Source organism: Leifsonia sp. Root112D2 (genome assembly GCF_001424905.1).
GTDB lineage: Bacteria > Actinomycetota > Actinomycetes > Actinomycetales > Microbacteriaceae > Root112D2.
Window position 1 is genome coordinate 1817589 of sequence record NZ_LMCU01000001.1, and the last position, 55036, is coordinate 1872624.

General features: G+C 65.1%; 59 protein-coding genes and 2 tRNA genes (2 of these 61 only partly in view). 34 read left to right on the plus strand and 27 right to left on the minus strand.

The window, feature by feature from the left end:
- Window positions 1–995: the 5' portion of a DUF4032 domain-containing protein gene (locus tag ASC63_RS08405; RefSeq protein ID WP_055811876.1), read on the minus strand. 298 nt of this gene lie to the left of the window's left edge; only the first 995 of its 1293 coding nucleotides appear in the window; it begins with the start codon at window positions 993–995; its stop codon lies off the left edge, out of view.
- A gap of 96 nt (window positions 996–1091) precedes the next feature.
- Entirely contained in the window at window positions 1092–2189 is a 1098-nt protein-coding gene (locus ASC63_RS08410) for an ABC transporter ATP-binding protein (RefSeq protein WP_055811879.1), read from the minus strand.
- A gap of 272 nt (window positions 2190–2461) precedes the next feature.
- On the opposite strand from ASC63_RS08410, the gene ASC63_RS08415 reads away from it, so the two are divergent.
- Both ASC63_RS08415 and ASC63_RS08420 read left to right on the plus strand, forming a co-directional pair.
- A complete protein-coding gene (locus ASC63_RS08415) occupies window positions 2462–3385 on the plus strand; it encodes a DsbA family protein (RefSeq protein WP_055811882.1) in 924 nt (307 codons plus the stop codon).
- Window positions 3386–3447: 62 nt separating this feature from the next.
- A tRNA-Thr gene (locus ASC63_RS08420) sits at window positions 3448–3520 on the plus strand.
- 28 nt (window positions 3521–3548) lie between these two features.
- On the opposite strand, the gene ASC63_RS08425 is transcribed toward ASC63_RS08420, so the two are convergent.
- Window positions 3549–4094: a nitroreductase family protein gene (locus ASC63_RS08425; RefSeq protein WP_082487405.1), complete on the minus strand. Its 546-nt coding sequence runs from the start codon at window positions 4092–4094 to the stop codon at window positions 3549–3551.
- 5 nt (window positions 4095–4099) lie between these two features.
- Complete coding sequence (msrB, locus tag ASC63_RS08430; RefSeq protein ID WP_055811885.1) at window positions 4100–4501, minus strand: peptide-methionine (R)-S-oxide reductase MsrB; 402 nt, start codon at window positions 4499–4501, stop codon at window positions 4100–4102.
- A 215-nt stretch (window positions 4502–4716) separates the two neighbouring features.
- On the opposite strand from msrB, the gene ASC63_RS08435 reads away from it, so the two are divergent.
- The 3 genes from ASC63_RS08435 (at window position 4717) to groL (ending at window position 7435) form a co-directional block, all read left to right on the plus strand.
- Complete coding sequence (locus ASC63_RS08435; RefSeq protein WP_055811888.1) at window positions 4717–5010, plus strand: DUF3263 domain-containing protein; 294 nt, start codon at window positions 4717–4719, stop codon at window positions 5008–5010.
- Window positions 5011–5029: 19 nt separating this feature from the next.
- Window positions 5030–5599, plus strand: a complete 570-nt coding sequence (locus tag ASC63_RS08440; protein WP_055811891.1) for a LytR C-terminal domain-containing protein — start codon at window positions 5030–5032, stop codon at window positions 5597–5599.
- A gap of 216 nt (window positions 5600–5815) precedes the next feature.
- On the plus strand, window positions 5816–7435 hold the full coding sequence (gene groL, locus ASC63_RS08445) for a chaperonin GroEL (protein WP_055811894.1): 1620 nt from the start codon (window positions 5816–5818) through the stop codon (window positions 7433–7435).
- A gap of 83 nt (window positions 7436–7518) precedes the next feature.
- Here the strand turns inward: groL and ASC63_RS08450 are convergent, their stop codons facing one another.
- On the minus strand, window positions 7519–7809 hold the full coding sequence (locus ASC63_RS08450) for a WXG100 family type VII secretion target (RefSeq protein ID WP_055811897.1): 291 nt from the start codon (window positions 7807–7809) through the stop codon (window positions 7519–7521).
- A 295-nt stretch (window positions 7810–8104) separates the two neighbouring features.
- Here ASC63_RS08450 and ASC63_RS08455 point away from each other — a divergent pair, with 295 nt between their 5' ends.
- Window positions 8105–9346, plus strand: a complete 1242-nt coding sequence (locus ASC63_RS08455) for an acyl-CoA dehydrogenase family protein (RefSeq protein WP_055811902.1) — start codon at window positions 8105–8107, stop codon at window positions 9344–9346.
- 132 nt (window positions 9347–9478) lie between these two features.
- Here ASC63_RS08455 and ASC63_RS08460 read toward each other — a convergent pair whose 3' ends face one another.
- The 3 genes from ASC63_RS08460 to ASC63_RS08470 are packed head-to-tail and all read right to left on the minus strand — an operon-like array spanning window position 9479 to window position 12629.
- Window positions 9479–11194: a sensor histidine kinase gene (locus ASC63_RS08460; RefSeq protein WP_055811905.1), complete on the minus strand. Its 1716-nt coding sequence runs from the start codon at window positions 11192–11194 to the stop codon at window positions 9479–9481.
- Between the two features lie 31 nt (window positions 11195–11225).
- Window positions 11226–11918 carry a response regulator transcription factor gene (locus ASC63_RS08465; RefSeq protein ID WP_055811907.1) on the minus strand — a complete coding sequence of 231 codons (693 nt, stop codon included), beginning with the start codon at window positions 11916–11918 and terminating at the stop codon, window positions 11226–11228.
- 18 nt (window positions 11919–11936) lie between these two features.
- Window positions 11937–12629, minus strand: coding sequence for a helix-turn-helix transcriptional regulator (locus ASC63_RS08470; protein ID WP_055811909.1), 693 nt, complete (start codon window positions 12627–12629; stop codon window positions 11937–11939).
- An 87-nt stretch (window positions 12630–12716) separates the two neighbouring features.
- Between ASC63_RS08470 and folE the strand changes: the two genes are divergently transcribed.
- Genes folE through ASC63_RS08490 form a run of 4 tightly spaced genes read left to right on the plus strand, consistent with a single transcriptional unit; the run spans window position 12717 to window position 16363 of the window.
- Window positions 12717–13331: a GTP cyclohydrolase I FolE gene (folE, locus tag ASC63_RS08475; protein WP_082487407.1), complete on the plus strand. Its 615-nt coding sequence runs from the start codon at window positions 12717–12719 to the stop codon at window positions 13329–13331.
- Between the two features lie 35 nt (window positions 13332–13366).
- Window positions 13367–14590 (plus strand): NAD(P)/FAD-dependent oxidoreductase, encoded by a 1224-nt coding sequence (locus tag ASC63_RS08480; protein ID WP_055811913.1) that lies wholly within the window; start codon window positions 13367–13369, stop codon window positions 14588–14590.
- Between the two features lie 59 nt (window positions 14591–14649).
- Window positions 14650–15588 carry a dihydropteroate synthase gene (gene folP / locus ASC63_RS08485; RefSeq protein WP_055811916.1) on the plus strand — a complete coding sequence of 313 codons (939 nt, stop codon included), beginning with the start codon at window positions 14650–14652 and terminating at the stop codon, window positions 15586–15588.
- Window positions 15581–16363: a pyrimidine reductase family protein gene (locus ASC63_RS08490; protein WP_055811920.1), complete on the plus strand. Its 783-nt coding sequence runs from the start codon at window positions 15581–15583 to the stop codon at window positions 16361–16363. Before folP ends, ASC63_RS08490 begins: the two co-directional genes overlap by 8 nt.
- Before the next feature lie 8 nt (window positions 16364–16371).
- Here ASC63_RS08490 and ASC63_RS08495 read toward each other — a convergent pair whose 3' ends face one another.
- Genes ASC63_RS08495 through ASC63_RS08505 form a run of 3 tightly spaced genes read right to left on the minus strand, consistent with a single transcriptional unit; the run spans window position 16372 to window position 20229 of the window.
- Window positions 16372–18012 (minus strand): DNA repair helicase XPB, encoded by a 1641-nt coding sequence (locus tag ASC63_RS08495; RefSeq protein WP_055811922.1) that lies wholly within the window; start codon window positions 18010–18012, stop codon window positions 16372–16374.
- Window positions 18013–18030: 18 nt separating this feature from the next.
- Entirely contained in the window at window positions 18031–19926 is a 1896-nt protein-coding gene (locus ASC63_RS08500) for a helicase-associated domain-containing protein (protein WP_055811925.1), read from the minus strand.
- 33 nt (window positions 19927–19959) lie between these two features.
- Window positions 19960–20229, minus strand: a complete 270-nt coding sequence (locus ASC63_RS08505) for a hypothetical protein (protein WP_055811929.1) — start codon at window positions 20227–20229, stop codon at window positions 19960–19962.
- A 55-nt stretch (window positions 20230–20284) separates the two neighbouring features.
- Between ASC63_RS08505 and ASC63_RS08510 the strand changes: the two genes are divergently transcribed.
- Both ASC63_RS08510 and ASC63_RS08515 read left to right on the plus strand, forming a co-directional pair.
- Window positions 20285–20665, plus strand: a complete 381-nt coding sequence (locus ASC63_RS08510) for a cold-shock protein (RefSeq protein ID WP_055811931.1) — start codon at window positions 20285–20287, stop codon at window positions 20663–20665.
- Window positions 20658–21146: a DUF3027 domain-containing protein gene (locus tag ASC63_RS08515; RefSeq protein WP_055811934.1), complete on the plus strand. Its 489-nt coding sequence runs from the start codon at window positions 20658–20660 to the stop codon at window positions 21144–21146. The genes ASC63_RS08510 and ASC63_RS08515 overlap by 8 nt, the downstream gene beginning before the upstream one ends.
- A gap of 4 nt (window positions 21147–21150) precedes the next feature.
- Here the strand turns inward: ASC63_RS08515 and ASC63_RS08520 are convergent, their stop codons facing one another.
- Window positions 21151–21387 carry a DUF2530 domain-containing protein gene (locus tag ASC63_RS08520; RefSeq protein WP_055811937.1) on the minus strand — a complete coding sequence of 79 codons (237 nt, stop codon included), beginning with the start codon at window positions 21385–21387 and terminating at the stop codon, window positions 21151–21153.
- Between the two features lie 25 nt (window positions 21388–21412).
- A complete protein-coding gene (serC, locus tag ASC63_RS08525; RefSeq protein WP_055811940.1) occupies window positions 21413–22525 on the minus strand; it encodes a phosphoserine transaminase in 1113 nt (370 codons plus the stop codon).
- A 120-nt stretch (window positions 22526–22645) separates the two neighbouring features.
- Between serC and ASC63_RS08530 the strand changes: the two genes are divergently transcribed.
- The 4 genes from ASC63_RS08530 to ASC63_RS08545 all read left to right on the plus strand — a co-directional run bounded on the left by ASC63_RS08530 (window position 22646) and on the right by ASC63_RS08545 (window position 25641).
- On the plus strand, window positions 22646–23338 hold the full coding sequence (locus tag ASC63_RS08530) for a metal-dependent transcriptional regulator (protein ID WP_055811943.1): 693 nt from the start codon (window positions 22646–22648) through the stop codon (window positions 23336–23338).
- A 208-nt stretch (window positions 23339–23546) separates the two neighbouring features.
- Window positions 23547–24443, plus strand: coding sequence for a C40 family peptidase (locus ASC63_RS08535; protein WP_157487639.1), 897 nt, complete (start codon window positions 23547–23549; stop codon window positions 24441–24443).
- Between the two features lie 377 nt (window positions 24444–24820).
- Entirely contained in the window at window positions 24821–25318 is a 498-nt protein-coding gene (locus tag ASC63_RS08540) for an HNH endonuclease (protein ID WP_055811949.1), read from the plus strand.
- Between the two features lie 251 nt (window positions 25319–25569).
- Window positions 25570–25641, plus strand: a tRNA-Arg gene (locus ASC63_RS08545).
- A gap of 53 nt (window positions 25642–25694) precedes the next feature.
- Here the strand turns inward: ASC63_RS08545 and ASC63_RS16095 are convergent.
- Both ASC63_RS16095 and ASC63_RS08560 read right to left on the minus strand, forming a co-directional pair.
- The gene (locus ASC63_RS16095) at window positions 25695–26309 is read right to left on the minus strand and encodes an integrase core domain-containing protein (RefSeq protein ID WP_082487747.1); all 615 of its coding nucleotides are present in this window, start codon (window positions 26307–26309) and stop codon (window positions 25695–25697) included.
- Window positions 26310–26344: 35 nt separating this feature from the next.
- A protein-coding gene (locus tag ASC63_RS08560) for an IS3 family transposase (protein WP_157487640.1) occupies window positions 26345–27582 on the minus strand; the annotation gives its coding sequence in 2 pieces (ribosomal slippage) (window positions 26345–27297 and window positions 27297–27582; 1239 coding nt in all).
- Between the two features lie 1138 nt (window positions 27583–28720).
- On the opposite strand from ASC63_RS08560, the gene ASC63_RS08570 reads away from it, so the two are divergent.
- The 3 genes from ASC63_RS08570 (at window position 28721) to ASC63_RS08580 (ending at window position 30888) form a co-directional block, all read left to right on the plus strand.
- Complete coding sequence (locus ASC63_RS08570; RefSeq protein WP_055811963.1) at window positions 28721–29551, plus strand: hypothetical protein; 831 nt, start codon at window positions 28721–28723, stop codon at window positions 29549–29551.
- Between the two features lie 66 nt (window positions 29552–29617).
- Entirely contained in the window at window positions 29618–30160 is a 543-nt protein-coding gene (locus ASC63_RS08575) for a Pycsar system effector family protein (RefSeq protein ID WP_055811966.1), read from the plus strand.
- Between the two features lie 2 nt (window positions 30161–30162).
- On the plus strand, window positions 30163–30888 hold the full coding sequence (locus ASC63_RS08580) for an adenylate/guanylate cyclase domain-containing protein (protein ID WP_055815197.1): 726 nt from the start codon (window positions 30163–30165) through the stop codon (window positions 30886–30888).
- Window positions 30889–30898: 10 nt separating this feature from the next.
- On the opposite strand, the gene ASC63_RS08585 is transcribed toward ASC63_RS08580, so the two are convergent.
- Entirely contained in the window at window positions 30899–31585 is a 687-nt protein-coding gene (locus ASC63_RS08585) for a hypothetical protein (protein ID WP_157487641.1), read from the minus strand.
- A 289-nt stretch (window positions 31586–31874) separates the two neighbouring features.
- On the opposite strand from ASC63_RS08585, the gene ASC63_RS08590 reads away from it, so the two are divergent.
- A complete protein-coding gene (locus tag ASC63_RS08590) occupies window positions 31875–32792 on the plus strand; it encodes a hypothetical protein (protein WP_055811972.1) in 918 nt (305 codons plus the stop codon).
- Window positions 32793–32956: 164 nt separating this feature from the next.
- Here the strand turns inward: ASC63_RS08590 and ASC63_RS08595 are convergent, their stop codons facing one another.
- From ASC63_RS08595 to ASC63_RS08615, 5 genes are read right to left on the minus strand one after another with little or no spacing between them, the layout of a single operon-like run.
- Window positions 32957–33499, minus strand: coding sequence for a DapH/DapD/GlmU-related protein (locus ASC63_RS08595; protein WP_055811974.1), 543 nt, complete (start codon window positions 33497–33499; stop codon window positions 32957–32959).
- Between the two features lie 40 nt (window positions 33500–33539).
- On the minus strand, window positions 33540–34193 hold the full coding sequence (locus ASC63_RS08600; protein ID WP_200936821.1) for a GNAT family N-acetyltransferase: 654 nt from the start codon (window positions 34191–34193) through the stop codon (window positions 33540–33542).
- Window positions 34194–34247: 54 nt separating this feature from the next.
- The gene (locus ASC63_RS08605) at window positions 34248–34994 is read right to left on the minus strand and encodes a hypothetical protein (protein WP_055811977.1); all 747 of its coding nucleotides are present in this window, start codon (window positions 34992–34994) and stop codon (window positions 34248–34250) included.
- Between the two features lie 20 nt (window positions 34995–35014).
- Window positions 35015–35449 carry a DUF6114 domain-containing protein gene (locus tag ASC63_RS08610; protein ID WP_235492021.1) on the minus strand — a complete coding sequence of 145 codons (435 nt, stop codon included), beginning with the start codon at window positions 35447–35449 and terminating at the stop codon, window positions 35015–35017.
- Window positions 35449–36045, minus strand: a complete 597-nt coding sequence (locus tag ASC63_RS08615; protein ID WP_055811980.1) for a DUF6230 family protein — start codon at window positions 36043–36045, stop codon at window positions 35449–35451. Before ASC63_RS08615 ends, ASC63_RS08610 begins: the two co-directional genes overlap by 1 nt.
- A 171-nt stretch (window positions 36046–36216) precedes the next feature.
- Here ASC63_RS08615 and ASC63_RS08620 point away from each other — a divergent pair, with 171 nt between their 5' ends.
- The gene (locus tag ASC63_RS08620) at window positions 36217–36813 is read left to right on the plus strand and encodes a TetR/AcrR family transcriptional regulator (protein WP_055811983.1); all 597 of its coding nucleotides are present in this window, start codon (window positions 36217–36219) and stop codon (window positions 36811–36813) included.
- 57 nt (window positions 36814–36870) lie between these two features.
- Here the strand turns inward: ASC63_RS08620 and ASC63_RS08625 are convergent, their stop codons facing one another.
- Complete coding sequence (locus tag ASC63_RS08625; protein ID WP_082487409.1) at window positions 36871–37578, minus strand: SOS response-associated peptidase; 708 nt, start codon at window positions 37576–37578, stop codon at window positions 36871–36873.
- A gap of 87 nt (window positions 37579–37665) precedes the next feature.
- Here ASC63_RS08625 and ASC63_RS08630 point away from each other — a divergent pair, with 87 nt between their 5' ends.
- From ASC63_RS08630 to ASC63_RS08640, 3 genes are read left to right on the plus strand one after another with little or no spacing between them, the layout of a single operon-like run.
- The gene (locus ASC63_RS08630) at window positions 37666–38388 is read left to right on the plus strand and encodes a trimeric intracellular cation channel family protein (protein WP_082487411.1); all 723 of its coding nucleotides are present in this window, start codon (window positions 37666–37668) and stop codon (window positions 38386–38388) included.
- Window positions 38369–39643 carry an amidohydrolase gene (locus tag ASC63_RS08635; RefSeq protein WP_235492022.1) on the plus strand — a complete coding sequence of 425 codons (1275 nt, stop codon included), beginning with the start codon at window positions 38369–38371 and terminating at the stop codon, window positions 39641–39643. Before ASC63_RS08630 ends, ASC63_RS08635 begins: the two co-directional genes overlap by 20 nt.
- Before the next feature lie 11 nt (window positions 39644–39654).
- On the plus strand, window positions 39655–40035 hold the full coding sequence (locus tag ASC63_RS08640) for a TraR/DksA family transcriptional regulator (RefSeq protein WP_055811987.1): 381 nt from the start codon (window positions 39655–39657) through the stop codon (window positions 40033–40035).
- Window positions 40036–40037: 2 nt separating this feature from the next.
- Here ASC63_RS08640 and ASC63_RS08645 read toward each other — a convergent pair whose 3' ends face one another.
- Window positions 40038–40433, minus strand: coding sequence for a YchJ family protein (locus ASC63_RS08645; protein ID WP_055811989.1), 396 nt, complete (start codon window positions 40431–40433; stop codon window positions 40038–40040).
- 122 nt (window positions 40434–40555) lie between these two features.
- Between ASC63_RS08645 and ASC63_RS08650 the strand changes: the two genes are divergently transcribed.
- Window positions 40556–42643 carry a RecQ family ATP-dependent DNA helicase gene (locus ASC63_RS08650; RefSeq protein WP_055811991.1) on the plus strand — a complete coding sequence of 696 codons (2088 nt, stop codon included), beginning with the start codon at window positions 40556–40558 and terminating at the stop codon, window positions 42641–42643.
- 10 nt (window positions 42644–42653) lie between these two features.
- On the opposite strand, the gene ASC63_RS08655 is transcribed toward ASC63_RS08650, so the two are convergent.
- Window positions 42654–43211 (minus strand): DUF488 domain-containing protein, encoded by a 558-nt coding sequence (locus ASC63_RS08655; RefSeq protein ID WP_055811992.1) that lies wholly within the window; start codon window positions 43209–43211, stop codon window positions 42654–42656.
- 115 nt (window positions 43212–43326) lie between these two features.
- Here ASC63_RS08655 and ASC63_RS08660 point away from each other — a divergent pair, with 115 nt between their 5' ends.
- Together ASC63_RS08660 and ASC63_RS08665 are read left to right on the plus strand one after the other, a co-directional pair.
- Entirely contained in the window at window positions 43327–44799 is a 1473-nt protein-coding gene (locus ASC63_RS08660) for a phytoene desaturase family protein (RefSeq protein ID WP_055811995.1), read from the plus strand.
- Window positions 44800–44804: 5 nt separating this feature from the next.
- Window positions 44805–45299: a hypothetical protein gene (locus ASC63_RS08665; RefSeq protein ID WP_055811998.1), complete on the plus strand. Its 495-nt coding sequence runs from the start codon at window positions 44805–44807 to the stop codon at window positions 45297–45299.
- An 8-nt stretch (window positions 45300–45307) separates the two neighbouring features.
- On the opposite strand, the gene ASC63_RS08670 is transcribed toward ASC63_RS08665, so the two are convergent.
- Entirely contained in the window at window positions 45308–46504 is a 1197-nt protein-coding gene (locus tag ASC63_RS08670) for an NAD(P)/FAD-dependent oxidoreductase (RefSeq protein ID WP_082487415.1), read from the minus strand.
- Window positions 46505–46513: 9 nt separating this feature from the next.
- The gene (locus ASC63_RS08675; RefSeq protein ID WP_055812004.1) at window positions 46514–47314 is read right to left on the minus strand and encodes an SDR family NAD(P)-dependent oxidoreductase; all 801 of its coding nucleotides are present in this window, start codon (window positions 47312–47314) and stop codon (window positions 46514–46516) included.
- A 194-nt stretch (window positions 47315–47508) separates the two neighbouring features.
- Between ASC63_RS08675 and ASC63_RS08680 the strand changes: the two genes are divergently transcribed.
- The 6 genes from ASC63_RS08680 to ASC63_RS08705 all read left to right on the plus strand — a co-directional run bounded on the left by ASC63_RS08680 (window position 47509) and on the right by ASC63_RS08705 (window position 53540).
- Window positions 47509–47775: a DUF7218 family protein gene (locus tag ASC63_RS08680; RefSeq protein ID WP_055815202.1), complete on the plus strand. Its 267-nt coding sequence runs from the start codon at window positions 47509–47511 to the stop codon at window positions 47773–47775.
- A 71-nt stretch (window positions 47776–47846) separates the two neighbouring features.
- Entirely contained in the window at window positions 47847–48314 is a 468-nt protein-coding gene (locus ASC63_RS08685) for a hypothetical protein (protein WP_235492024.1), read from the plus strand.
- Entirely contained in the window at window positions 48311–48946 is a 636-nt protein-coding gene (locus ASC63_RS08690) for a gluconate 2-dehydrogenase subunit 3 family protein (RefSeq protein ID WP_055812010.1), read from the plus strand. Before ASC63_RS08685 ends, ASC63_RS08690 begins: the two co-directional genes overlap by 4 nt.
- Window positions 48943–50580: a GMC family oxidoreductase gene (locus tag ASC63_RS08695; RefSeq protein ID WP_055812017.1), complete on the plus strand. Its 1638-nt coding sequence runs from the start codon at window positions 48943–48945 to the stop codon at window positions 50578–50580. Before ASC63_RS08690 ends, ASC63_RS08695 begins: the two co-directional genes overlap by 4 nt.
- Window positions 50581–50584: 4 nt before the next feature.
- Window positions 50585–52420, plus strand: coding sequence for a thiamine pyrophosphate-requiring protein (locus ASC63_RS08700; RefSeq protein ID WP_055812019.1), 1836 nt, complete (start codon window positions 50585–50587; stop codon window positions 52418–52420).
- A gap of 1 nt (window position 52421) precedes the next feature.
- Window positions 52422–53540, plus strand: a complete 1119-nt coding sequence (locus ASC63_RS08705; RefSeq protein WP_055812022.1) for an enolase C-terminal domain-like protein — start codon at window positions 52422–52424, stop codon at window positions 53538–53540.
- 8 nt (window positions 53541–53548) lie between these two features.
- On the opposite strand, the gene ASC63_RS08710 is transcribed toward ASC63_RS08705, so the two are convergent.
- The gene (locus ASC63_RS08710; RefSeq protein WP_082487417.1) at window positions 53549–54124 is read right to left on the minus strand and encodes a TetR/AcrR family transcriptional regulator; all 576 of its coding nucleotides are present in this window, start codon (window positions 54122–54124) and stop codon (window positions 53549–53551) included.
- Between the two features lie 239 nt (window positions 54125–54363).
- Between ASC63_RS08710 and ASC63_RS08715 the strand changes: the two genes are divergently transcribed.
- Window positions 54364–55036: the 5' portion of a sigma-70 family RNA polymerase sigma factor gene (locus tag ASC63_RS08715; RefSeq protein WP_082487419.1), read on the plus strand. 338 nt of this gene lie beyond the right edge of the window; only the first 673 of its 1011 coding nucleotides appear in the window; the start codon lies at window positions 54364–54366; the stop codon falls past the right edge of the window.

Below are 55036 nucleotides of genomic sequence, written 5' to 3' on the forward strand. Positions count from 1 at the left end.
GCCGCTGCCTCCTCGTCGAGACCGACCTTGCCCAGGGTTGCCGTGTACGCATCCAGGTCGTTGAGCAGCCGGCGGGCCTGATTCTCCTGCACATCGAGTCCGGTCAGGCGCAGCAGGCGCCGCTGGTGGTGCCCCGCGTCGACGACCTTCGGCTGGATGCGCACGGTCGTGCTGGTGTCATCCGTCTTGATCGCGAGTTCCTCGATGTCAAAACCGAGATCGTTCAGCCGATTGACGCGTTCGGCGATGCGCCAGCGTTCTGAGGTGGAGAACGACTCGCTGCCGGTGAGTTCCTTCCACAGCGAGCGATATGCCGCAACGATGCCGTCGGAGAGCTTCAGCGGGTCGAGTTCTTCGTCGACGCGCCCGCCCGCTTCGAGGTCCATGAGCTCGCCGGCGATGTTCACGCGCGCGATCTCGAGGTCGTTCTCACGCTGCCCGTTGGAGAGGCCACCGTCATAGATCTGCCCGGTCTCGGCATCCACCAGATAGGCGGCGAATGAGCCGGCGTCACGCCGGAACAGCGTATTGGAGAGCGAGACGTCGCCCCAGAAGAAGCCCGCGATATGCAGCCGCACGAGCAGCACGGCCAGCGCATCGACAAGCCGGGTGGCGGTATCCGGTCGCAGGGTCTGCGAGAACAGCGCACGGTACGGCAGCGAGAATTTGAGGTGGCGGGTGACCAGCACCGACTTCAGTTCGTGACCGTCGTCATCCGTGCGGTTGGTGATCACGGCGACGGGATCGACGCAGGGAATGTCGGTTCGCTGCAGCGTGCGCAGCATGTCGTATTCGCGTTTGGCCATCTCGCTCGTGGTCTCCTTGATGGCTATGACGTAGCCGGAGAGGTTGGCGAAGCGCACCAGGTGACGTGAGATGCCCTTGGGCAGCAGGGCGATGTGATCTTTGGGCCACTCGTCGAGAGGCACATTCCACGGAAGGTCGAGCAGTGCCGGGTCGACGGTGGCCGACGTGATGTTCAGTGAGCCGCTCATGATCCTTCTCGTGTCACAGTTCGTCTCGTGCCGTTAAACGGTTGTGCCGGTCGGATCGCGCACGAGGCGCGACCCGACCGGCAGAACCAACGAGCTTTAGTCGACGACTGCGCCACCGAGGCGCAGGCCGGTCTCGGCGTCGAAGGTGTGCAGGTGGCCGCCCTTGGGCGCGATGTAGACCGTCTCACCCGCGTTGGGGTGCGAGCGGCCATCGACGCGAGCAACGATGTCGGTGCGCTTGCCCTCGACCTCGCTGTGGCCGTAGAGGTAGCCGTCGGCGCCGAGTTCCTCGACGAGGTCAACCGTGACCTTCAGGCCAGCGCCCTCGGCGCTGGTCACAACGACGTCTTCGGGGCGGATGCCGATGGTCACCTGGCTGCCGGTGGCACCGGCGAGCGTCTCGCGCTCCACCGGAACGACGGCGGTGCCGAACTTGATGCCGCCATCGGTGATGTCTGCACCGAACAGGTTCATGGCCGGGCTGCCGATGAATCCGGCAACGAAAACGTTCTGCGGCTGTGCGTACAGGTCGCGGGGGGTGCCGACCTGCTGCAGAACGCCGTCCTTGAGCACGGCGATGCGGTCACCCATGGTGAGCGCCTCGGTCTGGTCGTGCGTGACGTAGACCGTGGTGACGCCGAGGCGGCGCGTGAGCGACGCGATCTGGGTGCGGGTCTGCACGCGCAGCTTGGCGTCGAGGTTCGACAGCGGCTCGTCCATGAGGAACACCTGGGGGCTGCGCACGATGGCACGGCCCATGGCGACGCGCTGACGCTGGCCACCGGAGAGCGCCTTCGGCTTGCGGCCGAGGTAGTCCTCAAGGTCGAGCAGCTTGGCTGCCTCGAGAACGCGGGCGGCGCGCTCTTCCTTGTGAACGCCGGCAATCTTGAGCGCAAAGCCCATGTTCTCGGCGACCGTCATGTGCGGGTAGAGAGCGTAGTTCTGGAAGACCATGGCGATGTCGCGGTCTTTCGGCGGAACATCCGTCACGTTGCGCTCACCGATGAAGATGTTGCCGTCGTTGACCTCTTCGAGGCCCGCGAGCATGCGCAGCGACGTGGACTTTCCGCAACCGGAGGGGCCAACGAGAACAAGGAACTCGCCGTCAGCGACCTGGAGGTCGAGACCATCAACGGCGGGGCGGGTGGAACCCGGGTAGAGGCGGGTTGCCTTGTCAAAAGTGACAGATGCCATGACTGTATTACTCCTTCACCGGCAGGTACGTGCCGGACGATCCGTAGTGAATGGATGATGAACGCCACCGGGGTAATCGGCGATGATCTCGAACCATAGTATGCCATTTCCGTGCGGGCCTTGTCGCCGCCGCCGACGGGGGGACGCGATGGGCACCCTGCGGACATCCAGCGTGCGTTTGGTCATTTCCCAGACAGGCGATTTACTATCTTGAGTGCGTTTGCCTGCGGTGCAGCTCTCGCATTCACTTTTCCACGTGCAAATGAGGATCCATGACGAACGGCGTATCAAGCGGCGGTCGGGGCAACCCGAGTCAACGCCGCGAGGACGCTCGAATCAAGGCCCGCCAGCTGCGTGAATCACAGAAGAAGCGCGATCGACGCAACCGGCTGATGCTGCAGGGTGGCATCGGCGTCGCCGTTGTCGTTGCCCTCGCAATCGTGGCGGTCATCATTGTCAGCTCGATTCGGCCGCCCGTGTCGGGGCCGCTGAACATGGCCAGCGACGGCATTGTGATCGGTGAGGGGCTGAAGGTCGTTCCCACGGGTTCGCTGCCGCCGGATGCCGCGCCCGTCGCGTCGACGCCCGATCCGAGCGGGAATGTGGTCGCCATCCGCATCTACGCCGACTACCTCTGCCCGACATGCAGCCAGTTCATGAAGACGAACGGTAAGCAGATCGAGGCAATGGCGAGTTCGGGCGCCGTGACCGTGGAGTTTCACCCTGTCGCGCTGCTCACCAGCCACTCCTCGGGAACGAAGTATTCGCTGCGGGCGGCTAACGCGGCCGGCTGCGTCGCCAACGCGTCGCCCAACCACTTCTACGCGTTCAACTCGTTGCTGTTCAAGCACCAGCCCGGCGAGAGCAGCCCAGGGCTGAGCGATGCGCAGCTGAAGAAGTACGTGGCTTCGGCCAATGCGAACTCTCGCGGCACGATCGACACGTGCATCGACAAGGGCACTTTTGAACCGTGGGTGCAGGCCGCCACCGATCGCGCAGTCGCCGGTCCGATCCCGGGCACCGATCTCAAGCCGTCGAAGCTGAACAGCAGCATGCTCGTGCTCGTCGACGGCAAGCAGTACTCCGGCTCGATCACCGACGCAGACGAGTTCAAGGCATTCGTGCTGCAGGCATCCGCCGAGTCGTACCAAAGCTCGACGGCCACGCCGACTCCGACGTCGACACCCGCCGGTTAGCGTCAGATGCGCCCGTGCGCACGTCGGGGCGAAAGATTTGCATAGGATGGGTTGTTCCCTCTGCCGACCTGGCGCAATTGGTAGCGCACCGCTCTTGTAAAGCGAAGGTTACGGGTTCGAGTCCCGTGGTCGGCTCCGCAATGTCCTCGCTGTGTGCGGGCGCCTAGAGCGTCGAGATGTACTGCTCCGCATCGACCGGTCGCTTCGGGCCGGAATCGTCGCGCTCGGGGGTGCCGACATAGAGCCAGCCCAGCAGTTCTTCGTTCGGTGCCAGGGCGTGCATCCGCCGTACGGCGTCGCTGCGGGTGTGCGGGCCGGTGCGCCAAATGACGCCCCACCCGGCCTCGTCGAGCAGCAGGCTCAGAGTGTGTGCGACGCCGGCCGCGGCCGCATCCTGCTCCCAGTCGGCAACCTTGGCGCTCTCCCGCCGCACCGTCACGAGCGCTATCAAGAGCGGCGCCCGAAGCGGCTTGGCCGCGAGCTTCGCCGCATCCTTGTCATCGAGCTGGGCTGATGCGGCGAGCGCCTCGCCGAGCCGGTTGCGCGCGTCGCCGCGCAACTCGATCAGGCGCCACGGACGCAGCGAACTGTGGTCGGCGCTGCGGGAGGCGGCCGCCACCAGTGGAAGCAATTGTTCGCGCGAGGGCGCGGGCTCGCCGACACGCGAGCGTGAGCGTCGGGCGAGCGCCGCTTCGAGGGCGGTGCCCACGTCGGCTATTCCGCGGCCTTGAAGCCGAGCGAGAGCGAGTTCATGCAATAACGGTCGCCGGTGGGCGTACCGAAGCCGTCGTCGAAGACGTGGCCGAGGTGTGAGCCGCAGTTGGCGCAGCGCACCTCAGTGCGCACCATGCCCAGGCTGCGGTCCTCGACCAGCGTGACCGCGTCGGGTCGTACGGATTCGTAAAAGCTGGGCCATCCGCATCCGGAATCGAACTTCGTGCCGCTCTGGAACAGGTCGGCGTTACAGGCGCCGCAGGTGTAGAGGCCTGCGCGGCTCTCGTCGAGCAGTTCTCCTGTCCAGGGGCGCTCCGTGGAGGCTTCACGCAGCACCGCGAATTGCTCGGGGGTCAATACCTCGCGCCATTCTTCGTCGCTCTTGGTTGCGCGCTCGTTCATGCGAGACCCTTTCGATGGAAGCCGAATGCCGGTTGAAACCCCGTCACTACAGACTAAACGTCAGACGCGTGTCGGGCATTCCTCATGACGTTGCGCGACGGCACGCTCCTGGAGTTCGGACGGTCGGCGACGTGCCCGCCCGCCTCGGCTCGTACACAGCATCACGCAAATATGATGTGCGAAGAGCATGAGACGTACGGTGACGGGAGGAAGGCATGCATAACGCTCCGGATGCCGACGCCTCGGCACCGCAGGAAGGCGGCCTCTGCGAGCGCGACGTCGCCATTCTCGCCTTCGAGCGCCAGTGGTGGCGCCATGCTGGGGCAAAGGAGCAGGCAATTCGCGAAGATTTCGGTCTCTCCGCCGCCCGCTACTATCAATTGCTGGGCGCGTTGATCGATTCCCCCGCCGCCCTCGTGCACGACCCGATGTTGGTCAAACGACTGCAGCGGATGCGTGATGCGCGCCTTGCCGCGCGCACCGCGCGATCCCTCACGCCGACGGACTAAGGATTCCTACACCACCGCTATGGCTGAAAAATATCCCGAGGACCAGTTCGACTCGGCCCCTGAGAACCTGCTGCGCGTGGGAGCGCACCGCGCGCCTCGTCGCAGGGGACGCGGCTGGATCGGCTTCGGCTGGGCCGTGCTGGCGACGGCCATCCTGGTTGCCGCGGGCGTGTTCGGACTCAATGCCATCAATGGCGATATTCACGTGCCCGGCGGATTCTTCGGTTCAGCAGCGAGCGGAACGCCCACGGCATCGTCGACGCCAACTCCGACCATCACGCCGATCGTCAACGGCAAACTGAACGTGACGGTGCTGAACGGCACATCGGTGGAGGGGCTGGCCACGAAGGTCGGCGACACTCTCGTGGCCGCGGGTTGGAAAGTGGATTCGCGCACAAACGCGAGCCAGTCAGACATCAAGCAGACGACCGTCTACTACTCGGATACCGCCAATGAGGCCGCCGCACTCGGCATGGTGAAATCGCTGAGCGGCGCGAAGGCAACGGCGGTGCTCACCCAGTCGTTCGTCGACACCGGCGCCGATCTGACCGTGGTCGTCGGCTCCGACTATGCCAGCAGCGCCCCGTAGCGCAGGCCGATAAGCGCGGCGGATTCGCCACGATCGGCGCATGCCGCCGACCCGGGTGACGATGCTCATTTCGTTCGTGAGGGGGCATCCGGAAGTCGCGGTGGCGCTCACTTGCACTCTCCTGTGCAGAGTGCCAGAATCGTCTTAGCACTCGGTTGATCCGAGTGCTAACAATCCGAATCTTTCGCAGACGTCCGGGAGGGACGAGAAACAACCATGGCAAAGATCATTGCTTTCGATGAAGAGGCCCGACGCGGCCTCGAGCGTGGCCTGAACATTCTGGCCGACACGGTCAAGGTGACGCTCGGCCCGCGCGGTCGCAACGTCGTTCTTGAGAAGAAGTGGGGCGCCCCCACCATTACGAACGACGGTGTCTCCATCGCCAAGGAGATCGAGCTTGACGACCCGTACGAGAAGATCGGTGCGGAGCTCGTCAAGGAGGTCGCCAAGAAGACGGACGACGTCGCCGGCGACGGCACCACGACGGCCACCGTTCTGGCTCAGGCGCTCGTGCGCGAAGGCCTGCGCAACGTCGCGGCCGGCGCAGACCCGATCAGCCTGAAGCGTGGCATCGAGAAGGCCACCGCTGCGGTCATCGCCGAGCTCATCGCCAACGCCAAAGAGGTTGAGACCAAGGAAGAGATCGCGGCCACGGCCTCTATCTCTGCCGGTGACGCCGAGATCGGCGCGATCATCGCCGAGGCCATCGACAAGGTCGGCAAGGAAGGCGTCGTCACCGTCGAGGAGTCGAACACCTTCGGCACCGAGCTGGAGCTCACCGAGGGCATGCGCTTCGACAAGGGTTTCCTGTCGCAGTACTTCGTGACGGACCCCGATCGCCAGGAGGCGGTCTTCGAAGACCCGTACGTGCTCATCGCGAACCAGAAGATCTCGAACATCAAGGACCTTCTGCCGATCGTCGACAAGGTGATCCAGAGCGGCAAGCAGTTGCTGATCATCGCCGAGGATGTCGACGGCGAGGCGCTGGCCACGCTGGTCGTCAACAAGATCCGCGGCATCTTCAAGTCGGTCGCCGTCAAGGCCCCCGGCTTCGGCGACCGCCGCAAGGCGCAGCTGCAGGACATCGCCATCCTCACCGGTGGCCAGGTCATCAGTGAAGAGGTCGGTCTCAAGCTCGAGAACGTGACCCTCGACCTGCTGGGTTCGGCTCGCAAGGTCGTCATCACCAAGGACGAGACCACCATCGTCGAGGGTGCCGGAGACGCCGAGCAGATCGCGGGCCGCGTTGCCCAGATCCGCGGCGAGATCGAGAACACCGACAGCGACTACGACCGTGAGAAGCTGCAGGAGCGTCTGGCGAAGCTCGCCGGCGGTGTTGCGGTCATCAAGGCCGGTGCCGCCACCGAGGTGGAGCTCAAGGAGCGCAAGCACCGCATCGAAGACGCCGTTCGCAACGCGAAGGCCGCCGTCGAAGAGGGCATCGTCGCCGGTGGTGGCGTCGCTCTCATCCAGGCCGGCAAGACCGCGTTCGAGAAGCTCGAGCTCGTCGGTGACGAGGCGACCGGTGCGAACATCGTCAAGGTCGCCATCGACGCTCCGCTCAAGCAGATCGCGCTGAACGCCGGTCTCGAGCCGGGTGTTGTCGCTGACAAGGTGCGCAACCTCGCGGTCGGCCACGGCCTCAACGCCGCGACCGGTGAGTACGTCGACATGCTGGCCGCGGGAATCAACGACCCGGTGAAGGTGACTCGCTCTGCCCTGCAGAACGCGGCATCCATCGCCGGTCTGTTCCTCACGACCGAAGCCGTCGTCGCGGACAAGCCGGAGAAGAACCCGGCTCCGGCCGGCGACCCGACCGGTGGCATGGACTTCTAAGTCCTCCCAGCAAGACAACGCAATGGGCGTCTCCTTTTCGGAGGCGCCCATTGCTGTTCGTATCCTGCGCTTCACCGTCGTGGTCAGTGGGCGAAGAGCCGCGTGTTGGCGGCCTCGATCTCGGCGTATTGCTGGGCGGCCTGGGTGAGCGCGTGGTTGATGGCCGCGAGGCTCTCCTCCACGCGCTGCTGGGTGCCGCGCCAATCGGCGATGACGCCCTGGAACGCGCTGGCGGCCTGGCCGCTCCACGAACTCTGCAGGTTCGTGAGCTGGCCGTGCAGCCCGCTCACCTCTGCCTGAATGCGTTCCATGGATGCGCGCACAGCGCCTGTCGCGCCGAGTACCGCCTCGCTGTCTACGTGAAAACTGGTCATTGCTTTCTCCTTGCCGCTGGGATCGTTCGGGTACTGCCGAGGCTAGGTCGCGCACCCCCGTGGGTGAGGGACAGCCGGCCATTCGGTGGAGTTTGGGCGCCGAACGCGGCCTGTGCAGGAACACTGACGGCTCGAGCGAACGATCGGCTCCACATTGCGAAATGTTGCCGCGAGTGACGCGCTGTTTCGCCCCATGAACGCCCGTATCGTCGGTGCTCGCATGAGCGCAGCATGTGGCTTACCGTCGCCATCATGCGGCACGGCAGTGGGCCGCCGACACGACGAGGAGCAACACATGAGCATCACCGTTCACGAAGCGATCAGCGCTTCGCCCTGGATCGCACGGCAGGCTCCGGCATCCGCCGCGCAATGGATCGAGCGGGCGGAGGAGGTCGCCGCGATTCTTGCCACGGACGCGGTCGAGCGCGACCGCGCGCAGGTCGTTCCTCATGCCGAGGTTCAGCTGTTGAAGGATTCCGGACTCGTCACCCTGCTGGGTCCCGCGAAATTCGGTGGGGGCGCACAGAGCTGGGAGACCGCGTACCGGGTGATCAGGGAGGTCGCATCCGGTGATGGCTCGATCGGTCAGCTGCTGGGCTACCACTATCTCTGGGCCTGGGCGGTGCGCCTCGTTGGCACCGAAGAACAGATCGCTGCCGTCGAGGAGTTGTACACGACGAACCGGTTCTTCTTCGGCGGCGCCGTGAACCCGCGCGACAACGATCTCACCGTCGTCGACGAGGGCGAGACGATTCTCTTCAACGGGCGAAAGACGTTCTCCACCGGATCGAAGATCTCCGATCTCACCGTGCTCGAGGGGTTGCTGGAGGGGACCGACACTCACGTGTTCGCGATCGTCCCCACCACGCAAGATGGCATCCGCTTTCACGATGACTGGGACAACCTCGGCCAGCGCCTGACCGAGTCAGGCGGTGTGACGATCACGGATGTGCGCGTCGACTGGGCGGGCGCGGCCGGCTTCGTGAACAAGAAGTTCACCCCACTCACCTATGGCACGCTGAATCTGCCCACGATTCAGCTCGTTTTCGCGAACTTCTATCTGGGGATCGCCCAGGGCGGCCTCAAGACCGCGACTGCGTACACCCGTGCGAAGACTCGTGCCTGGCCATATGGCGGTGACAATAAGGCGACAGCCGGAGAAGAGTGGTACATCCTCGACGGCTACGGGCGTTTGCAATCCGCGCTCTGGGCGGCCGAAGAACTCGCGAACTCGGCTGGTGCGGAGATATCAGCTCTCCTGCATGCGCCGCGAGAGCAACTCACGGCTGAGCAGCGTGGACATGCTGCGGTGCGTATCGCGGCGGTCAAGCAGCTTGCCACCGACATCAGTCTCGAGGTCGGCACCCGCATCTTCGAATTGACGGGCGCGAGGGCGACCGCGGCATCCGTTGGTCTTGACCTCTACTGGCGCAATGCGCGCACCCACTCCCTGCACGATCCGGTCTCGTATAAGCGACGCGAGGTCGGCGCATACACACTGCTGGGCGAGATCCCGGAGCCCAGCTGGTACACCTGAAGCGGCTGGGCCGCGCTGCCGGCTCGCAGCTCACCCCGCTTTCGCGGCGCACCCACGCCGTGGACGGGGTGCGCCGCGAAACCCGCGTGATCTGGGGGGATGAGGCGGGGGAACGTGGCAATGAGGCGCGGCTCAGACGGAGGGGGCGCCCTGCGGCTGAAGGGGTTGCGGCGCGCTGGGGGAGTCGGCCAGCGGCAGGCACACGCGGAACGTTGCGCCGCCGCCCTCGGTCTCCAACGCCTCGACCGTGCCGTTGTGCGCGGCGATGATCGAGGAGACGATGGCCAGGCCCAGGCCGCTGCCGCCTGTCTCGCGGGTGCGCGACGTGTCGGCTCGCCAGAAGCGCTGGAAGATCTTCTCGCGAATCTGCGGGGGGATGCCGTCGCCGTGGTCGACGATCTCCAGCTCGGCGCGCTCGGTCTGGTGGTTCACCTGCACGCGAATCTCGATGGGGCTGTCGTTGTCGGTGAACCGCATCGCGTTGCCCATGAGATTGGTGACGACCTGGCGAATCTTGTTCTCTTCGGCCAGCACTATCGCCGGGTCGGCGGGCGGAGCCGGGGGGAGAACGGGAACGGGCAGGCGCTGTATCTCACCGGTGTCGCCCCGTCGTGGGCGGCGGCTGCGCAGGCGGGCAAGCGTGGCGCCGGCGAACGAGATGGGCCCCGTCGCCGTGCTGCTCACGGGAACGGGCCTGGTCGGCGGATGCGTCGTGGGGGTCTCCATTGCCGGCTCGACCGGCGGCTGCGCCCTGATCGGTTCGGGGGTGACGACCGTGACGACGCGTCCGGGGGAGGAAGCCATGGCATCCATGGCGGCGTCGCGTGCGATAGGCACCAGGTCGACGCGGATCGGCTCAAGCGGCTTGGTCTCGTCGAGGCGCGCGAGCTCGAGCAGGTCTTCGACGAGCACGCCCATGCGGATGGCCTCGCGCTCGATGCGGTCCATGGCCTGGGTGACCTCGTCGGAGGTCTGCAGTGCACCCATGCGATAGAGCTCGGCGTAGCCGCGCAGTGAGACCAGCGGGGTGCGCAATTCGTGGCTGGCGTCGCCGACGAAGCGGCGCATCTGATCGATGGTCTTCGCGCGGTCGCTGAAGGCGCGATCGATGCGATTGAGCATGGTGTTCAGGGAGCGGTTGAGCCGCCCGACCTCGGTATTGGGTGTTGCGCCGCCAAGACGCTGGCTGAAGTCGCCGTCGGCAATGGCTGCAGCCGTGCGCTCCACCTCCAGCAGCGGACTGAATGTGGTGGTGACGAGCATGCGGGTCAGGCCTGCACCGATCACCACCACGAGAATGCCGAAGCCGAGGAAGATGGCCAGGTAGCTCGACATGATCGTGTCGATCTGGCGAGATGTCGTGGCCACGATGGCGATGCCGAGCGCGCCCGCGGGCGAGGCGAGATTGACCTGCGTGGCCACCGCCCGATACTGCGTGTGCTTGTCGCCGCTGGCCAGGTTCATGCCGTGGCCGACAAGCTTGCGCCCCTCGGCGAGGTCGAGACGCGCCGGAACCTTGGGCCGCACGCCGACGGACTCGTTTTTCCAGTTGTAGTCGATGAGTTCGCCGTCGGCGTCGTAGAGCGCGACGAAGTACGCCGAGGTGCTGCCGTCGCTGGCGACCTTCTGGCTGCTGCTCGAACTCGAGGCGAGGTAGGAATTGAGGTTGTTCGGCTGCGAGACGGCCAACAGCTGGGCGTCGAGCTGGTCGAAGAGCACAGGCTTGAGCATGGCCATCGTGCCGATACCAGAGACAAGCAGGCCGAGCGTGAGCATCAGCACGGTGACCCCGGTGATCTTGGTACGCAGGGAGACCGCGTTCCACTTTTCTACCAGTGTCGCGTGCATGTGACCGCCAGTTTAGAACGCGAAACTGGGCTTACGCCTTGGCCGCCTTGAGCATGTATCCGAATCCGCGCTTGGTCTGGATGAGCGGCTCGCTGGAGTGCGCATCCACCTTGCGCCGCAGGTAGGAGATGTACGACTCGACGATGCCCGCATCGCCGTTGAAGTCGTATTCCCAGACGTGGTCGAGAATCTGCGCCTTGCTCAGCACCCGGTTGGGATTGAGCATGAGATAGCGCAGCAGCTTGAACTCGGTGGGGCTCAGCTCGATGGCGGTGTCGCCGACGAAGACCTCGTGCGTGTCCTGGTCCATGGTGAGCTCGCCGGTGCGGATGACCGCGTCTTCGTCCGCCTGCATGGTGCGGCGCAGAATCGCCTTGATGCGGGCGACGATCTCGTCGAGGCTGAAGGGCTTGGTGACGTAATCGTCGCCGCCGACGGTGAGACCGGTGATCTTGTCTTCGGTGTCGTCCTTGGCCGTCAAAAACAGGATCGGCGCCGTGTAGCCGGCGCTGCGCAGGCGCTTGGTGACGCCGAATCCGTTCATGTCGGGAAGCATCACATCGAGAATGATGAGGTCGGGCTCCTCTTCGAGGACCGCGGAGATTGTCTGCGCACCGTTGCCCACCGCGCGCACGGCGAAGCCGGCAAAGCGAAGGCTGGTGGTGAGCAGGTCACGGATGTTGGGCTCGTCGTCGACGATCAGAATGCGGGGTCCGGATGTCATGGCACCAGTATCTGCGCGTTAGCTGAGTCTTCGCTGAGCGCCATCGGTGTGCTGTGGAACGGCGCGCACGCAGCAGCGGCCGGCATCCGGATCCTGCACGATCGTGTGGCATTGGTCTCCCGCGCCCTCGGCGACGCCTCGCACCAGCTCGAGGTTGAGATCGCAGACGATCTGGGTGTGCCGACGCGCGAGTTGGTGGAAGGGACAATTGCCGAGCACGATGTCGCCGCCCGGCTCGGTACGCGGCTCGAAACCATTGCTTTCGAGCGCGTCTTCGAAGGATGCTGCGCTCACGCCCGCCGCGCGGCCCGCCTCGCCGGCGACCCGTCGCACGGCAAGGCGCACCGGCTCGCCGGTTTCGTCGGCTTGCTCGATGGCGCTCGCCAAAACATCTCCGGCGAGTTCATAGTGGCGCTCGGGGAGTGTGACCGCGATTTCGGAGGGCGCACGCCGGTAGAGCTTGGCGGGCCGGCCCGAGCCGGGCCCGGTCTTGCCGCCGAGGCGGCGGAATTCCACCTCGAGCAGCCCCTCCTGCGCGAGACGGTCGAGATGGAACGCGGCGGTACTGCGGTTGAGGGCCAGGGAGTCTGCCGCCTCATCGCGGCCGACCGGGGCATCGCGCCCGGAGACGAACTCATAGAGCGCGCGCCGCACGGGATCTCCCAGTGCCGCGACGGCGGCGAGGCTGGCTGTGCGTGACGACTGCTCCATGGCATCCACTGTACTCTAAAAACAAGATTAGTTGACAGAAGAAATTTTACGCCCTACCGTCGAACTATCGCGTGAGAAAGGATCACCATGACCACCATTGCCGAGGCCCCGGAGGCGACTGCGCTGCATGCCGTGCCCGACACGAGCGCGGTTGACCGGCCGCGTGCGGTCAGGGCGGTTGCGGAACTGCTGCAGGCGTTCGGTCGTGATGTCAGCAGCCCGCACCTCAGCGCGACTCCGCGTCGCGTCGTCGATGCGTTCGAGGAACTCCTCACGCCGGTCGACTTCGACCTCACGACGTTTCCCAACGACGAAGGGTACGACGAGCTGGTGCTCGTCAAGGACATTCCGTTTCACTCGCTGTGCGAGCACCACCTGCTTCCGTTTCGCGGAGTCGCCCACATCGCGTACCTGCCGGGGGAGCGAATTCTGGGGCTCTCCAAGCTTGCCCGGGTCCTCGAATACTTCGCGCGAGACCTGCAGGTGCAGGAACGCCTCACCATTCAGGTGGCCGATTGGCTGCAGGAGAACCTCTCCCCACGGGGCGTCGGCGTCGTGCTCGAGGCGGAGCACATGTGCATGTCGCTGCGGGGTGTTCAGGTTGCGGGCACCACAACCGTGACGTCGGCGCTACACGGCACCATTCGCGACGACGCACGGGCTCGCAGCGAGTTCTTCGCCCTCGCCGGGCTGCGCGCCTGAGACTCACCATCGCATCGAACCAAGGAGACAACGACATGTCAGAGCAGGTATTCATCATCATCGGAGGCGGCCTCGCCGGAGTCTCGGCCGCCGAGGCGCTACGCTCCGAGGGCTTCGAAGGCCGCATCCGGTTGTTTGCCGGTGAGGCACACGCCCCATACATTCGGCCGCCGCTGTCGAAGGAATACCTCAAGGGCGACGCCGAGCGCGATTCGATCTTCGTGCAGAAACCGGAGTGGTACGCCGACCAGCGCGTGGAACTCGAGCAGGGTGTCTCCGTGCGCTCGATAGATACGGATGCGCACACCGTCACGCTCGCCGACGACCGCACGGAAAGCTACGATCGGCTGTTGCTGGCTACCGGTGCCTCGTCACGGCACCTCGCCATCGATGGGGCGAATCTCGACGGGGTGCACTATCTGCGCACCGTGGAGGACAGCGAGCGTCTGCGCGAGGAGATCGCATCCGGAGGCAAGCGCGTGGTGATTGTGGGTTCGGGCTGGATCGGGCTTGAGGTCGCCGCCGCCGCACGCGGCTATGGCAACGAGGTGACGGTGATCGGGCGCGAAGAGCTGCCCCTGGACAATGTGCTCGGCACCGAACTCGGGGAGGTCTTCGCTGCGTTGCACACGGCCAACGGGGTTCGTCTCCTGGGCGGGGCGAGCACACGCGGTTTCGACGGCGAAGACGGCCGGGTTACCGCCGTGGTCACGGGCAGCGAAACGATTGCCGCCGACGTTGTCGTGATAGGCGTCGGGGCCGTGCCGAACGTGCAGCTCGCCAAGGACGCCGCACTCACTGTGGACAACGGCGTGCTCACCGATGAGGCGCTGCGCGCGAGTGCCGCGGATGTCTTTGCAGCCGGTGACGTCGCCAACGCCTACCATCCCGTGGCGGATGCACATCTGCGCAACGAGCACTGGGCCAACGCCATCGCGCAGGGCAAGGCGGCGGCGAAGTCGATGCTGGGCCAGAGCGTCGTCTTCGACGAGATTCCGTATTTCTACACGGACCAGTTCGATCTGGGCATGGAGTACTCGGGGTACCCGACCCTCACGCGTGATGCCACGGTGGTCTTTCGCGGAGATGTCGGCAAGCGTGAGTTCATCGCCTTCTGGGTCTTTGAGGGTCGCGTCGTGGCCGGCATGAACGTGAACGTGTGGGACGTGAACGACGACGTGCAGGCCCTCATTCGATCGGCTCGCACGGTTGATGCGGCGAGGCTGGCCGACCCGACGGTGCCGCTGGCCGAGGTGTGAGGGCGCTCTGCGCGGCATCCGGTGTGTGCTGAGCGGGCGGATGCGCAACGATGGGTGACATGACCGCAACTGATGTGAAGACCGGTGCGCAGGCATCCGCCGTGTTCATGCCGCCGCTGACGAGCTCGGTTCGCACGATCGGCGCGCACACCTTCGACTTCTCGCGTCAGGTCGCGGTGATGGCGATAGTCAATCGCACCCCCGACTCGTTTTACGATGGCGGGCGCACCTTTGCGCTCGACAGGGCCGTCGAGGCCTCCCTGCGCGCGGTGGCTGAGGGTGCCGACTGGGTCGACATCGGGGGCGCGCCCTTCGCGCCCGGCCTTGCCGTGCCCGTCGAGGAGGAGGCGGAGCGGGTGGTGCCCGTTGTCGCGGCGCTGCGCGCGGCATCCGACGTGGTGATCTCGGTCGACACCTTTCATGCCGAGGTGGCGCGGCGGGGAATCGAGGCAGGCGCGACGGTGATCAACGACACGACGGGGCTCAGCGACCCTGAGCTGGCCCACGTGGTCGCCGACAGCGAGGCGACGCTCGTGATCACGCACAGCCTGGCCAGCCCACGCACGCAGTATCCGCGGCCGCATTACGACGACGTTGCGGCGGAGATCGCCGCGTTTCTGCGCGAACGCATCGAGCGCGCGCTGTCCGCAGGCGTTCCCGAGGAACGCATCGTGATAGACCCGGGCCACGATCTCAACAAGAACACGCTGCATTCGCTGGAGTTGACTCGGCGCCTGCGGGAGATTGCCGAGATCGGCCTGCCGACTCTCGTCGCGCTCTCGAACAAGGACTTCATCGGCGAGACGCTCGATCGCTCCCGTGCCGAGCGGCTCGAGGGCTCGCTCGCGGCGGCCGTGTTCTGCGTCACGCAGGGCGCACGAATCGTGCGCGTGCACGAGGTGGCGCAGACCGTTGCGGCCGTGCGCATGACCGAGGCCATTCTGGGCATGCGCGAACCGGCATATACGCGGCACAACATGGGGGATGCCAATGAGTGACGGGGAGATTCGCCGCATCTGGCCGGTCGGCGCTGTGACCGACGCGGCCCACGCTGCGAGCGACGACGAGATTGCCGAGTGGTATTCGGTCTCCGACCGATCCCGCCGCTGGGCGCGCGTGAACTTCGTCTCCAGCCTTGATGGCTCTGCCACTCACGCCGGCCGTTCCGGCGGGCTGGGCGACACGGCCGACAGGCGGGTCTTCGACGTGCTGCGCCGGCTGTGCGATGTGGTGGTGGTGGGGGCCGGAACGGTGCGGGCCGAAGGCTACGGGCCGATGCGCGTGGACGAGCCGGCCGCCGTCTGGAGGCGCGCGCACGGCCTTGCGGAGCATCCGGTGTTCGCTCTTGTCTCGGCCAGGCTCGAGCTCGACCCCGCCAGTCGTATCTTCACGGATGCCCCGGTGCGGCCGATCATCGTGACGGTCGACGCCGCGCCTCGTGAGCGGCGTGCGGCGCTGTCGAAGGTTGCGGACGTGATTACCTGCGGAGTTGCGAGCGTGAACACGAGTGCGATGGTCGATGCCCTCGCCGAGCGCGGACTCGTGCAGGTTCACTGTGAGGGCGGACCACACCTTTTCGGGACGATGATTGCGGATGGCACGGTGGATGAACTGTGCCTGACGATGAGCGCGCAGCTGGAAGGCGGGAGCGGGCCGCGCATCTCAAACGGATCGGAACTGCCTGCCTCGCGTGGCATGCACCTCGCGCAGGTGCTGGCATCCGGAAACACCCTGCTGCTGCGCTACATGCGGCAGGGGTCGCTGGTCGAGTAGCCGCGCTCTTACGCGGTGAGACCGTCGGCGTCGAGAATCGTGTAGCTGTAGCCCTGCTCGGCGAGGAACCGCTGCCGGTTCTGCGCGAAGTCCTGATCGACGGTGTCGCGCGCGACGAGCGTGTAGAAGTTCGCCGACAGGCCCGACTCCTTGGGTCGCAAGAGCCTGCCCAGCCGCTGCGCTTCCTCCTGACGTGAGCCGAACGATCCGGAGACCTGAATCGCCACGGTGGCCTCCGGCAGATCCACCGAGAAGTTCGCCACCTTGGAGACCACGAGCACCGTTGTGCGGCCCTCGCGAAACTCCTGGTACAGCCGTTCCCGCTCGTCGACGGGCGTCGCGCCGGTGAGCTTGGGCGCGTGCAGTTCCTCGGCCAGCTCGTCGATCTGGTCCAGATACTGCCCGATCACCAGGATGCGTTCGCCCGCGTGCCGCTCAACCAGCTGCTTCACGACATCCAGCTTCGCCGGTGCCGTCGCCGCCAAACGGTAGCGCTCGTCGTCGGCCGCAGCCGCATACGACAGTCGCTCGGACTGCGGCAGGTCGATGCGTACCTCGTAGCAGGCTGCGGGGGAGATGAAGCCCTGTGCCTCGATCTCCTTCCACGGCGCGTCGAAGCGCTTGGGGCCGATGAGGCTGAACACATCGCCCTCGCGGCCGTCTTCGCGCACGAGCGTGGCGGTGAGGCCCAGCCGACGCCGGGCCTGCAACTCGGCGGTCAGCTTGAAGACCGGTGCGGGCAGCAGGTGTACCTCGTCATAGACCACGAGGCCCCAGTCCATGGCGTCGAGCAACGAGAGGTGCGCGTATTCGCCCTTCCGCTTGGCGGTGAGTATCTGGTAGGTCGCAATTGTGACCGGCTTGACCTCCTTCACCTGCCCCGAGTACTCGCCGATCTCCTCAGCGGTCAGCGTGGTGCGCTTGAGCAGCTCGTCGCGCCACTGCCGGGCCGAAACGGTGTTGGTGACGAGGATCAGCGTCGTGGTCTTCGCCGTCGCCATCGCCCCGGCGCCCACGAGCGTCTTGCCGGCACCGCAGGGCAGCACGACAACGCCCGAGCCGCCGTCGAAGAAGTTGGAGATGGCCTTGTTCTGGTAATCGCGCAGCGCCCAGTCGTTCTCCAGAAGGGCTATCGGGTGCGGGGTGCCCGGCGTGTATCCGGCCAGGTCCTCTGCCGGCCAGCCCAACTTCACCAGCTCCTGCTTGAGCTGTCCGCGCGCCCAGGCCTCCACGGTGAACGAGGTGTCATCCACCCGACCCGTGAGCAGCGGGGCGATGCGGCGGGCACCGGAGATCTCGGTGAGCACAGCGAGATCATCCGAGCGCAGAATCAGCGTGCCCTCGGCATCCCGTTCGATGACGAGCCGCCCATAGCGAGCGACGGTCTCAGAGACGTCGACCGACACCGTCTGCGGAATCGGAAACTTGGAATAGCGCTCCAGCGTGCCCAGCATGTCCTCGGCGGTGTGACCGGCGGCTCGAGCGTTCCAGAGCCCGAGGCGCGTGATGCGGTACGTGTGGATGTGTTCGGGCGCGCGTTCCAACTCGGCGAAGACGGCGAGATCATGGCGGGCATCTTCGGCCTGCGGATGCGCGACCTCAAGCAACACCGTGCGGTCGCTTTGGACAATAAGGGGGCCGTCAGACATAGCCCTCTACTCTACGCGCTATCCCTCGGCATCCTCTGCCGGTCGGATGCCGCTGATGCTGGACAGAGGCAGCGTGCGTTCGATATCGGCCTGCCTGTCGCGCCCGCGCAGGCGCCCTCCGCCGACGCCAGTGGGCTCCAGTGCGTATTCGACGACCCGGCCATCGGGCATCACGACGCTGACGATGAGGGCAACGCGCGCACGCACGGCGATCTCGAGCTGGCGGGCGAGCCATGCGCGGGCCGCATCGGGGCCGGCCTCGGTCTCGGCGGCGCGCAGCCGAGCCACGAGTGCGGCTGTCGTATTCGCCGAGACCGGCCGTGGCGCTGGCACGGTGCGCCCCCTGCGCAGATTCACTATGACGCCATTGCCGTCTTCGGCGGCGACCGGGTAGCGCGCGTCTGTCAGAGCCCAGAAGACCTCGTCCCGGGCGAAGCGGCTGACGAGCCGGCCGTCGTCGCGCACGAGCCCGAGCGCCGCGATGGCCTGATCCACCTCGAGTGTGTGCAGAAGGTTCGCGTCGTCTGATGCGATGTAGCTGCGATTGCGGGATTCGTGCCGCGGGGCATCCGCGGTTTCGATGATGCTGCCGACGCGCACCCGCCCGTAGCGCCTAGCGGTCTCGGCCACCAGATAATTCAGCGGCTGTGGAATTCCGGTCAGCGAGATTTCGCCCAGGAAGGCGAGCAGGGAAGCCTCGGTCTCTCCCATCGAGATGGCACGATTGACGCTGCTCTCGCTGATTCGATACGCGGATGCCAGCGCCCGCCCCTCGACATCGGCCACCGTGCGCAGCCTGCTGTCGATCTCCGGTGCCAGCGGCCCGGGGGCGACGATGGAGAGGTCATGCTGCAGATAGACCTTCTCGACCTCGGAGGGGAACAGCGCGTGCATGCGCCGGGTGGCGTCGTCGGTGCCGTTCTCCAGCAGCAGCGTGCCCGCACTGCTGGGGGCGTCGTGCGCGGTGAGTCCGAGCAGTTCGGCGTCGCCGGCGAACTGGGAGACCCGCTGCTGAATATCGCCGCCGCCGGCCGGATAGTTCCAGGCCACCAGCGCCTGCAGGCCGGAACCCCACGGCGCACGGGCGCGCTGGGCAAGAAGGATGCGAATGTCTGCGGGCAACGCGTCGATCCAGGCGGCGGCGAGAGTCGACCAGCGCTGGGAGGTGGAGCGGCGCTGCCAGGCGGTTGCGGTATCCGTCGCGAGCCACAGGCGGCCCTCGCGTGTGACGAGACCGGCGCGGGCCGCGATCGAGAGCATGCCGGCAACGTCGGCCATCGGCACGGACAGCGCGTTCGCGAGACGCTTGACGGAGGGAAGCGCCAGGCCACCCTTCTGCAGTTCGTGTGCCGGTTCGGCGACGAGCTCGGTCACCAGCTCTGATACCCCGGTGACGGCAGCGAAGGCGTGCTCCGATGCGAGCCGATCGGTGTCGTCACCGGTGGCGGAGGGCAGTATCGCCAGAACACCGGGGGCACCGGATGCTGCGAGCTCGGCGCCCGACGGCAAGCCGCGCTCGGGCCATGCGGCCAGAACTTCGCGCACGGCGTCATAGACCAGCACGAGCTGGTCGGTGTTCTCCACCAGCAGCAATTCCGCTGCGTGCTGCAGTCGCGCGGTGACGAGCGCGAGCGGCGGTTCGGGCGCGGCGCCCCAGGAGACGAGCTGAGCTATGACCTCCGGCACGGATGCGGCTCGAACACGCCCCTGCGCTGCCGCGGCGATGGCGGCCAGGCTGAGACGATCGAGTCGCGCGAGCGCGCGCTGAATGTTGTCGCGGTCGAGCAGCGCCTCGGCCAGGTCGAAGAAGTCGTGGATGCCGCTACCGGAGATCTCACGGGCGCGGATCGCGGCCTGCAATTCGGCATCCGCAAGCGTGCGCAGCCGTGCCGCAAGTGTGAGCGTGCTGGTCACGAGGCGCGCGGCGTGGTCACGGAGCCCGCCGTCTCAGCGCTGTTCGCGATTGTGTTTGCTGCGGTTGCGCATGCTGATGATGAGCAGAATCACCATGAGAATCAGGGCCAGGGGAAAGCCGATGTCGGGAAGCAGCAGGATCGCCGGCCAGAGGCCGCTGCTGAAACCCTCGGCTTTAATGCCCGAGGCGGTGCCGATCAGCAGGGCTGCGATCGACACGAGGGAGAGGATCACGACCGCCGCAATCGCATAGGCGAGGGAGCGCTGGAGCCGGGATACGGTCGGAGGGGTCTCTTGGGTCACAAAATCAAGGATAATTGAGGTTGGTCACGAGATCCCCCATGTGAAAGAGGTTCCCATGCCTACCGGCAAGGTTAAGTTCTACGACGACGAGAAGGGTTTTGGCTTCATCAGCTCCGATGACGGCCAAGAGGTCTTCCTGCACGCCTCCGCGCTGCCGGCTGGTGCCGTCGTGAAGGCCGGTTCGCGGCTCGAGTTCGGCATCGCTGATGGCAAGCGCGGCGCACAAGCGCTGTCAGTGCGCATTCTGGATGCTCCGCCGAGCCTCGCGAAGATGAGCCGCAAGTCGGCCGACGACATGGCGGTCATCATCGAAGACCTGGTCAAGCTGCTCGACGGCATGGGTACCAACCTCAAGCGGGGTAAGTACCCCGACAGCGCGCACGGGCGCAAGATTGCCGCCGTGTTGCGCCGAGTTGCGGACGATCTGGATGCCTGAGCCCGTTCCCGATTCCGTATTGCTGGCATCCGTCGATGCGGCGCGAACCGCGCTGCTCGAAATCACGGATGCCGCGACGATCGGCGCGCCCGCCGGTCACGTGGTGGAGGGCGAGCATGTGCTTTCGATGCTGTTCGAGTGCACCTTGCCCGGCTATCCGGGTTGGCACTGGACGGTGACGATGTCGCGCATCGACGAGGAGTCGGAGCCCAGCGTGCTCGAGGCCGAATTGATGCCCGGGGAGAAGGCGTTGCTTGCGCCGGAATGGGTGCCGTGGTCTGAGCGCCTGGCCGAGTATCAGGCCCAGCAGGAGGCCGCGCGCGCGGAGGCCGCCGCATCGGGTGCCGACGACGCCGAAGCCGGTGACGACGACTCGGATGACGATGTCGACGATGACCTCGACGAAGACGACGAGGCAGACGAGCTTGAGGCCCTGCACGGCGGCGACATCGACGGCGTTGACATCGACGAAGAAGAGTAATCCGCTAGCGCCGCTTGATGGCGAGGTAGATCAGGCCGAGGGCGCCGAGCACGATTCCGATGATGTCGGTCCACAGCCACCAGAGCCGGTCATCGCTGATGAGCCTGTCGCCGAAGACCAGCGCAAGCACGCCGAGTCCGACGATCCAGAGCACGAGACCGGTAAGAACGGCCTTGCGGTCGTCGGTCTTGGCGGGCAGCGGATCGGGGCGCCGCTCGCTGTCACGCAACCACAGTCTCATGCGCGCCTCATTCCCTGCAGCATTCTCAGCCCTGGGCGAGTACGAACTCGATCGAGGCGATCAGGGCGCGCACGTCATCCGGTTCGATCGCGGTGAAGGTGGCCACGCGCAGCTGGTTGCGCCCGAGCTTGCGGTAGGGATCGGTGTCGACGATGCCGTTGGCGCGCAGGGTCTTCGCGAGTGCGGCGGCATCGACCTTCTCGTCGAAATCGATCGTGACGACCACCTGTGAACGGTGCTCGGGGTTCGTCACGTACGGGGTCGCATACGAGACGGATTCCGCCCAGGTGTACAGCGCCGACGACGATTCCTTCGTGCGCGCGGAAGCCCAGGCCAGGCCGCCATTGCCGTTGATCCAGTCGAGCTGGTTCTCCAGAAGCAGCAGCGTGGAGATCGCGGGGGTGTTCAGCGTCTGGTTGAGGCGCGAGTTGTCAATCGCGTTCTTCAGGCTGAGAAACTCGGGAATGTACCGCTCGCTCGCGGCGATGCGCTCGACGCGTTCGATGGCCGCGGGCGAGAAGAGGGCGAACCAGAGGCCGCCGTCCGAGGCGAAGTTCTTCTGCGGCGCGAAGTAGTAGACATCCGTTTCGGATGCGTCGAGCTCGGCTCCGCCCGCGGCGCTCGTTGCGTCGATCACGGTGAGTGCGCCCGCGTCGCCGGAGACGCGCTTGACCGGTGCCATGACGCCTGTGGATGTCTCGTTGTGCGGCCAGGCATAAACATCGATGCCCTCTGCCGGCTCGATCTCGCTGCGTGATCCGCCCGGCGCGCTGATCACCTGGGGGGCTCGCAGCCAGGGGGCGCCTGCGGACGTGGCGAACTTCTGCCCGAATTCCCCGAAGGCCAGGTGCTGGCTCTGCTGCTCGATCAGCGAGAACGCGGCGGCGTCCCAGAACGCGGTAGAGCCGCCGTTGCCCAGAACGACCTCGTAGCCCTCGGGAAGCCGGAAGAGTTCGGCGAAAGATTCGCGCACGCGCCCGACCAGATTCTTCACGGGCGCCTGACGGTGCGAGGTGCCCAGGATGCCTGCGCCGGCGCCCGCCAGATAGCTCACCTGCTCCGCGCGAACCTTGGAGGGGCCACAGCCGAAACGGCCATCGGCTGGAAGAAGTTCAGAGGGAATCGTGACGTGCGGCATGGCTCATATTCTATGGGGTGCGCATTCGTGCACGGCTCGACCGCGGTCGCCTCGCGGGCACTGTCGGTGGCCAGCCGATAGTCTTGGGTCATCGCGCGCGGCAGTATTAAGGGGAGATCTGTGACGGATCTGGTTGACACAACAGAGATGTACCTGAAGGCCATTATCGAGCTGGAAGAAGAGAACGTCGTGCCGCTGCGTGCGCGCATTTCGGAACGACTGGGTCACTCCGGCCCTACGGTGTCACAGACCGTCGGCCGCATGGAGCGGGACGGGCTCGTTGTCGTCTCCAACGATCGGCACCTCGAACTGACAGATGTCGGTCGGCACAAGGCCATCAACGTCATGCGCAAGCACCGGTTGGCGGAACGCCTGCTCAGTGATGTGATCGGTCTCGAGTGGGAGTTCGTGCACGAAGAGGCCTGCCGGTGGGAACACGTGATGAGCGAGCAGGTGGAACGCAAGCTGTTAGAGATGCTGGGGCACCCGACGGAGTCTCCATACGGCAATCCCATTCCCGGGCTCGAGGAGCTCGGGGATGATTCCGCCGGATCCTTCTCCCACGGGGTCATCAACCTTGTAGGGCTTGTTGAAGGTAAGGACTCACCGGTAACGGCCAGCATCCGCCGCATCGGTGAGCCGGCGCAGGTCGATCCCGCCCTGCTGCTCCAGTTGCGTGAGGCGGGTGTTTTTCCCGGCTCGACCGGCACTTTTTCTGCACTCGGCCATTACATATTGGTGCAGATCGATGGCTTCGACGAGGGGTTGGAACTGCCCAATGAACTCGCCGCTCATATCTTCGTCAACGCCTGAGTCCCGTTACCAATTCGTTAGAAATCGGCCATTTGGTGTGACAAAGCGCCTGCTGTCCCGTATTCTCGAACGAGTCCAACAGGTCAGAAGCCGGCCGATGGGCCCGAGGTAAGACGCCTTTTCCCCCGTCTCTTACCTCGCGAAGCCGAGCTACACCACATGGACGGGGCAGCTACCTAGTGCTGTTGAGGCGCCGGAGGTTTACACCTTGGCACTTTCCGGTACCCCCGATTCTGAAGAGAATCCCGCAAACCCGAATATCGGCAGCACAGGCACATCGTCGGATGTTGTGACGCGTCGCTCTCTGCGACCGGCGGCAACACGCTCTGCGCAGCTCTCCAACCGCAGCCACGCCGCTGCGGTCTCGCCCACGGCTTCCTCATCGTCTCCGCGTTCCGCCGCTCCGAAGGCCCGCAAGAAGAAGAGCGGCATCATCAACATTGCCGTCATGACGCTGGCCGTCGGCCTCGTCGGAACGATGGCCCTTCCCGCGTACGCGTTCAACCCGAAGTCGGCAGACTCGGCCCAGGGCGCCTCGGCCGCCGCCAGCCTGAAGAAGGCGCACCCGCAGGCGCTTGCCGTGTCGTCGGAGGTCGCCGCAGCATCCGTCACCCGCGACGCCGTGAGCGCAACCACCGAGGAAGAACTCGCCACCCGCAAGGCCGAGACGGCCAGGCAACAGGCCGCCGTTCAGCTCGCGAGCTACGCGAAGGCGTACTCGGGCCCCTCCGTCTCCGACTTCCTGGCCAACCCGCCATACCCGAGCTTCAGTCTTGCCCAGGTATTCTCGGTCGCCCAGAAGTACATCGGCACCCCATACGTATACGGCGGGGCAACCCCCGCCGGCTTCGACTGCTCGGGCTACGTCATGTTCGTGTACGCCCAGTTCGGCATCTCGATGCCGCACTCCTCGACGGCGCAGGGCAACATGGGCACGCGCATTTCGATCAAGGACGCTGTACCGGGAGACCTGGTGATCATGCCCGGTCATGACGGCTTCTACGCCGGCAACGGCAACATCATGGATGCCCCGAAGCCGGGCGGCTACGTGTCGATCCGTCCGATCTGGACGTCGAACTACTACATCGTTCGCATCGGAATCTGACCTCCTTCTCGTCTGTCGAGAGGGGAACGGCTCGGTAACGGGCGATGAATTGCGTGCTGCGCGCAGCTTTGCGGCGTGCCCTGAATCGTTCGCGTGCATTTTCTGCGTTAGCCTGATGGCCTGACACCGTGAGAATAACGGGAGAGCCAATGGTCACGATTCGCACCGCCCCCACCACGGGCGCGCGCGGGTTTGCGCAGTTCGTGCTGTGCAGTGGTCTGCGGCACCGCAGTCATGCATGCCGCAGTCATACTGTGGCTTCTGGGGCGCTGTCGTAACGACGGTGCCCTTTTTGTTTGGCTGAAATCTTTCGAACCCTCGCGTTGCCTTCAATACCGAATAGCTGGGAGCCACCCAGTACGTTTCGAGAGGGAACAATGCGCACACTGGTCCTCAACGCCGGCTTCGAGCCGCTCGCAATCGTGTCGTTCAAGCGAGCGCTCGTGCTCGTGATGAATCACAAGGCGACCATCGTGGAGATTGATGCCGGGCATCCGGTATGGGGCTCGTCGGGCGTCTACGATCGCCCGTCGGTCATTCTGCTCACGCGCTATGTGCGACTGCCGCGCGGGCGCACCATGCCGGTGAGTCGCCGCGGCGTGCTTCGTCGCGATGGGCATCGCTGCGCATACTGCGGCAAGAATGCGACAACCATCGACCACGTGCAGCCGCGTTCCCGCGGAGGGCGAGACTCGTGGGAGAACCTGGTTGCGTGCTGCCTGCGCTGCAATAACAAGAAGAGCGACCGCACCCTGTCTGAGATGGGATGGGCGCTGCATGCGATCCCGCGGATGCCGCACGACGTCTCGTGGGTCGTGCGCGGAGTCGAGAGCGCTCTGCCCCAGTGGGAGGGCTACCTGGCGCCCGCCGCGTAGCCGTCACCCTCCTCCGCGCCCATGCCGGTTGAGGAGGCCGCCCGCGGCCGTCTCGAAACCCGCTCACGCCCTGCACCACCCGCCGGTCGAGTAGCGCGAAGCGCGTATCGAGACCGAGCCCGCGCTGCGCGGGAGCTGCGCCCCTGCACTGGGGGCCTGCCACCCGCGCCCCGGCGCACCTCCCGCGCGCGACGCGAACCCGTGCCCCGCAGACCTCGCTGAACCCGACTTCCGCTAAACTCGTCACGCCAGCCTCTGTAGCTCAATGGAAGAGCAACTCCGTCCTAAGGAGCAGGTTGGGGGTTCGAGTCCCTCCAGGGGCACCTTGTGATGAGTCGGGACATCGTTGATAGATGTGTCGGGACATTGTTGATATTTATGAAGAGCCCGGCCATCGGCCGGGTTCTTTGTTTTGGTCGCGCCAGTAGCTTTTATCGGCGTCGATGAGGTGGTTGCTGAGGACTTCGCCGGTGGTGAGGTGGGTGACTGTCGCAGTTCCTTCATCGATCAGGATCAGCACGGGTGCGGCGGTGTGTTTGCGGCCGATGCCGAGGTGGTGCATTCTTCCGGCGCGTCGGATGGAGACTTTCCCGTCGCGATCGACGATGTCGGTTCTGACTCGGTAGTGCGCTGCCAGCGGGGCGTTCTGCGGGGTCGCTTTGATCGTTGCGTCGTAAGCCTGCTGAGGGGTGTGGCGTCCGAGCGCTCGGTGAGGGCGCTGCTCGTTGTAGATGATGCGGAACCGATCGAGCTGGTCCTGGAGGTCGGGGATGGCGTCGGCGGGCGGTTGTTTTCCGAGCCAGAGTTTGAGTGTCTGATGGAAGCGTTCGATCTTGCCCTGGGTTTGCGGATGGTAGGGGTGGCCGTTTTTTTGCGTGATGCGCAGGCTCGTCAGCAGGTATTCGAACGCGTTCTTCCCGCGGGTGAAACGAGCCGTGTAGACGGTGCCATTGTCAGTCAGGGTCGACGCGGGCGGCCCGTATTCGTTGATGTTGGTGGTGAAGTGATTCGCCCTGGGTTTCGTTCCTAGTTTTTTTCGAGGGCGGCGGTTGCCGTCTCGGTGTGTTCGAGGTCAGCGTAGTACGCGGCCTCGACTTCGACCGGGGTGCGCATGTCGAGCTCCCCGTGAAGGCGCTGGTTGTTCCACCACCAGACCCATTCCAGGGTCGCGAGCTCGACTTGCTCGACCGTGCGCCAGGGTCCTTGGCGGCGGATCAGTTCGGCCTTATAGAGCGCGTTGATGGCCTCGGCGAGAGCATTGTCATACGAATCGCCGACTGTTCCTGTTGAGGGCGTCGCGCCGAGCTCGACGACGCGATCGGTGTAGACCAACGACATGTAGTTCGACCCGTGATCGGAATGATGAGTTAGACCGGTCAGATCGCCTCCTGCGGTGAAGGCGGCCATGTCCAGTGCGTGCAGTGGCAAGATGTCTGCTTTGAGAGTCGAGGCGACGTTAAAGCCGACGATCTTACGAGCGAATACATCGGTGACGAACGCGACATATGCGAAGCCCTGCCATGTCCGAACATAAGTGATGTCAACGACCCACAGCCGGCAGGGCGCGACCGCAGTGAACTGGCGCTGCACCAGATCCCGCGGCTTCACTCCCGCAGGATCAGACTTGGTAGTGAAGACCTTTTTGCTGCGGTGGACTCCCCGCAACCCCAGCGATCGCATGATCCTGCCAGTCTGGTCCCGGCCCAGCACCCATCCCTGACGGCGCATCAGGGCATGCATTTTGTGGACCCCATAGACACCGTAGTTCTCGGCATGAAGGCGCAGAATCTCACCGCCGAGCAGCTGATCGGACAACGCCCTGGCCGACGGCGGTCTGGCCTTAGCGGCCCGATACCCGCGAGCGGTCATGAACCCACATTCCGTCGCACGCATCGTGCGGCAGACGGCCTCGACCCCGAACTGATCCTTGAACGTGTCCACGTATCGGATCATCTCGTCATGGGGCGGTCGAGTTCCGCGGCGAAAAACGCTGACGCAGTCCGCAAGATCTCGTTCGCCCGCCGAAGCTCGGCGTTCTCACGCTTCAACCGTTTCAGCTCAACGTTTTCCTCGCTCGTCACGCCGGGGCGCACCCCGGAATCGATCTCGGCACGGCGACGCCACTTGCGCAACGTCTCCGGGCCCACACCGAGCTTCGTGCTGACATGGCGGATTGCCGCGTACTCGGTCTCATGCTCGGGAATCGACTCCTCGAGCATCCGCAAAGCACGCTGCCGGAACTCCGGCGGAAATTGACGGGGCATAGTTCATCCTCCCAAAGGAAGCGGAACCAAACCCAGCGCGAATCACTAGCGAAGCAAGGGAGTGTAGGAGTGTAGCGAGCGATAGCTCTTCTCTTGCTGCTGGACAGAGATTCTTGTTTGGCCCATGTTTTGGGTGATCGTGCGGAGTTCGAGCCGTTCTCCTCTGCCTCGACTACATCGTTCTTGATGCTCTTTCTCTCTCGCTTTGGATGAGGGAGTGAGAGCTGTCTCCGAATTCGGGCATAGCTAGCCTTTGTTGGGGCCGCATAACTTTGAATATCTCTGTTCTTGAATGCTTGGGCCTTGTGAGCGAAGCGAGCGTCACCCCTTTTGGGGTCGAGCTGCGTCGCAGCCCCGCTAGGGGTTGTGGCGTGGTTCGTTGGGTTTCCTGCTGCGGGTGCAGGTGAGAGAGTCTGCGTGAAGGCTCGGGTGGGTAAGGCTGAGTGTGTGTTAGCTCGAATGTGGACATAGGTCTAACCCCCCTGTCCTGAACGAGTGGCAGAAAACTCGGGGGACAGTCGCGGGGACTGCCTCGTTCAGGACTTAGGAGCTGCTTGCTTAGAGCAGCTAGCGGGCCTCACGGTTGCCGCCGACTTCGGGGGGTTCGCTAATCAGGTTGCCCTGTCAGCTATCACACTCGCCCCTCGTCGTTGAAGGAGTGAGTAGCTATGATCGGCGTTCTGACCCTCTGTTGGTCAGCCTCATGAGAATTGAGGAGTGTTGAGTGGAAGTCCCTACTTTTCACAAACACCTGATCTACTCAGCCTTACCGCTACATCTTCGGTCATACCGTGGACAGCACCCACGCGTTTCACTCAATCCCGCTTGGTAGCTGAACAGTTCGGACTTCTCCGCTTATCCAACCTCTTGGCGGTCGCCTCTAACGATGCTGTGGTCTTTAGCCACTCACTCTCATATGGCGGGGAAGAGTGTGTCGTTCGTATTGTTCAGTGACAGAGGATGCCTCACTCTGCCTATGTGGTTGTTCTGATCGAGTCGCGTACAAATGACTTGCTCACAGACTGTTATCGGCACTTCGCACTCACCTGGTGCTGTTGACCCGATATTGGGTCAACATGCTTCGTCTCGGATGATGGTTACTGTTGGCTTGGCCCGTTGACCTGCCATAGTCGTAGGCATGGTTACGCTCAGCAACGAATCGATCCTCAAGGGCCTCAGCTACCTGAAGATACTCAACGAGAGCAACGTCTACCCTTCGGTAGGTCACGTCAATGCATTCGTCGCGACTCCTCTGCCGCAGTCGGTTCTTGATCGCCAACTGAACTCTCCATTTGCAGCTCTTCGTGACCGTGAAATCGCGCAGTACCTATTGAAGACAGGCATGGCTGAGGATGAGGAACGCAACGACGAGCTGAGCTTGACTCCTGTCGGCTTGGCCTTCCTCCGTGGCCTCGAAAAGATCGAGAGCAGTGGGACTTCGGGGGAGTCCGTTCTTGAGGTGGTGGGTCGCCTTGAAGACCCGATCACTTATTCCAAGCTGCTGACCGAGATTGATAAGCAGCCGAGCGCGCTTGTCATTGATCCGTATCTTCCCTCGGGTGATCTTCTTACCCTGATCGAGTTGCCTAGCGTGAAGCGTGTCCTCACTCGGGATATCAGCATCAAGGGGCAGAAGCAGGAGGAGCGAAAGCGGCACCTTGCCATTGCTTTGGGTGCGCGGCCCGAGGTCGAGCTGCGCTTCCTGCCTGTGGAAATCAAGGAGCTTCACGACCGCTATGTGCTTCCGTCATCGGGCGAGGGTCTGATGATCGGAACCTCACTTGGTGGTTCGCAGCTCACGGTAGTCACTCACTTGGGTGCTGATTCCACAGACGTGCTGCTCAAGCATTACGAGACCCTTTGGGAACAGGCGACACCGCTAGCCCCTATCGAGCGGTTGAAAGTCACCGAGGAGGAGAACGCCGCCGAGGTGGAGGCACCCAAGGCGAAAGCGCCGAAGCCCAAATAGGCGCTGTGCCATATCGAGGCTGAGGGGACACCGATTGGTGTCTGTGAGCGTCGGTACAGTCAGGTCATGAAGAAATGGCTGTTTCGCTCAAATTTCGATGAGGCGGCAGAACTGCAAGCCGAGCAACGAGCGTGGGAAATCTATCGCTCCCACGCTGAGTGGATTGCGCGCGTTGATATCAAGGCCTCGATCCTTCTCGCGTTGCAAGGGATCGCGCTCGGCGCGGTTTTCACTATGACAGCGGCAGATCGCCCTTTTGCTTCCCTTCCGCATTGGTGGGACATCGCGGCGTTCATCGTGGGAGTGGGGCTATTGCTCGCGGGTCTCGTTCTCGCAGTGCTTGTAATCGCACCACGGGTGAGAACGAAGAAGCCGTCCAAGCGCGCACTTCACGACTTCATCTACTTCGGTCACACGCGTTGGTGGAAAGCGGATGACCTCGAACGAACCCTTCATGATTCGGCCCTGACAGTGTTGTCTAGGCAGCTCATCATCTTGGGCGGGATTGCTTGGCAGAAACACCTGTTCGCGATGTGGGCCACGTGGCTCTTCCTCGCATCAGTCGTGATTCTGTCTGCGCTCGCCCTTTACCTAAGTTTGTGGGGCTAGCGATGGAAGCCAAATTCCGCGTATATGACCATGTAGCAGGCGCTAAGCGCATCCGCGACATCCTGAATCAGTCAGACCTCGACTATCAAGAGAGGGACAGTCTTCCGTCGCGTGATGACCTAACTTTCAGCAACGGCTTCTACGCCTACTCTTCCGCGCTTTTCATCGACATCAGAAAATCATCTGAACTACCGAGCAAGCACACACGCCCTGTACTCGCTCGCCTTTATCGCGCCTTCGTGAGTGAGATGGTCGCCGTGTTCTCAGCAGACGCGTTCGTGCGAGAGGTAAACATCGTGGGCGACTGTGTTTGGGCCGTTTACAACACTCCGTCGAAGACTGACATCGATGACGTTTTCGCAAGGGCGTACACCGCCAACTCCATGGTCAACATCTTGAATAAGGAGCTGACGAAGCGCGGCATCACCAATATCGAGGTCGGGATTGGGATGTCGTACGGACGCGCCCTCATGGTCAAGGCAGGCTACGAGGGAAGCGGAATAAACGATGTCGTCTATATGGGCGACGTAGTAAATCAAGCAGCGAAGCTCGCAGCTCAGGGGAGCAAGACGTATCTCGATAGGCCGTTCATGGTGGATGACGTTTTCTACTCGAACCTCAATGACCACAACAAGACGCTGCTCACATGGAACTCAAGCAGAGGATGTTGGCACGGCACTGTGATCGCGACGGGCATAGACGAGTGGACTACAGAGCAGTACAGCTAAAGCTGCTCCCTCATCGTTTGACCTTCATCCGTGTGGCCGTGGGTTTGCTTGCTTCTTCGAATAGTCTCAACAGCTCTTCTGCGTTTTCCACTGCGACAAGTAGGAACCCTGCGGTGAGCGTCACCCGTGAGGTGAGCCTGAAGGTCAAACCAAGTGCATCCGCGTGCCCTGTGGGTACTCGCTCAAGGAGGGCCGAAATCACGTCTCCGTTCGCGTGCGCGGTTCCGCTACATGCTTTCCATGTTTGCAATCCCGTTATCACCATGCGTTTGCCGCTCATGAATCGGTCGGCCTGAGCAACAACATCCGTGGTGGTTGGGGTCTTGCTGATGTCGTGGTTGCGGTAGTCGCTGAGCTGCTGTTGAAGAGCGACGAGCCGTACCCTCACATCATTGCGATTCGGTGGAGTCATCTGAGCGGTGGCGAAGACCTTCTCCATGCCTTCAATGTCTTCGTTGTTCTCGTAGCTCAGCCGAAGTGACAGCCATGCCTGCTTCTGCTTAGTGCCTGCGTTGAGCATCCATATCCCGTAGGAGGTCGCCTCCACAGCCGATCGGATAAGGGCGTAGTGAGCGAGCATCGGAATCTCGTTGGTGGTGTCCACGTACTTGATGAGCATGCGGATCGAATCGAGGCTGACGTTCATGAAGTCACGGAGCTGATAACTGGACGGCTTGTACGGGGTGAGCTGATCCACCTCGGAAAGGCGACTGCCTGCTTGGGGGCGAGGGTAACTCTCCCATTTCTCTAATAGAGGGGCAGCTCGTTGCTTCGCTTCGCTAAGTACAAACTCACCGACCTTCCGCTCGCTCTCGCTCTCGCGAGTGTCCATTCGGAAGTTCGGGTTTGGCATGCCCCATGGTCTCATTCGAGTACGACGCCTGACCTGTGCCACATCGAGTCCGAGGGGACAAGGGGTGCGTCGGGCGGCGACCGTACTCTTATCCCATGAAGACCAAGAGCTGTTCGGTCGCGAGGGTGACTCGATGACCCTTCGCGCCACGGACGAGGAGAAGGCCGAGGTCACCGAGTATCTCGAATGGCAGCTCGGCAAGACCTCTGTGAAGAAGCTCGTGGTGAGGCACGTTGAGAAGATCGTGGCCGAGAACATCACAGGTGATCGCTATGAGGTGTGGAACTGCGTCACCAATCAGGGCAAGTGGTGGGTCGTCACCCCCATGATGAACTTCTACACGCAGCGGGACTTCAAGAGCGCCGATGTCGTTCTCACCTTTCACGTCGGCATGGTTGGTCGAATTATGAGTCGAGACCAAGCACCGCTCGCTCCTGAGCTGAAGGACGCGTTCAGTGAGCCATGGCGCAAGTGGGAAGACGCCGTTGAGACGATGCGAGTGGCGCAGGAGGCTGAGGACTTCCAAGCTGTCGGGATGCGGCTTCGCGAGGCTTATGTCTCGATGCTGAAAATGGTGGCTAACGATGAACTTGTTCCCGAGGGAGTAGACACGCCACAGGACGCAAACCCTGAGTGGCTGAACCTGCTTGCGGATCAAATTGCGGGTAGCCCTTCAAATGCTCGGCTTCGGGCTTACTTGAAGAACGTCGGCAAGGAGACGTGGCAGCACGTCAGTTGGCTCACCCATGCAACGAATGCCACACGTTTCGATGCGGAGATTGCAGTCGCGAACATCTCGCATCTCATCTCGGTGTTCACTGTGGCGATGCTGCGCGCTCATCGGGGAGCGCCGAAGCGCTGCGCAGATTGTGGCTCCTATCGTGTGGGTAGCGGAACCTGCGCACGGTGCGGGTGGGTTGATGAGTCGTATGTTCCGCCTGAGCCAAGACCCGAACCTTCACCTGAAGAGTTGGCCGAGAGGCTTGCCACTCCTCATACCCTCAGCTCGGATATCGACACGTTCATGTCGCCCGAGGATTTTCGCTCCTAAGCTACCTTCGGAAGCTCCAACAGGACGGAAAACAGCACCACTCTTGAGCGGGTGGGTGCTAAAGTTCGGGCCTCACCAGGGGCACCTTCGGAAATAGTGCGGACGTCCGCGGCTCACGATGACGGCGGGCCTCGGCGCCTGGCGAGTCGACCTGGGCTAGTGCGTCACCACTGGCGGCGCACCGTGGCCTTGGCGCCGGTCACCAGGCTTGCGGTGGGAACGTCGTCGGCGACGACCGCCCCGGCGGCTATCACAGCGTCGCGGCCGATGCTGACCCCGGGCAGAATCGTGGCTCCGGCGCCGATCCAGACGTTTTCTGCAACGGTGATGGGCGCGCCAGTGAGGTAGAGCCGCCGCTCCGCGGGATCGACCGGGTGCCCCACGGTGATGAAGGTGGCCTTCGGGCCGACCATCACACCCTCGCCGAGCCGGATGCCTGCGTAGTCCAGAAACGTGCAGCCCTGGTTGATGAACACGCGCTCGGCGAGTTCAAGGTTGAGTCCGTGATCCGTGTAAAAGGGCGGGTAGATCGTGACACGGGGCGGCAGTGGTTTGCCGAGGATCCGCTCGAACAGCTCCGCCTTGCCCTGCTCGTCCTCGAAGGGGAGCAGATTGAGCCGCGAAGTGAGCGTGGTAGCCCGCAGAACGCTCTCCGCCATGGCTTGGAACTCTGGACTGTGGATGCGCATGAGGCGTTCACTGGTCATTCCACGATCCTCTCAGGTGAACCGGCCATGGATGTCGTGATCAGGCATCCCGGTATCGGTCGCGCCTCTGGGGGAGTTGCTGGAAGCCTGCGGACGCATAGGTGGCGACGGCGCCGACGTTGGAGCTCGGGGCGCACACGAGAGCGCTCGATGAGCCCAGACGCTGGAGCGCCGCTGCTGCGGCGATGGCGATCGCGGTGCCGAATCCGTGCCCGCGATGATCCCGGTGCACGCCCATCGGCTCAAGCAACCCGGGCTTGCCTGCGCCGGTTGCGCAAGGTCGCGCTGCAGCGGGGTCCACGGCTCGTCGATGAGCCAGCCGTGCTCGAACAACACATGTGCACGAGTGCGCCGAGCGGCGCCTCGACAGACACCTTCCGCCCGGCAGCACGCCGCGCTCCGGGTCCATCACGTCGTGCGCCAACTGGCTGGCCAGCTGCTCGTCCTGCTGAGAGCCCGGCGCCGCCGTCAGTCGCAGCAGATCGTCACCATCCAGCAACCCCACCGCGATGATCCGCCCGTCTTGGCTCCAGGTGCGCACGGCCGCGATCGTCGCCTCTGCGCCGAACCGCCAGAACCAGCCCACATCACCCGGATGCAGCTGCATCGGTGCCGCGTCGTCCTGCCAGTCCCGCAGCGCTTCCGCTGTTTCTCTCAGGCCGTCGGCATCCGGCTTGCGCAACACAATCCCCATACCCCGATTACACACCACAGCATTGGACCTGTCGCTCGGCGACGGGCCGAGCGGTCATTCCTTCAGCGACTGGTGTGGTGCGGTGAACGAGATTGAGTCTGCCGTCACTCCGATGAGACCGAGGTTGACGCGCAGCATGCTCGACGGAAGCTCGTCGCCGGGCAGGGGAGTGGCGGCGCCCAGCGTGATGCCCTTGCCGTTGGAGAGGGTTGCCGAGAGCGAGTCCAGGTAGATCTGAACGTTGCCTCGGAGCTCCATTTTCGTGGCGGTGGTAACGAGGGAGGGTCCGGTGGCCTTGCGCACATCGAGCAGAAAGCCGCCGACGGTGACCCTGTCGGCCACGAGCTTGAGGGCGGGGGTGCGCGTGCCGTTGGCAAGCGGAACGGTCACGGCCGTGAGGGATGTGAGCCCGGAGAACGAGATCGACGAGCCGCCGAGTTGCGCGGCAGGCAGCGTGAAAACCGGCGCTCCCGAATCGGGCACGGCCGGCTGGGGCGCCGTAGTCGCGTCGGGCGACGAGCCGGGTGTGGGAGAAGATCCAGGAGGCGTGGGCGAACTCGTGCCCGGCGTGGGCGAGGCGGGCGGCGCGGCTGGCGAAGACGGCGCGGGTGTCGGCGATGGGCTCGGCGTGCCGGAATTGCACTGCATCAACAGTGGGATGCACCAGCCGCTGGTCTCTGCCGCGGGGGCCTTTGCGGCCCCGATTCCGCACAGCGCCACGCCCAGCACGAGGGCGACTGCTGCGCGCTCTGGCGCACGGAACCGTCGGCGACGCTCACCTGCGCGAACGGATGCGGACATGGGTTTGGTGTCTGCGCCGGTCAGTGCCGGCGCCCCGCTAAAGGGAGCGACTCCGCGGCTTCCGGCGGCCCGTCATCGAGCGTGACCACCTCGGCACGTTTCGGCATCCATGACACGATCAGCACGCCGCCAACGGCGCCGAGCAGCATGCCTATGAAGAAGCCGCCGAGGTTATCGCCGATGAGGGAGTACACCGAGACGACCAGGGCAATGACCCCGTAGAAGATGCGTTGCGCGGGCGAGAGCATCGCCAGCAACCCGAGCAATACCAACAACACCGGAATGATCGTCGCCTGCAGCCCCTCGATTCCCACCTGAATGTGAATCTTGCCGACGTCGAGCTGGCCGGAAAAGGACATTTCGATGCCGGCGAGCATCGTCAGCGCCCCGCCGATGAACGGTCGGCGCCGGTACCACGCGACGAACCGCGGCCACGCTCCCGCGGCGCGAGCCATCAGAAGCACCCCTTGCTGCCGTCCGTGAGCTGAACGTGCATGCCGGTGAGAGTGAAGACGGATGCCTGCGTCGACCACGCGGTCTGCTGCAGATGTGTGATCGAGATGGCGTCCGCATCCTGCGCGAAGTCGCCTGCGGTGCCCTTCGCTGCGGTATTCACTGTGGATGCGTCGACCCCGATGCGGATGTTCTTGAAGGTTGAATCGCCCTTGAGGTCTGTCATGCCGATCTGCAGGTCGGTCGCGCTGGCCGGCTTGCCGCCGCCGCCCGCCGTGATGAGCATGCCGACCTTGCCGAGCGGGGTGTCTGTCACAACCGACTGGCACAGGTCTGACAGGGTTGCGGATTTGATGTTCGCTATGGCGACCTGGTGGTCTTTGCCGGCGGTGTCTGGCGCCACTCCCGCGTACTGCGAGAACCCGGTTCCGTCGAGTTGCGAGGCGCCGATCTGAAACTGGCTGCCGGAGACCGCGAACGACACCGGCACGGCGCCGTTGGCCACTCCGGCCATCATCACCGTGCTGACCAGGGCGACGGGCACCGCGGCGAGCATGACGCGGCCCGCGTGTGTACTCGTGAGCTTTCGAAACTGCATAGATCCTCCTCGATCCATCGGCCATTCGGTCGCGGCCGTATCCCCCGTTGGGGGGTCATCGCCGGTTCGAGCATATTCTCTATTGACGAGATGTCAATAGACGACGTCGCGGCCAGCGACGCGGGGCACCGCTCTCCGGTTCGTGGGCAACCGCGCCGATAGGCTCGCATCATGGATGTGGAACGGCGTACGCGGCTGACCCCGGAGGAACGCCGCGCCCAGCTCGTTGCACTGGGGGTCGCGACGCTCGCCGAGCATCCGCTGGACGCGCTCACCATCGAAGGTCTCTCCGCGCGCGCCGGGGTCTCACGCGGGTTGCTGTTTCACTATTTCGGCTCGAAACAGGGTCTGCATCGCGAGGTGGTGCGTACTGCTCGGGACAGCATGCTTCATGCCACCGAACCGGTGCAGGACCTCGAGCCGATCGAGCGGCTTCGCGACACGCTCGCGCGCATCGTGAGCTTCGTGCGTGACCACCGGGGAACCTTCTACTCCCTGGTGCGTGGCGTCGCGAGCGGTGACGCGGAGGTGCGCGAGGTTGTGGAGCAGGCTCGCCTCCAGCAGGCAGATCGGGTGATCGCCGTCTTCCTGGAATTGGGCGTCACCGATTCGGAGTTGCTGCGCATCGCGCTGAGGTCATGGGTGACCTTCGCGGAGGAGGCTCTCGTCGAGAGCGCGCTCAACACCGAGATGCCGTCCGCGCAGATTGTGGCGTTCCTGGAGCGCAGCGTGAAGGCCGTCGCAGCATCCGTCGCTAGCGACGCATAGCGAGCCGCGAGCCGCGAGCCGCGAACCCGACGCTGCGCGCTGTGCGCGGCAGGCGGTTCAGTCAAGCGGGGCGATCAGCTCCGGCCCGTCTCCTTTGACGGGCGCGACCTCATGGAACTCCAGCGTCTCGGCGAGGGGGAGCGCCGCTCGCACGGCCTCATCCAGCAGGTCTTGGTCACCGACGATAGTGGGGTCCAGCCAGTGATCCCACCAGTCGCGAGGCAGCGGGACGGGGTTGCGGTCGTGGATGCCGACCAGCTGATCCACAGCATCCGAGGTGAGAATGGTGGCGGTCAGATGCCACCGGCTCTCGTCGTCGTTCGCCTTCGACGGATCGGCCCACCATGAGTAGAGGGCCGCCATGCCGATGATCTCGCCCGGCAGCTGAATGAAGTATGGCGTCTTCGTGCCGTCGGCATCGGTGCGCCATTCGTAATACCCGGTGGCGGGGATGACTGCTCGCTTCGACGCGACCGAGGCCTTGAAGGATGCTTTCGACGCTGCCGTCTCGGCGCGGGCGTTGAACATGGGCGCCTTCAGTTTCAATACTTTCGACCACGTCGGCGTCAACCACCACTGCGCGAGCTCGAGACGTCGAACCGGCCCATCGTCGCCTTTGACGGATTCGATGACGATCGGCACCGGATCCGTCGGCGCCAGATTCCAGGCCGGTCTCCAGCTGCCTATATTCGCGAAACCCTCGCTGATGACGAACTCCCGAATGAGCTCGTCGGTCTCTTTATCCATCGCGAATCTGCCGCACATGGCACCAGAGTATGCGGACAGCGCGCCGACGGCGGTTTCTGGAGCGCGGACCGGTCGAATAGCCGTTCGCGTGAGTAACGTTGTGCTGTGAGCACTACTCCGGATACCGTGAACGAGGCGATCCGCGTCATCGACCTCGCGGGCGTGCTCGCCAACGCGATTCTCGGAGGCATCGCGGCGCGATCGGCGCGACTCGATATCGTCGGTTTCGTGGTGCTGGCGATTCTGTCGGGGCTCGGCGGGGGCATGATCCGCGACACGCTGCTGCAGCAGGGCACCCCGGTCGCGCTCACCGACCCGTACTATCTGATTTTCGCGTTCGTGGGCGCGGTCATCGCCTTCGTGCTCAAGCTCAACGGGCGGTGGTCGCGGCGCGCACTGACGCTGCTCGATGCGCTTGCGGTCGGATGCTGGGCAGCGGTGGGAGCGCAGAAAACGCTGGAGGCGGGGCTGGGCTGGTTGCCCGCCGTGATGCTCGGGGTGATCACCGCTGTGGGCGGCGGCATGGTGCGCGACGTGCTGCTCATGCGGGTGCCCGCGATCTTCGGTGGTAACACGCTGTACGCCACAAGCGCGCTTCTGGCGAGCGTGGAAATGGTGGTGCTCAGCGAGCTCGGGCTTCCCGCGGTCGGCTCGGCCGTCGCGATTCTGAGCGGGGCGGGTCTCTCCTTGCTGGCACGCCGGTACGGGTGGATACTGCCCACAGAGATGCGCTTTCGAAGACCACCGCTCTTGAGCGGATGGTGGGGTCGCTGGTCGAAGATCACCGACGTCATGAAAGGGAGGCAGAATGATGGCCGCGGGAGATGACAGCGGTTCGCCGGTGCGCGTATTGGCCGGGCAGGCCGCAATTACCGCCTGGCAGCAGGATGTCTATCGCTCGCTGCACGCGCATCCGGAACTCGGCCACCAGGAGACACGCACGGCCGCGACGGTCGCCGAGGCCCTGCGCGGATTCGGATTCGAGGTGCAGGAGAAGATCGGCACGACCGGCGTCGTCGGCATTCTTAAGAACGGCGACGGACCGACCGTGCTCATGCGTGCCGACATGGATGCGTTGCCGGTGGCCGAGACCACGGGGCTGGACTATGCCAGTACCGAGCACTCCACCGACAGCGACGGCAACGAGGTGCCGGTGATGCACGCGTGCGGGCATGACGTACACGTCGCGTGCCTTCTCGGGGCCGCGCGACTGCTCGCCGCGACGCCCGGGAGCTGGCGCGGAACCTATATCGCCCTGTTCCAGCCGGCCGAGGAGTTGGCCGACGGCGCGGACGTGATGCTGAAAGACGCACTCGCCGAGAAGATTCCACGACCGGATGTGGCGCTTGCCCAGCACGTGCTGCCGTTCCCCGCCGGTCACCTCGGCACGCGCGAGGGGGCATTCCTCTCCAGCGGGGACAGCATGCGCGTCACCGTGTGGGGGCGCGGCAGCCACGGTTCCATGCCCCAGCTCTCCGTTGACCCGGTGGTGCTCGCATCGATGATCGTGGTGCGACTGCAGAGCGTCGTCGCGCGCGAGATCACGCCGGGAGAGTTCGCGGTGCTGACGGTCGGTCGAATCGCGGGCGGTTCCAAGAGCAACATCATCTCGGATCATGCGGTGCTCGAGTTGAACATCCGCACGTTCAGTGAGACGACCCGGGCCGCGATAGTGGCCGCCATTCGCCGCATCGTTCAGGGCGAATGCGAGGCATCCGGATCGCCGCAGCCGCCCGACTTCGAGCTGTACGACCACTACCCGGTGACCAGCAATGACGCGGATGCCACGCAGGCCGTCGCCGCCGCGTTCCGCAACTATTTCGGCGAGCGGGCCGTCACCCTCGACCGCCAGTCGGCCAGCGAGGACTTCAGTGAGATTCCCGACGCGCTCGGGGTGCCGTACACGTATTGGGGCATCGGCGGCGCCGATCCGGATGCGTACGCTCGCGCTCTCGAGGCGGGAACCGTTGCCGTCGACATCCCCGCAAACCATTCGCCGAACTTCGCCCCCGTCATCGAACCGACGCTGGAGACGGGCACCGCGGCGGCGGTCGTGGCGGCGCTCGCCTGGCTCGGGGAGTAGTCTCGGGCCCCATGACGCCAGGCACACTGACCGCTACCGAGCGCCGCCGGCTGCGTGAGCTGCTTCACAAGAAGCGTCTCGCCACGAAAGAACAGCAGGCCGCGCTCGGCGACGTGATGAACGACATCCGTGACGCTCGAACCGACACGCAGGCCGACGACGAGCATGACCCGGAAGGCCCGACGATGTCGTCGGAATGGTCGCGGATCACCGGGCTGCAGGGTGAGGCTGAGGGCGAACTGCTCGAGATCGACCGTGCACTGAACCGGCTTGATGATGGCAGCTTCGGCGTGTGCGCCCGGTGTGGAAACCCGATAGGCGTGGAGCGTCTGAAGGCCAGGCCCACGACAGAGTTGTGCATCTCGTGCGCGCGTCTGGCCGAATCCGGCTAGGGCTACGAGAGTACATCGCCGTCGACGTAGAGCCAGGCGCGCGCCTCACGCACGAAACGGCTGCGTTCGTGCTGCACCCCGGGAGCGCCGTCGACCCGGTAGAAGGCGCGAAACTCGACGCTTCCTTCCGTATCGAGCAGTCCTCCGCGAGTCGTGCTGACGATGTCGAGGCGCCGCCATTGCTGGGCCTGGTCGAGTTCGAGCGTGCTCGGGCCGGTGCGCGGATGCCACGTGCGCAGCAGATACGCCGCGTCGCCGACCACGAACGCCGAGTATCGGGAACGCATGAGACGTTCGGCCGTTGGGGCCAGGGCGCTTGTGTGGTGGAAGGGCGCGCAGCATCCGCCGTAGCTCTCTCCGCTGAGGCACGGGCAGCGGGAATCGAGGGGGAGTTGCACCTGATCATTATCGGCTCCGCTGGGCGCACGGCGGAGTTGTGCACAGAGCCACGAAGAGTGCCGCTGTCCACAGATTGCGGGAGAAGGAGCGTGCCGTCAGGGGTGGCTGGCATGCTGGGGGAGTGACCGACAGCCGCGCATCCGCCCTGAGCATTCTGCGCACGCTTGTCGGGCGCGACGACGCGGCCTTTCACGAGGGGCAGTATGAGGCGATCGAGACGCTCGTCGACGAGCGTCGCCGTGCGCTGGTCGTGCAGCGCACCGGATGGGGCAAGTCGGCCGTGTACTTCGTGGCCACCCTGCTGCTGCGCCAGCGCGGCGCAGGCCCGACCATCCTTGTGTCGCCGCTACTCGCCCTCATGCGTGACCAGATCGCCGCGGCGTCGCGCGCGGGAGTGCGGGCGGTCGCCATCAACTCGGCCAATGCGCACGAGTGGGACGACGTGCTGCAGGCGCTCGCCAACGACGAGGTCGACGTTCTACTTGTCTCACCCGAGCGACTGAACAACCCGCGGTTCCGTGATGAGCAGCTGCCCGCGCTCGTGCAACGGGCGGGCCTGCTCGTCGTCGACGAGGCGCACTGCATCAGCGACTGGGGCCACGACTTTCGGCCAGACTACAGGCGGTTGCGCGACCTCATCGCCGAGCTGCCGGCCGGTATTCCGGTGCTGGCCACCACGGCGACGGCCAACAGCCGGGTGGTGGCGGATGTCGCGGAGCAGCTCGGTCACGGCGCCGGGGTCGTGACGATTCGCGGACCGCTTGCGCGAGCATCCTTGAGGCTGGGTGTTCTGCGCCTGCCCGACGCGCGCGCCCGCCTGGGCTGGCTGCTCAGCCATCTCGGCGAGCTGCCGGGCAGCGGCATCATCTACGCGCTCACGGTCTCAGCCGCCGAAGACACCGCGCGCCTGCTGCGCGACGCTGGCCACGCGGTGCAGGCATACACCGGTCGCACCGACCCGGCCGACCGCGAACGGCTCGAGCAGCAACTCAAGAACAACGAGGTCAAGGCGCTTGTGGCCACGAGCGCGCTGGGCATGGGCTTCGACAAGCCCGATCTGGGTTTCGTGCTGCACCTGGGCGCTCCCTCGTCACCAGTGGCCTACTACCAGCAGGTGGGTCGTGCCGGCCGCGCCACCGACAATGCCGACGTGCTGTTGTTGCCGGGCGAGGAAGACGTGCCGATCTGGAATTACTTCGCCACTGCCTCGATGCCCGACGAGCAGAAGGCGCTCGCCGTGATCTCCGAGCTGGGCTCGGAGCCCCTCTCGACGCCGGCGCTGGAGGCGCGGGTCGATCTCAAGCGCACGCCGCTCGAGCTGCTGCTCAAGGTGCTCGACGTCGACGGGGCCGTGCGCAAGGTGACGGGTGGCTGGATCGCCACCGGGCATCCGTGGGTCTACGACGCCGAACGTTACGCACGCATCTCGGCCGCGCGTCTCGCCGAGCAGCAGTCGATGCTCGACTACGAACGCACCGATGGATGCCGCATGGAATTTCTGCAGCGCGCGCTCGACGATGAGACAGCGGCGCCCTGTGGACGGTGCGACAACTGTGCAGGGCTCTGGTATCCGATCGACGTGCAGGGCGATGCCGTGGGTGCGGCATCCGCTGCCCTCGATCGCGTCGGCGTCGTCATCGAACCGCGGGCCCAGTGGCCGTCAGGCATGGACCGGCTGTCAGTGCCGCTGCGCGGAAACATCGCCGTCGGCGAGCGGCTGTCGCCGGGGCGTGCACTGGCGCGTCTCACCGATCTCGGCTGGGGCGGTGCGTTGCGCACGCTCTTCTCCTCGAGTGCTGCGGATGCCCCGGCGAGCGCCGCGATGATTGCCGCCTGTGTGCGGGTGCTGGCGGAATGGGACTGGGAGGAACGCCCGGCGGTGGTCGTGAGCATGCCGTCGAGGCGGCGTCCGCTGCTCGTGGAATCGGTGGCGCGCGCCTTGGCCGAGGCAGGCAAGCTCGACTACCTGGGGCCGCTCGGGCTGGTAGACGGTGGTCCGCGCGGAGAGTCGGGCGGCAACAGCGCCTACCGGCTCGCAAATGTGTGGGAGCGCTTCGCGGTCGGCGGCGTAGCGGTGCCCGACGCAAAGCCGGTTCTGCTCGTGGATGACCTCGCCGACAGCCGGTGGACGCTCACGGTCGCGGGGCGTCTGCTGCGCCGCGCCGGGGCATCCTCAGTACTGCCGTTCACGCTCGCGGTCGCGGGGTAAATGAGCCCGGCTAATCGATCAGCGGGGGCGGATCGGGTGGGTACGTCACCCGCGTGCCGTCGACCTGAGCGAAACGGGTGAGCGTATGCGGCTTCGTCGAGGTCGCGCTCATGATGTCCTCGACGATGACATCGCGTGCGAGCAAGGCGTCGCCGATCAGCGAGCGGTGACACCGCCACGGAACCGCTTCCGCACACATGATCGCGACGGTCGTTCCGGTAGCGAGCTCGATCAGTCCATGCAGGGCTTCATCGAATGCCGGCGTCTGCATATAGTCGGCGTATCCGCGGAACGAGGCATTGCGCCACGCGCCGTTCACCCCGGTCTCAGAGTTCTTTGTCGTGTGCCGCAGCCCGCCGAGACCGGAGAGGCGGCGATAGCCGATGCCCGCCGCCGCGAGGCTGCCTGGCAGTTCGTCTTCGCCGAACTGCGGATTGTGCCGCGATTTCGGAATGGTGCGCACATCGGCGACAAGGTCTACCGCGTTGGCCTGCAGCATGCCGATGAACTCCTCGATCGGATGCGTCGAGTGGCCGACAGTGAATACCCGGGTCGCGCGCGCGGACACGAAACCTTCCCTTCCGTCGAGACGTTTGCTCCGCACCCTACTCGCGCGGAAGATACTCGCAACCGCCCGCCGGCCAGCCCGACACGCACGCGCATCCTGGCGTAGCCTCGCACTCATGGAGCAGCACGGGGCGGATATCGATGCGATAGTGGTCGGCTCCGGTCCGAACGGTCTCGCGGCGGCGGTCACGCTCGCCCGCGCCGGGCTCGCCGTGCGGGTGTACGAGCGATCGGATGCGCCGGGCGGAGGTGCGCGCACGAGCGAACTCACGCTCCCGGGTTTCCTGCACGACGTCTGCTCGGCCGTGCACCCCATGGCGCTCGCCTCCGAATTTTTCCAGCGCTTCGGGCTCTCTGAACGCATTGCGATGATCGTGCCCGAGATCTCGTACGGGCACCCGCTGCCGGGCGGGCAGGCGGGCATCGCCTATCACGACCTCGAGCGCACCGCCGAGGGACTCGCACGTGACGGGGCCGCCTGGCGCCGCCTGTTCGCCCCGCTGCTCAAAAACCTCGACGCGGTCTCCGAGCTGACGGGCAACCAATTGCTGCGCATCCCTCGGCACCCTGTCGGGGCGGTGCAGTTCGGCCTGCGCACACTCGAGCAGGGCGGCCCGATGTGGAACGCGCGGTTCGAGCGTGAAGTCGCGCCTGCCTTGCTCACCGGTGTGTTTGCGCACACCATCCGCCGACTTCCGAGCCTGGCACCGGCAGGAGCCGGACTCACGCTCGCCACCTACGCTCACGCCGGCGGGTGGCCGGTACCTGTTGGTGGCAGCGGCGCCATCACCCGCGCCATGGCCGACGACCTGCGCGCTCACGGCGGCGAGATCATTGTTGACCACAACGTGCGCAGCCTGACGGAGCTGCCGCCGGCACGCATCGTGATGCTGGATGTGACGCCGCGCGCCCTGCTCAAACTGGCCGGCGATCGGCTGCCTCACGCGTATGCCGCAGACCTGCGGCGTTTTCGATACGGCAACGGCGTCGGCAAGGTCGATTTCGCGCTCTCGCAGCCGGTGCCGTGGGCTAATGCCGAGTTGCGCGCTGCGCCCACCGTGCACGTGGGCGGCACACGGGCACAGTTGGCGCGCGCCGAGAACGCGGTGGCGCGCGGACGGCACGCCGAGCAACCCTACGTGCTGGTCTCGCAGCCGAGCATCGTCGACGCCAGCCGGGCGCCGGCCGGCAAACACGTGCTGTGGGCGTACACGCACGTGCCGCGCGGATCATCCGTCGATCAGACCGAGGCCGTCACGCGCGAGATCGAGCGGTACGCGCCGGGCTTCCGCGACACGATTCTGGCCACGGCAAGCCGCACGGCCGTCGAGATGGAAGCGTACAACCCGAACGACATCGGGGGCGACATCGCAGCAGGCGAAGTGTCGATGTGGCAGCTGGCCAAGAGACCGGTGCTGGCCACGAATCCGTGGCGCACCCCATTGGACGGCGTGTACCTCTGTTCGGCCTCCACCCCGCCCGGTCCCGGCGTGCACGGGCTGGCGGGCTGGCATGCGGCGCTGAGCGCGCTGCACCGCGAATACGGCATAACAACGAGGCCCGAACTGGGCCCGCACGAGAAGGGTTGAAACACATGGCTGTGAACTATCACTTCATGCACTGCGAGCCTCAGATCGTGTTCGACGTGCTGGCCGACGGCTGGGTTTTTCCCACCTGGGTCGTCGGCGCCTCGCGGATGCGTGGCGTGGAGGGCCACTGGCCGAGTCCCGGCAGCAACATCCATCATTCCTTCGGCATCTGGCCGCTGCTCCTCAACGACGTCACTTCGGTTCTCGAGTGGGATGCGCCGATACACGCCCTCCTGAAGGCCCGGGCCTGGCCCGTCGGTCAGGCACACGTCGCGATGGATGTGCGTGAACGCCGCGGTGGCTGCGTCGTGCGCATGACCGAGGACGTCATCGCAGGCCCGGCGCGTCTGATCCCGACGCCGCTGATCGAACCCGTGACGATTGTGCGCAACAGGGAGTCGCTGCGCAGGCTCGGCTTCATCGCCGAGGGCTGGGCACGCGACGGAAAGCCGGATGCGAGCGCCGGCAGCACACGCACCGACTCGCCAACGGCGGCCTAGACGCCCGATCAGCCCGGCGTGATCAGACCCGGCAGGTTGTCTCGTGTGAGCGAGCGCGCCGAGGCGAGCACCCGCCGCGCCGCGTCGCGGCGCTCCGGCACATTCCAGAGCAGCACCCCGGCCACGACTCCCTTGTTCAGGTAGTAGACCACGCCGACGTTCAGGGGATCGACCCAGTCCTCCACCGTTTCGAGCTCGGCATCGATCGAGCCGAGGGCCTCATAGGAGATATCGAAGACCACCGAATAGAAGTACGGAGTATGCGTGTACGGCTGGCTCTCTCCCGCCATGGCGCGCCCGGCGGCGTGACCCATTGCTGTGGCGTTGTCGACGTGTTCGATTCGGCGGCGGCCGAGGATCACATCCGGATACGATGCGACATCGCCCGCGGCGTACACACTCGGGTCGGCCGTCTGCAGCCGACCGTCGACGACAATGCCGTCGTCGGTCTGCAAGCCCGCCGCCTCGGCCAGGTCGATGGCCGGTTCGATGCCGAGCCCCGAGACGACCGCATCGACGGTGAGTGCCGAGCCGTCACTGCAGTGCAGCACTATCGCGTCGTTCTCGACGTGGCCTTCATCGACTGTCACGCCGGCCCGCAGGTGTACGCCGGCCGAGGCGAAGGCATCCTCGAAGCGGGCGGCCAGTCCAGACGGGAACATGGAGCCACCGAGCGTCTCCTCCGGATAGAGCAGACTCACCTCGCATTCGTTCTGCACCAACGCGGCCGCCAACTCCGTGCCGATGAAGCTGCCACCTATCACGGCGACATGCGGATGCCGCGACGCCAGTTCACGAAGCCGGCGATAGTCGTTCGCGCTGCGGAAGAAGATGACCCTGTCGTCGTCGGGCAGGTCGATGTGTTTCGGATGCCCGCCCGTCGCCAACAGCAGCCTGCCGTAGCCGACAGTCTCTCCGGCATCCGTCAGCACGGTACGCGCATCACGATCGATCGCGGTGACACGTGTCTGCAGCCGCACCTCGGCGCCGGTCTGCTCGGCCGTGCCGAGCGGCACCTTGTCCCAGGTGAAATCCGGGTCTGTCCACAGCTTCTTGGTGAGAGCCGGCCTCGTGTACGGCGGGTCGACATCTTCGCTGAGAATGCCGATGGTGCCTTCTGCATCGTGTTCTCGGATGCCGTGGGCCGCGGCATCCGCCACCATACCGCCGCCCACAATCACGTAGTCGAAATGTTCGCCCATCATGTTTTCCCCTCAGATCGTGGCGACCGACCCCGAGTCGACACGGTAGTTCGAGCCGTTGACGAAGGATGCACGGTCGGAGCACAGGAACGCAATCACGTCGGCCACCTCCTCGGGCTCGCCCCGCCGCCCGATTTCCATGAACGGCCGCTTCTCGCTCAGAAAGGACTGGATGGCCTCGTCGCGGTCGGTACCGCGCTGCTTGGCCCGCTTGTCCATCATGGCGTCGGTCATCGGCGTGGCGATGAACGCGGGCGAGACCGCGTTCACCAGCAGCCCTTCGTGCGCGTACGAGCGCGAGAGTCCCTTGGCGAGCGCCAGCACACCCGCCTTGGCGGCGCAGTATGGCAGCTCGTCGTCGTACGGCTGTACCGCATCTTCGGATGCGACGAACACGATGCGCCCCCAGCCGCCTGCACGCAGATCGTCGAGGAACGCGCGAACCAGCCGCACCGGCGCCAGCAGGTCAACCTCGATGGTGTTCGCCCAACCCTGCTCGTCGATCTCGTGGAAGAGACCCTGTGCGCCCGTGATGCCTGCCGATTGCACGAGGATGTCGATCGGCCCCGCCGCCTCGCGCACCATGCTCGCCAACGACGCGACCGCACCCGAATCCGTGAGATCGGCCGCGAACGCGTACAACTGGCCGGCGTCGGCGGGTAGGCGCGCGGCAGCCTCGTCCAGGCGGCCCTGGTCGAGATCCGTGATGACGACGGTTGCGCCCTCCCGCAACAGTCGTTCTGCGGTGTGCCAGCCGATGCCGGAATCGGCGCCGCTGACCAGTGCCGTGCGTGTCGAGATTCCCAGATCCACCGCTTCTTCCCCTCTCGCTTCCTTGGTGACGGTCTACCACCGGCCCCGAGATCACGCCCAGACCCGCAGCGCCGCGTTCGGTTTCACACGCGGCACTCCGGCTCGATACCGGCATGGCCGGGTGGCCTTGTCGACGCCCGATGCCGCGCGTAGCCTCGGGGCGAGCGGTCGACGTGATCGCGGAAGGCGGGATTATGCCGGGCACGAAGAACTCACATCTGAAGAAGCCCGAAATGTACGAGGAACTGCGCAAGGACGGTGCCTCGAAGGAGAAGGCTGCACGTATTTCGAATGCGGCGGCGAAGCGTGGCACGTCGAAGGTCAGCCAAAAGGGCGGGGAGTCCGGCTCCTATGACGACTGGACCGTCGCCCAACTGAAAAAGCGGGCGAAGGAACTCGGACTCAGCGGCTATTCGAACAAGAAGAAGCACGAGCTGATCAGCGCTCTGCGCAATCACTGAGCATCGAGCATCGAGCATCGAGCATCGGGCACGGCAGTTCTCGCACAATAACGCGCAACGGAGGGATTCCAGTGGCACGAACATCGGCGGCAAGGCGAACGGCTCCCGTGATCTATGGCGTCGACCGAATGGTGCGCAATGTGCGCACCGGCAGGTTCGAGCGCAGTCTCGCCGGCCTGACGGCGATCGGCTCACTGGTAACGGCTGCGGAGATCTTTTTCGAGCACGACAAGGCAAGTTTCGGCAACAGGCTCATGTGGATTCCCGTGGCTCTCGGCCCGGTGGGCGCCGTCGCGGGCGTGGCCGGGGTGTTCAGCAAGCGACTGGCCAAGACGGCGCTTCCCATCGCATCCGTCGCCATCGTTGCCAACGGGCTGCAGGGAACCTGGTTGCACGCGCGCGGGATCGCGCAGAAGCCCGGCGGATGGCGCAACTTGCGTTACAACATGGAGATGGGGCCGCCGCTGCTCGCGCCCCTGCTCGTCACGATGGTCGGGGGCATGGGCCTGCTGGCCGCCGTACTGAGGCGCGAAAAGTGAGCACCGGCGAACCAATCGGCAGCCAGCACCCGCGGTTTCCCGGCTTCGACGTCGTGCAGCAGGCGCCGGCCTGGGACGACGCAACGCGCCGCGTGGTTCTGGGGCGGCTCGAGACGGATGAGACCCTGCGCTTCTTCACGGAGAGCGAGTTTCGGGTGGCCCGCGCGATGCTCGACCAGCTTGTCGGTCAGTCTCACGATCGCATGGTTCCCATCGCTCATATGGTCGACGCGAGGCTGGCAGCGGGCAGCACCGACGGCTGGCACTACGACGGCATGCCCAGCGATTCGGAGGTCTGGCGCCAGTCACTGCACGGCCTTGCCGAAGACGCGAACGAGTCCCATGGCGTCGGCTTCGCCGAGCTGATGGATGAGGAGCAGCGCGCCATTCTGCAACGGGTGCAGGATCTCGGCGACGCCTCATGGCGTGGGCTGCCGGCCGGCCGTCTCTGGAATCTGTGGCTGCGGTACGCCTGTACGGCGTTCTACGCGCATCCGTCGGCCTGGAATGAGATCGGCTTCGCCGGCCCGGCGTATCCGCGCGGTTACAAGAACTCCCACGTCGGCACGCGCGAGCCGTTCGAGGTGCGCGACGTGATGCCCCAGGTCGACCCGGCGCGGGGCGGCTCATGACGAGCAGTGTGCGTGAACGCAACGAGTCGGCGTGGCTGCTGCCGGCCGATCAACGGCGCACGAATGAGGCCCTCCGTGAGGGCATGCGGCGCTTTGACGACGCGGACGAGGTCGACATCGTGATAGTCGGCTGTGGCGCGGGCGGGTCGACGTTCATGCAGCGACTGGCGCGATCCGGCCGCACCGTGGTCGGCCTGGACGCGGGACCGTTCTGGGACCCGGAGGAGGACTGGGTCAGCGATGAGGCCGGCTCCCACGGGCTGTACTGGACGGAACCGCGCGTCATCACCGGTGACAATCCTGTGCCTCTCGGTTCGAACAATTCCGGCCGCGGCGTCGGGGGATCGATGGTGCACTACGCCGGCTACGTGCCGCGCTTTCACCCGAGCGACTTCGAGACATACACCCGCGATGGCGTCGGTGCCGACTGGCCCATCGACTACGCCGATCTGGCCCGGTATTACGAGGACATCGAGGGGGAGCTGCCCGTGGCCGGCGAGGACTGGCCGTGGGGCGACCCGCACTCCTACCCGCACCGGCCGCATCCGGTCGGGGGAAACGGCGAGCTCTTTCTGCGTGGCGCGCTCGCCGCCGGCATCACGGCGAAGGTCGGCCCAGTCGCCATCACGAATGGACGTTTCGGCAACCGTGCGCACTGCATCTACCGCGGCTTCTGCCTGCAGGGCTGCAAGGTCAACGCCAAGGCCTCGCCCCTCATCACCCACATACCGGATGCCCTTGCGCACGGCGCCGAGATTCGCCCCGACAGCATGGTCACGCGCGTCGCGATAGACGAACGCACCGGGCGCGCGACGGGCGTGCACTATATGCGCGACGGCGTCGAGCACTTTCAGAGGGCCCGCATGGTGGCCGTCGCCGGGTACTCGATCGAGACACCGCGCCTGTTGTTGAACTCCACGTCGAAGCGCTTTGCCAACGGTCTCTGCAACGACTTCGACCAGGTCGGCCGCTACCTCATGGTGCAGGGTGCGCCGCAGACCGGCGGCCGATTCGATGACGAGGTGCGCATGTACAAGTCGCCGCCACCCGAGGTCTCGAGCGAGCAGTTCTACGAGACAGACCCCAGCAACCCGTACAAGCGTGGCTTCTCGATCCAAACCGTCTCGCCCCTGCCCATCACCTGGGCGGAGCACGTTGCCGCGCAGGGCCACTGGGGCCGAGAACTGCGTGAGCGGATGAGCGACTACGTGCACTGGGCGTGCCTCGGCGCGCTGTGCGAGTTTCTTCCCCAGGCAGACAACCGCGTCACCCTCGCCGACGAAACCGATGCGCGCGGCATGCCGGTTGCGCGCTTCTCGTACTCGCAGTGCGACAACGATCGGCAACAGATGAAGGCTGCCCAGGAGGTCATGGAGCGCATCCTCAAGGCCGCCGGCGCCGATGAGGTCATCACGATTCAGCGCTACGCGCACCTGGTCGGCGGCGCGCGCATGGCCCGTAACGAACAGGACGGCGTCGTGGATGCAGACTGCCGCACCTTCGCGGTACCGAATCTGCTCATCGTCGACGGCAGCGTTCTGCCGACGCAGGGCAGCGCGAACCCGGCGCTCACCATCATGGCCGTCGCGGCGCGCGCCGCGGACCGACTCATCAATTCAGCAATAGAGAGGTGAAGATATGACAACCGTCAGCGAATTCGTGATCGAGCGGGTGAAGCAGTGGGGTGTCACCCGAGTCTTCGGCTTTCCCGGCGACGGCATCGGAGAGTTCGACGGCGCGCTCGGCAAGGCCGAGCGCGACGGCGAAGGGCTGAAGTACGTGCGCCCGACGCACGAGGAGATCTGCGCGCTCATGGCGACGGCCCACGCGAAGTTCACCGGCGAGGTTGGCGTATGCATCGCGACCTCCAGCCCCGGGGCATTCCACATGCTCAATGGGCTCTACGACGCTCAGTCGGATAATCAACCCGTCGTCGCGATCATCGGGCAGCAGGGGCTGGATTCCCTCGGCACGTTCACCCAGCAGGAGAACAATCTGGAACGCACCTTCGCGGATGTCGCGGTGTACGTGCAAACCATCGTCTCGCCGGACCAGGCGCAGGCGGTCGTCGACACGGCGTTCCGCACGGCGCGGGTGCGGCTGGGGCCCGCGGTGATCATCCTTCCTCACGACGTGCAGTCGTTGAAGATGAAGGAGCTCAAGCCGACCCACTGGGTTTCCCGTTCGAGCGCTGTCGCCCCGTCGCTTTCCATAGTGCCGCCGCAGAGCGAGATTCTGAAGGCGGCCGCCATCATCAACGCCGGCAAGAAGGTGACGTTCCTCGTCGGCCACGGCGCGAATGGGGCGACGGACGAGGTACTCGCCGCCGCGGAACTCTGCGGCGCTGGCGTCATCACCGCGCTGCGCGGCAAGCAGGTGGTGCCCTCGGATGTTGCCTACCACTCGCAGCAGCTGGGGCTGCTCGGCTCGCTGCCGAGCCTGCACCAGATGAGCGGATGCGACACGCTGGTTCTGCTTGGCACCAACTACCCGTACTCGGAGTTTCTGCCGGCCAGCGGTCAGGCTCGGGCCATCCAGATGGATCTGAAGCCGGAGCAGATGGGCCTGCGGTATCCGACGGAGCTCAACCTGTGGGGCGACGTCAAGGCGACCCTCGAGGCGCTCATTCCCCACCTCGAACAGACGACCGATCTCTCCTGGCAGAACACCGTTGCCGAGGAGATGATCGAGTGGGAGAACGAGATGGAGGCCGAGGCCATGGTGAGCGTCGAGGACGGCGTCAACCCGCGACGCGTCTACCACGAGCTCAACAAGCGTCTCCCGCCCCAGGCCATCGTGACGGCCGACGCCGGTTCGACAGCCGATTGGTACGGTCATCACATTCGACTGCGCCGCGGCATGATGGGCGATCTCTCCGGCAGGCTCGCGAGCATGCTGGCCGCCATGCCGTACGCGGTGGCGGCGAAGTTCGCGTACTCCGACCGCAGCGTGATCTGCACGATCGGCGATGGCGCCTTCCAGATGCTCGGCATGAACGAGCTGATCACCATCAAAAAATATATGAAGGAGTGGGAGAACCCGCAGCTGATCATCATGATCCTGCACAACGACGACCTCACCCAGGTGTCGTGGGAGATGCGCACCGAAGACGCCAACCCGGTGTGGACCACCTCGCAGGCCGTGGAGTCGGTGGATTACGCGGGGTGGGCCGAATTGCTCGGCTTCACCGGCATCCGGGTGAAGAGCGATGATGAGGTGGCGGCGGCGTGGGATGCCGCGTTCGCCAACCGCGGCATCACGGTCATCGACGCATACACGAGTAAGAATGTGCCGCCGCTTCCGCCCCACATCACGCGGGAATTCGCCAAGAACACCGCGACGGCGCTGCTGAAGGGCGACCCATACGGGGTTGGGGCCATTCGCGATTCCGCCGAGGCCGTCGTGACGGAGGGTATCGAGCGCGTGAAGGGAAAGCTGCACATCGGGCAGGATCGTGAGAAGAAGAGCGACTGACATGAGTGGTTCGCCTGCAGACGATCCGGTGGTCGAGCGCGTGGATGTTCAGGTCTACACGGTTGCGACGGATGCGCCGGAGGCCGACGGCACCATCGCCTGGGATTCGACGACGATGGTGCTCGTGCAGCTGCGCTCGGGTTCTACCGTCGGGACCGGGTGGACCTACGGCCCCCCTGCGTGCGCTGCGATAGTGAACGCCACCCTCGCACCACTCGTCATCGGCCACAGCGCCCTCGACGTCGGTGCACGTTTCGACGCGATGGTGCGGGCGGTGCGCAACATGGGCCGCACCGGAATCGCGGGGTATGCGATCTCCGCCGTCGATGTGGCCCTGTGGGATCTCAAGGCCAGGCTGCTCGAGTTGCCGCTGCACCGACTGATCGGGGCCGTGCGCGAGGAGGTCGATGTCTACGGCAGCGGCGGCTTCACGACGTACGACGAGGGCAGGCTGCGCGAGCAACTCGGCGGCTGGGCGCACGGGCAGCACATTCCGCGGGTGAAGATCAAGATCGGCGAATCGTGGGGTTCGGCCGAGACGCGGGACCTGCGCCGCATCGCGCAGGCGCGCGAGGTCATTGGCGACGGGGCCGAGCTTTTCGTCGACGCCAACGGCGGCTACACCGCCAAACAGGCCATCCGTGTGATGCAGGCGGCCAGTGAGGCCGAGGTGCGCTGGCTCGAAGAGCCGGTCTCCTCAGACGACCTCGCCGGGCTGGCCCTCGTGCGTGGTGCCGTGGGCGCGGACGTCGCCGCCGGTGAGTACGGCGGTGACCCAGGCTATTTTCGCCGCATGTGCCAGTCCGGCGCCGTTGATTGCCTGCAGGCGGATGCCTCGCGCTGCGGCGGCGTCACCGGCTGGCTTGTGGCGGCGAGCATCGCGGCATCCTTCGGACTGCAGATCTCGGCTCATTGCGCGCCGCATCTGCACGCGCACGTGGCGCTCACTGTGCCGAATGCCCGCCATCTGGAGTGGTTCCACGATCACGTGCGCATCGAGTCGCTGTTCTTCGACGGCACCCTCGATCCCGGGGGCGGTTGGGTGCGCCCCGACTCGGATGCGCCGGGGCTGGGACTGCAATTGCGTCGCGCCGACGCGGAACACTACCGGGTGGCGTAAGGCCGTCCTCACGCCGCGGCGTGCTGCTCGATCAACTGCGAGGCCATCGCCTTGGCGCGCTTGGCGGCGTCGATGTCGCCCATGCGGGCATCCACGATGGAACCGTTCATGAGAATTTGCCATGAACGCGCGAACGACTCCGGATCGCGCAACTGCGCCGCCTCAGCGTGTTGCCGGATCATGCGGCGCACGGTATCGAGATGTTGCAGGCTTGCGTGGCCAAGGGCGTGCTTCGGCCCCATTTCCAGCAGCACGTTCACGAAGGGGTCGCCCTCGTAGTCCCGACGCCGGAACCATTCATCGAAAACATCGAAGACGGCGAGCAGCTGCTCGCGTGCCGTGCCAGCGCGCTCAAGCGCCTGCGCGACGATGGTGCCGAGGGTCCAGAGCTGCTCCCGCCGCTGCAGAAAGGCGATCACCAGATCATCCTTCGAGGGGAAGTGCCGGTAGAAAGTCGCATTCGCGACACCCGATCGACCAATCAGCTCATCGACTCCCACGTCGCGCACGCCTCGTTGCGAAAACAAGTCATAGGCGGCGGAGAGGATTCTCTCGCGTGCGTCGCTTCGCGCTGGATCGGTCATGGTCACTCTCACGGTACCCCCGCGCCCGGGCCCTGCAAGGGGGCCAAGGCGGCAATCTTCGCCTAAATACCACACGACATCAAGTGAAGACAAGCCCTTTTGTGAGGGTGGACAACTCGGTTAAAAATAACTAGAACTAGAGAGAGAGGGCGTTCTCCCCAAAAGGGAAACACCCGAGGCTTGCACTGAGCAGAGGCGAACGAAATCCACAGATCGTCAGAACGCAGAAAGGCAAACGAATGTCGAATACCGCATTGATCACTGATCGCCGGGTAGCGCCAGCCGTTCCGAGCTCCGCCCCTTCAGTTGCGTCGCCGCGACGAGCAGCACGACCGGCCGCGATCGCCAATGGCTCCCTCGATGGGGTGCACGACTACCTCCAGCAGATCGGTCGTTTTCCGCTGCTGACCGCCGAGGAGGAAATCGACCTGGCGCGCCGCATCGAGATCGGTCTCTTCGCGCAGGAGCGTCTGACATCCACGCCGGATGCCGACCCCGAGTTGCGCCGCGAGCTCGCGACACTCATTCGCGAGGGCCGTGCAGCCAACCAGCGATTCGTGTGTAGCAATCTCAAGCTCGTCGTCAGCGTGGCCAAGCGCTACACCGGACGAGGCGTGCCCATGCTGGATCTCATCCAGGAGGGCAACCTGGGGCTCGACCGTGCCGTGAAGAAGTTCGACTACACGCAGGGCTTCAAGTTCTCGACATACGCCATGTGGTGGATTCGCCAGTCGATCACGCGCAGCATGGCCGACAGCGCGCGCCTCATCCGCGTTCCCGTGCACACCATGGAGAAGATCAACAAGCTGGCCAGAATCAAGCGCGAGCTGACCGTGGAACTGGGGCGCGAGGCGACGCTGGAGGAACTCTCCGTCGAATCCGGCTTCGATGGCCGCGAGGTGCGCAGGTTGC

Excerpts from the sequence above, each read along its gene's own strand:
- ASC63_RS08410 (WP_055811879.1), bottom strand. The coding sequence starts at position 2,189 with ATGGCATCTGTCACTTTTGACAAGGCAACCCGCCTCTACCCGGGTTCC.
- ASC63_RS08415 (WP_055811882.1), top strand. The coding sequence starts at position 2,462 with ATGACGAACGGCGTATCAAGCGGCGGTCGGGGCAACCCGAGTCAACGC.
- msrB (WP_055811885.1), bottom strand. The coding sequence starts at position 4,501 with ATGAACGAGCGCGCAACCAAGAGCGACGAAGAATGGCGCGAGGTATTG.
- ASC63_RS08435 (WP_055811888.1), top strand. The coding sequence starts at position 4,717 with ATGCATAACGCTCCGGATGCCGACGCCTCGGCACCGCAGGAAGGCGGC.
- ASC63_RS08440 (WP_055811891.1), top strand. The coding sequence starts at position 5,030 with ATGGCTGAAAAATATCCCGAGGACCAGTTCGACTCGGCCCCTGAGAAC.
- groL (WP_055811894.1), top strand. The coding sequence starts at position 5,816 with ATGGCAAAGATCATTGCTTTCGATGAAGAGGCCCGACGCGGCCTCGAG.
- ASC63_RS08450 (WP_055811897.1), bottom strand. The coding sequence starts at position 7,809 with ATGACCAGTTTTCACGTAGACAGCGAGGCGGTACTCGGCGCGACAGGC.
- ASC63_RS08455 (WP_055811902.1), top strand. The coding sequence starts at position 8,105 with ATGAGCATCACCGTTCACGAAGCGATCAGCGCTTCGCCCTGGATCGCA.
- ASC63_RS08460 (WP_055811905.1), bottom strand. The coding sequence starts at position 11,194 with ATGCACGCGACACTGGTAGAAAAGTGGAACGCGGTCTCCCTGCGTACC.
- ASC63_RS08465 (WP_055811907.1), bottom strand. The coding sequence starts at position 11,918 with ATGACATCCGGACCCCGCATTCTGATCGTCGACGACGAGCCCAACATC.
- ASC63_RS08470 (WP_055811909.1), bottom strand. The coding sequence starts at position 12,629 with ATGGAGCAGTCGTCACGCACAGCCAGCCTCGCCGCCGTCGCGGCACTG.
- folE (WP_082487407.1), top strand. The coding sequence starts at position 12,717 with ATGACCACCATTGCCGAGGCCCCGGAGGCGACTGCGCTGCATGCCGTG.
- ASC63_RS08480 (WP_055811913.1), top strand. The coding sequence starts at position 13,367 with ATGTCAGAGCAGGTATTCATCATCATCGGAGGCGGCCTCGCCGGAGTC.
- folP (WP_055811916.1), top strand. The coding sequence starts at position 14,650 with ATGACCGCAACTGATGTGAAGACCGGTGCGCAGGCATCCGCCGTGTTC.
- ASC63_RS08490 (WP_055811920.1), top strand. The coding sequence starts at position 15,581 with ATGAGTGACGGGGAGATTCGCCGCATCTGGCCGGTCGGCGCTGTGACC.
- ASC63_RS08495 (WP_055811922.1), bottom strand. The coding sequence starts at position 18,012 with ATGTCTGACGGCCCCCTTATTGTCCAAAGCGACCGCACGGTGTTGCTT.
- ASC63_RS08510 (WP_055811931.1), top strand. The coding sequence starts at position 20,285 with ATGCCTACCGGCAAGGTTAAGTTCTACGACGACGAGAAGGGTTTTGGC.
- ASC63_RS08515 (WP_055811934.1), top strand. The coding sequence starts at position 20,658 with ATGCCTGAGCCCGTTCCCGATTCCGTATTGCTGGCATCCGTCGATGCG.
- ASC63_RS08520 (WP_055811937.1), bottom strand. The coding sequence starts at position 21,387 with ATGAGACTGTGGTTGCGTGACAGCGAGCGGCGCCCCGATCCGCTGCCC.
- serC (WP_055811940.1), bottom strand. The coding sequence starts at position 22,525 with ATGCCGCACGTCACGATTCCCTCTGAACTTCTTCCAGCCGATGGCCGT.
- ASC63_RS08540 (WP_055811949.1), top strand. The coding sequence starts at position 24,821 with ATGCGCACACTGGTCCTCAACGCCGGCTTCGAGCCGCTCGCAATCGTG.
- ASC63_RS08570 (WP_055811963.1), top strand. The coding sequence starts at position 28,721 with ATGGTTACGCTCAGCAACGAATCGATCCTCAAGGGCCTCAGCTACCTG.
- ASC63_RS08575 (WP_055811966.1), top strand. The coding sequence starts at position 29,618 with ATGAAGAAATGGCTGTTTCGCTCAAATTTCGATGAGGCGGCAGAACTG.
- ASC63_RS08580 (WP_055815197.1), top strand. The coding sequence starts at position 30,163 with ATGGAAGCCAAATTCCGCGTATATGACCATGTAGCAGGCGCTAAGCGC.
- ASC63_RS08590 (WP_055811972.1), top strand. The coding sequence starts at position 31,875 with ATGACCCTTCGCGCCACGGACGAGGAGAAGGCCGAGGTCACCGAGTAT.
- ASC63_RS08595 (WP_055811974.1), bottom strand. The coding sequence starts at position 33,499 with ATGACCAGTGAACGCCTCATGCGCATCCACAGTCCAGAGTTCCAAGCC.
- ASC63_RS08600 (WP_200936821.1), bottom strand. The coding sequence starts at position 34,193 with ATGGGGATTGTGTTGCGCAAGCCGGATGCCGACGGCCTGAGAGAAACA.
- ASC63_RS08605 (WP_055811977.1), bottom strand. The coding sequence starts at position 34,994 with ATGTCCGCATCCGTTCGCGCAGGTGAGCGTCGCCGACGGTTCCGTGCG.
- ASC63_RS08610 (WP_235492021.1), bottom strand. The coding sequence starts at position 35,449 with ATGGCTCGCGCCGCGGGAGCGTGGCCGCGGTTCGTCGCGTGGTACCGG.
- ASC63_RS08615 (WP_055811980.1), bottom strand. The coding sequence starts at position 36,045 with ATGCAGTTTCGAAAGCTCACGAGTACACACGCGGGCCGCGTCATGCTC.
- ASC63_RS08620 (WP_055811983.1), top strand. The coding sequence starts at position 36,217 with ATGGATGTGGAACGGCGTACGCGGCTGACCCCGGAGGAACGCCGCGCC.
- ASC63_RS08625 (WP_082487409.1), bottom strand. The coding sequence starts at position 37,578 with ATGTGCGGCAGATTCGCGATGGATAAAGAGACCGACGAGCTCATTCGG.
- ASC63_RS08635 (WP_235492022.1), top strand. The coding sequence starts at position 38,369 with ATGATGGCCGCGGGAGATGACAGCGGTTCGCCGGTGCGCGTATTGGCC.
- ASC63_RS08640 (WP_055811987.1), top strand. The coding sequence starts at position 39,655 with ATGACGCCAGGCACACTGACCGCTACCGAGCGCCGCCGGCTGCGTGAG.
- ASC63_RS08660 (WP_055811995.1), top strand. The coding sequence starts at position 43,327 with ATGGAGCAGCACGGGGCGGATATCGATGCGATAGTGGTCGGCTCCGGT.
- ASC63_RS08665 (WP_055811998.1), top strand. The coding sequence starts at position 44,805 with ATGGCTGTGAACTATCACTTCATGCACTGCGAGCCTCAGATCGTGTTC.
- ASC63_RS08670 (WP_082487415.1), bottom strand. The coding sequence starts at position 46,504 with ATGATGGGCGAACATTTCGACTACGTGATTGTGGGCGGCGGTATGGTG.
- ASC63_RS08680 (WP_055815202.1), top strand. The coding sequence starts at position 47,509 with ATGCCGGGCACGAAGAACTCACATCTGAAGAAGCCCGAAATGTACGAG.
- ASC63_RS08695 (WP_055812017.1), top strand. The coding sequence starts at position 48,943 with ATGACGAGCAGTGTGCGTGAACGCAACGAGTCGGCGTGGCTGCTGCCG.
- ASC63_RS08700 (WP_055812019.1), top strand. The coding sequence starts at position 50,585 with ATGACAACCGTCAGCGAATTCGTGATCGAGCGGGTGAAGCAGTGGGGT.
- ASC63_RS08705 (WP_055812022.1), top strand. The coding sequence starts at position 52,422 with ATGAGTGGTTCGCCTGCAGACGATCCGGTGGTCGAGCGCGTGGATGTT.
- ASC63_RS08710 (WP_082487417.1), bottom strand. The coding sequence starts at position 54,124 with ATGACCGATCCAGCGCGAAGCGACGCACGCGAGAGAATCCTCTCCGCC.